Below are 57,671 nucleotides of genomic sequence, written 5' to 3' on the forward strand. Positions count from 1 at the left end.
TTTTTCAGCCTTAACCCCGACATCTGGGCGGGTGTTCAGCTGGATCTCTGGCCGATCGATCATCCTACGATGGGCCATGCACCCTACGCGCTGTTGGGAGCGGGGCTTACCTACATGCGGCCCCGAACGACTTTCGAAGGCAAATCGTATGGTCTGGCCGAGCTACGAACCGAAGGCGTCAGCTACAATCTGTTTCCGCCAATCATTCGCTACGGGATGGGTATGCCGGTGTACAGCAACAACCGAATCCGGTTTCAAATAGAGGGTACTTATACGCATGTGCTGAGCGACTATCTGGACGATGTCAGTACGGTTTACGTGGATCGAACTACCCTGACGCCACTGGCTGCGGTGCTGGCCGACCGGCGGGCCGAGATCGGATGGCCGCTGAATCGGCCCGGCGAGCAGCGTGGAAACAGCACCAGAAACGACGGATACTGGGTGGTTTCGGGCCGGGTTGTCTACGTACTTTCGACCCCACTCTATCAAAACTACCGGCAAAAGTTTGGACGGTGACCCCGCCCGCCCAGCGGTTAGGCTTTTGGGGGCTTTTGCCTTATTTTTGGCCCAAAACCCATTTGCATGAGTCCCGCTGCTTTCATTGACGCGATCCAACAAGAACTTCAACGCACTCAATACGGTCAGTACCCGCCCGAACTTTACGACCCTATCCGCTATATCATGAGCCTGGGTGGCAAACGGATGCGGCCTTTGCTTACGCTGATGGGAGCTTATCTGTTCACTGACGACTGGCAGAAGGCCGTTCGGCCAGCGCTGGGAGTAGAGGTGTTCCATAACTTCACCCTGATGCACGACGACATTATGGACCAGGCTCCCATTCGGCGGGGCCAGCCAACCGTGCATGAGAAATGGAACCATAATATCGCTATTCTGTCGGGCGATGTGATGCTCGTCAACGCCTATGAACTGCTGCTGCACGTAGATGCCGATAAAATAAAGGCGGTGCTGAGCCGGTTCAACCGCACGGCCGCCGAGGTGTGCGAAGGCCAGCAGATGGATATGAATTTCGAGACCCGCTGGGATGTGACCGAAGCCGAATACATCGATATGATCCGGCTCAAGACCTCGGTGTTGCTGGGCTATGCGCTGGAGCTGGGCGGCCTCATTGCCGGCGCTGACTCCGAATCGAACCAGCATCTCTACGAAGGGGGCGTCAACATCGGTATCGGGTTTCAGCTCAAAGACGATCTGCTCGATGTCTACGGCGATCCAGCCAAGTTTGGCAAGCAGGTCGGGGGCGATATCATTGCCAATAAGAAAACGTTTCTGCTCATCGAAGCCCTGGAGCAGGCGCAGGGCGACGTCCGCGATGAACTCACCAGCTGGTTGACCCGAACCCGTTTCGACAAGGCTGAGAAGGTACAGGCCGTCACGGCGATTTATGACAAACTGGGTATTCGGGAGATTACGGAAACCCGAATCAACACCTATTTTGAGCGCGGTTTCACCAATTTCGAGCAGATCAACGCCGACCCCGCCCGTAAATCGTTATTAAGTCAGTTTGCGCGGCAGTTGGTCGAACGCGAAAGTTAACAAACCTCCATGAGCACCACCCTTCTTATTATTCTGGTTACCGTTGGCATCAGTCTGGCTGCCTGGAACAATCCGGCCCTGATGGATCGCTGGATTATGAATCCCTACCGCGTAGCCAGCCGGGGGCAGTATTATCGGCTCATCACATCGGGGTTTCTGCATGCCGACTGGAGCCATCTGCTGTTCAACATGATCAGCCTGTACTTCTTCGGCGGGTTTATCGAGCAGGTGTTCGACGTGCTTTTTCCGGGCAGTGGGGCGCTGTATCTGGTGGGGTTCTACCTGATCGGAATACTGGTGTCCGATATTCCGAGCTTTCTGAAGCACCGGAACGATCCGGGCTATAACGCGCTGGGGGCGTCGGGTGGGGTGTCGGCGGTGCTGTTTGCGGCTATCCTGTTCCGGCCACTGATGCCGATCTCCATGTTTTTTATTCCCATCGGCATTCCCGGCTTCATCTTCGGCGGGCTCTACCTGGCCTATTCCTACTACGAAGCCCGGCGCGGTTATGGGACCATCAACCACGACGCTCACTTTTACGGGGCTTTGTTCGGTATTCTGTTCATGATCGTGGTTTACCCGGCTGTACTGCCTCAGTTTATCGAGCAGATTGCCGGGTGGCGGCTTTTCTAGGACAATATGCTCCATCTCCTCCGTCAACCGTATCCATCCAGCGAATCGGCCGGTCGGCAGGTTCGAAAAGCGGCTTTCATCGGGTTGTTTGTAGGCCTGTTTTTGCTGACGTTCGAGCCGTTCGGGATCAACCTCTGGAATACCGACCACAAATCGCTCAAGCTGCTGGGCTTCGGCCTGGTCACCTTCGTGGTTACGGCGCTGAACTTTACGGTCTGGAATCGGCTGTTCCCGCGTCAGTTTTCGGACGAGCGCTGGACGGTAGGCCGCGAAATTCTGCTCATAACGGGTAATATTCTCCTGATTGCGCTGGCCAACCGGTTGTATATGGAGTGGCTGCTGCGCCTGGAGGGCTTGTCGTACTCGGTCAACTGGGTGAGCATGATCCTGATTACGTTCCTGGTCGGCCTTTTTCCGACAACGGGGGTCGTACTGCTCAACTACGTTCGGCAGTTGAAGAAATATAGTGAATCGGCCGCCCAGCTGCCGGTTCATCCGCCCGTTCAGCCGGGTATTACTCCCATCACGCCCTCGCCGACCGGTCATTCGTTAACGCTCGTTGCCGACAACGACAGAGACACGCTCAGCCTCGACCCCGCCGATCTGCTGTTTATCGAATCGAGCGATAACTACTGCACTGTGGTCTACTGGAAAGATACCGATCGGAGCAAACCCGCTAAAGTGCTGCTGCGGAGTAGCCTGAGCCGGATGGCGGCCCAGATCGAGGTTCCCCATATTGTTCGGTGCCACCGGTCCTACGTGGTCAACCTCGACCGGGTAGAGCGGGTTACGGGCAACGCGCAGGGTTACAAGCTGCATCTGGCAGGTGGGCAGCTGGCGGTTCCGGTGTCGCGCCAGTACAATGATACGCTCGTGGCCGAGCTGAAATCGTTGTAGAACGTCCCGGCTGTTTGTCCCAAAGGCGCTATTCCTTTGCCAAACGCCCCAAACGCTGTTGTTTGTCCCTTCCTGCTACCCGAAACAGCCAACAAGCTTTAGGTTTGTGTCAGATCTATTTCTGCACAAGCCATGCGATTCGTTACGGTTCTCGTTTTTTTTCTGCTCGCTTACCAGCTGACGGCCCAGCCAGTCGATACGGTGTATACCACCACCTATCTAAAGAAAAGTACCTCTTTTGCCTGGACGACCTTTGGCGCCGATGTGCTAACGCTCGGGAGCGGCCGGGCCGATTACCAGACCCTCGAAGGTGACCGCCGGACGACCGATTTTGGGGCGACCGCCATGCCACGGCTAACCATCGGGGGTGTTCACTTCTGGGGCCATGCCGACTTTTACGTCTCCTTTCCGCTGCCGGTTCGGGTGTCGGCCCGGCCGTCGGTTTTTTCGGCCATGCAGTACCGGCAGGGCGTCGAGACGGGGGCGCGTATCTATCCGTTTCGGCTGCGGCCGGGTCGGCTGAGTCCCTATGCGGGCGTTAGTTTCCGGCTCCTGTCGTACGGTCACCAGACGGCCGGTACCGACTATGCCTACAAGTATCCGGAAGTGCAGCGGATGATTGTTCCCGTTCAGGCCGGTCTGACCTATACCACGTCGAAATACCTGTTCACGGCCGGGGTGCATTACCAGACCACCCGCCAGCTGCCCTACGCCATCTCGCCCACGGCCTTCGGTACCACCTCGTTCAACCCGGTTTCGGTCAACATAGGCCTGGTACGCTACATCGACTCCGACAGAAACCTGACCGAAGCCAAAGCCGTCGATCAGCTCAACATCAAGCATGAACTGCTGAAACGGAACCGGCGGCTCAGCGCCTGGTATGCCGGGTTTGGCCCGTCGGCGGCTTTACCGCGCCCGCTGAGCCGCTCGTCGTACATGGAGCGGTACCGGCCCTACCTGAAGGGCGAAACCCTGGGCGGAATCATGCCCGATCTGGCAGCTGGTCGCTATTTCCACAAAGCCGACCTGAACGTAGGGGTGTCGTACCGGACTATGGGCGCCCGCAGCGACGGCTTCGATGCCAACGTTCGGTTCCGTCGTCACTCCGTTGCGCTCGAAGCGTACAAATACCTCTTCAACTACCTGGGGTTTGCGCCGTACGTAGGACCAACGCTCTCCATCGAACGCCTGTCGATGAACGATACCGGACAGCGCTTCCAGGAAACCAAACCGGCCGTTGGGCTGATCTTCGGCTGGGACATCCGGGTGACGAGTACCGAAGTGAACCTGCTCCGGACCAACCTGCGCTGGGTACCGAACCTGCACCTGAACGCCAACGGAGAGCGGGTCCTGTTCGACAATATCGAGTTCAACTTCATCCAGTACGTTCATTACTTCGGCCGCAAGGCCGTATACCGCCAGCACCGGGCCCGCCCCTGATGGGTTCTCTTTGTCAAACGTCCCAACCGTTGCTGTTTGGCCCTTTCGCCTTGTCGGTCGCGCCGGATCCGCCTACGTTTGTTTCGTCAATCGCATCCCAAAAAACAGTTGAACAGCATGAAAACGGTACTCGCTCTATTTTTGATCATTCATATTGGAACGGGCATAACGGCCCTGCTGGTTGGGCTGATTCCGATGTTTGCCCGGAAGGGAGGTCGCCTGCATAACCGCGCGGGTCTTGTGTTTGTCTACTGCATGATCACCGTAGCCATAACGGCCCTGCTGCTCTGCGTGCTGCAGCCGTTCAAGATGATGCGGCTATTCCTGACCGGCATTGCCGTGTTCAGCTTCTACCTGAGCATGACCGGCTGGCGGGCCACGAAACAGAAAGACGGACAAAGTAGCGCGTTCGACCGGGGGCTGACCTACGCGACCATGCTCGTCAGCATCGGTATGATTGGCTTCGGGCTGTACCTGCTCATGCTGAACGGAGCGTCGTTTTTCCCGATCGTGTTCTCTTTCTTCGGGGTACTGACCTTTGTTTTTGCGGGGCGCGACCTGCAGGCCATGCGGCAGCCTGCCCGGAAGATGCAGTGGTATTTTCAGCATTTTACCCGGATGGGCGGGGCCTATATTGCCACATTTACGGCAGCCGTCGTTACCAATATCGGACGAATTGCGCCGGCTGGCTCACCCGAATGGATAGGTACGCTCTTCTGGATCGCTCCGTCTGTAATTGGCAGCATCATCATCGGCCGGACCGTGCGGCACTATCTGATCAAGTTTAACCTGGTCTGATGGGGGCGGAATCCAGCTACCGGGCCAGCAGAGTTTTGGCCACGGGCAGGGCTTTGTCGGTCCACAGCTTCATCTGCTGACCCGAGTAGTGCAGCCCGTCGTAGGCAAAGGCGGTGCGGTTATCGGCAGCCTGGCGGGTCAGGGGGGTGATGTCGACGTACACCACATTGGCCCGGCGGCATTCATCCTGCGCGATGGCGTTGAAGGCGTCGATATCCCGGGCAATACTGAGTTTGTCGCGGCCGGCGGCAAAGGGCGAAACACCCCAGTCCGGAATAGAGAGGACGAACACCCGGTCGGCCCGCTTGCCCGCAAACCGGATCGCCGTCTGTAACAGCGCCCTGAACTCAGTCCGGTAGCGATCCTGACTTTGGCCACGGTACTGGTTATTGACGCCGATCAGCAGCGATACCAGGTCGTATGTTTTCTGATTACCACTTTGTTGGATAGCCTCCTGAAGCTCGGCCGTTGTCCAGCCCGTTCGGGCAATAATATCGGGAGCGGCCACAGCTATCCTGTCGTCGCGCAGGCGGTCGGCCAGCTGTACGGGCCAGCGCTCGTACTCCGAGACGCTTTCGCCGATGGTGTACGAGTCGCCGAGAGCCAGGTAAGTAAGCGAAGGCGGGGCTGGGGCGGGGCTGGCAGGCATAGCCGGTTCGGGTTGTGGCCGGGTGCAGGCCAGCAATAGCGAGGTGATAATGAGCAATAGTTTCATCGGGTACGTAGCGGGCTGTTTACGGGATTACCTACGAGCCAGGTTAGAGACCGGATTGCCGGTAACCCCGTAAACGCCCTGCCGTACCTTACTCCTGTTCGAGCAAGAATGCTTTGATAAACGGGTCGATATCGCCGTCGAGTACCGCGTCGGTGTTCGACGTCTGATAGCCGGTGCGGTGGTCTTTCACGCGCCGATCGTCCAGTACATACGACCGAATCTGCGAACCCCACTCAATTTTCTGCTTCCCGGCCTCTACTTCGGCGCGGGCTGCGTTTCGTTTCTGCACTTCAATCTCGTACAGCTTCGACTTCAGCAGGCGCATGGCTACTTCCTTGTTCTGCAACTGGCTCCGTTCCTGCTGACATTCGATAATCAGTCCGGACGGGCGGTGCCGCAACCGAACGGCTGTTTCGACCTTGTTGACGTTCTGGCCACCCGCCCCGCCCGATCGGAACGTATCCCAGTCGATGTCGGCCGGGTTTACCTCAATCTGGATGGTGTCATCGACCAGCGGATACGCAAAAACCGACGCAAACGAGGTGTGACGCCGGGCGTTGGAGTCGAAGGGCGAGATGCGTACCAGCCGGTGAACCCCGTTCTCGGACTTCAGAAAGCCGTAAGCCAGTGGCCCATCGACCTCAATCGTGGCTGACTTGATGCCGGCGGTATCGCCTTCCTGATAGTCGACCTGTTTGAGGGCATAGCCGTGTTTTTCGGCCCAGCGCATGTACATCCGGTAGAGCATGTCGGCCCAGTCCTGGCTTTCGGTGCCGCCCGCGCCCGCGTTGATTTCGAGAACCGCGCTGAGCTGATCTTCTTCATTGCCGAGCATTTTTTTGAGCTCGAGGTCGTCGAGGATAGCCGATACTTTCTGGCCTTCGGCATCTACTTCTTCTTCGGTCACGTCGCCGGCTTCGTAGAACTCGAAGAGCGTTTCGAGATCGCCGAACTGGCTGTTCAGTTTCTCGTAACCGCCGGTCCAGCCTTTCAGGGCGCGTACCTGTTTCATCACGCCTTCGGCCCGGGCCGCATCGGTCCAGAACTCGGGCTGGAACGTCTGCTGCTCGAGTTCGGCTAGCTGTTCTTTCTTGGCGTCGTAGTCAAAGATACCTCCTCAGGGCCTCTACTCTGGCCCTCAAGTCGGTCAACTGGTCAGTTGTCATGAACTTGTCGTAATTGATGGACGAATGAATGAGCCAAACCTGAACCCGCCTGCCGGCGAGCGTGCGTCGGCTCATGAATGCAAAGATAGAACAAAAGGAGCGGGGGGCCTTGTTTCTGCCGAAAGCGGATCGTTGCCAGAAAACAGGACGCAGCGGCTCGGCACGGCGTTTTTTCGGAGCGGCCGGCCGGGCCGGTCGCCATGGATTGCCCAAACCGGCTGATTTCGTACAGACCCGCTGGCCGGGTCCGGCACGAACCAACTTTTCGCCCTACCTTTGCGTTCTCAAACCAAGAGATTGTTGCAGACGGTACGCCGGAGCAGGGTACTTTTTTTAGTCTACATTTTTCATTCATAGAAATGGCTTCACAGTACGATGTAATCGTGGTAGGTAGCGGGCCGGGCGGATATGTTGCCGCCATCCGCGCTTCGCAGTTAGGTATGAAAACGGCCGTTATCGAGCGCGAGAGCCTCGGCGGTATTTGTCTCAACTGGGGCTGTATCCCCACCAAAGCGCTGATCAAATCGGCGCAGGTTTTTGAATACATCAAGCACGCCAAAGACTACGGTATCACCGTACAGGGCGAGTCGGAAGCTGATTTCGGCGCCGTTATCAAGCGGAGCCGGGGCGTTGCCGACAGCATGAGCAAAGGCGTTCAGTTCCTGATGAAGAAGAACAAGATCGACGTCATCAGCGGGAACGGGAAAGTAAAACCCGGTAAAAAAGTGGAGGTGACCGGGGCCGACGGTAAAGCCACCGAATACGAAGCAAAACACATCATCATTGCCACCGGTGGCCGCGCCCGTCAGCTGCCGGCCGCTCCGATCGATGGTGAGAAAGTGATTGAATACCGCAAAGCCATGACGCTCGAGAAGCGGCCCGATTCGATGGTGATCATCGGCTCGGGGGCTATCGGGGTCGAGTTTGCGTATGTATATGCCAGCATGGGCACCAAGGTGACCATCATCGAGTTCATGCCCAATATCGTACCGGTCGAAGATGAGGATATCTCGAAAGAACTGGCCAAGAACTACAAGAAAATGGGCGTTCAGCTCTTCACCAACTCGGAAGTGACGAAAGTCGATACGAGCGGAAAAGGCTGCGTAGTAACGGCTAAAACGCCGGAGGGCGAGAAAACCTTCGAAGCCGACATCGTTCTGTCGGCAGCGGGTGTGGTCGCCAACATCGAGAACATCGGCCTCGAAGAAACCGGCATCGCTACCGACCGGGGCAAGATCGTCACCGACGATTACTACCGCACCAGCACCGAGGGCTACTACGCCATCGGCGACTGCACCAAAGGGCAGGCCCTGGCCCACGTAGCCTCGGCCGAAGCCATCATCTGCGTAGAGAAGATTGCCGGTCTGCCGCATGTTGAGCCGCTGAACTACAACAACATCCCGGGCTGTACGTACTGCACGCCCGAAATCGCGTCGGTAGGTTATACCGAGAAAGCCGCCCGCGACGCCGGGTACGAGCTGAAAGTCGGTAAGTTTCCGTTTACGGCTTCGGGTAAGGCCAAAGCCGCCGGTGCGCCCGAAGGGTTCGTGAAGGTAATTTTCGATGCCAAATATGGCGAGTTCCTGGGTGCTCACTTCATCGGGGCCAACGTAACCGAAATGATTGCCGAGGTCGTAGCCGCCCGCAAGCTGGAAACCACCGGCGAAGAAATCCTGAAGGCCGTTCACCCGCACCCAACCATGTCGGAAGCCATCAAGGACGCCACCGAGGCCGCTTACGGTGAGGCTATTCACTTGTAAGAACCCGCAAACGCCGTCTCGACGCGCGATCTGCAACTAGTACTACTGCCGCCAGTTCGATGCACTATGTGTGTTGGGCTGGCGGTATTTTTTTTGGCCTTTCTGCTTTTTACTGCGCCGGCCGCCGTGGTCTGGTTATGAACGCCGTCTCGCCCGGAAAATCCTTATATTTAGGCGGTAAAGTGCAAGATGTAAACCTATAATCTACTGACGATACCTTCCATGCGTAAACAAACTGTTTCTTTTCCGCGGACCGTAGCTCTCTCGGCGGCCGGGCTGCTGGTAGCCGGGGCTCTGGTCAGCGCCTATCAGAACCGGAGTCTGAACGGTGCTTCAGAAACGTATCTCAACAGCCTCTTTGCCCGGCTGACCGACGATGACAAGCGCGATCCGAAATATGCCGTCGGCAGCCTCAACGTCGCATCGGGTCTGGAAGCAACGCTGTTTGCATCCGAACCCATGCTCACCAACCCGACCAACATCGACGTCGATGCGCGTGGCCGCGTATGGGTCTGCGAAGCGTATAATTACCGGCCTGCCATTACCGGAAACCCGACCCATAAAGAAGGCGACCGGATCGTCATTCTCGAAGACACCAACCAGGACGGCAAGGCCGACGTCAGCAAGGTATTTTATCAGGACCCCAGCATCGAGTCGCCCCTGGGTATCTGGGTGCAGGGCAACCGCGTTATCGTATCGGACAGCCCGAACGTATGGGTTCTGACCGACGATAACGGCGACGACAAAGCCGACCGTAAAGAGCTGCTCTTTACCGGGATTGGTGGCGAACAGCACGATCACGGCATGCATACGTTCGTCTTCGGGCCCGATGGTAAGTGGTATTTTAACTTCGGAAACGAAGGCCGGCAGCTGATGGACAAAGACGGCAACCCCGTTATCGACATAGCCACGGGTAAGGCCATCAATCGCCAGAATTTCAAGCAGGGGATGGTCTTCCGCTGCGATCCCGACGGGAAAAACGTAGAACTGCTGGGCCAGAACTTCCGCAACAACTACGAAGTGGCGGTCGACTCTTACGGGGCGCTCTGGCAATCGGACAACGACGACGACGGCAACAAGGGCGTTCGGATCAACTACGTCATGGAATACGGCAACTATGGCTATTCGGATGAGATGACCGGCGCGGGCTGGCAGGCTAACCGGACCAACCTCGAAGCCACCATTCCGCAGCGGCACTGGCACCTGAATGACCCCGGTTCCGTACCGAACCTGCTCCAGACCGGCGCCGGTTCGCCCACCGGTATTATCGTGTACGAAGGCAAGCTGCTGCCCCAGGTGTTTCAAAACCAGATCATTCACTGCGATGCCGGTCCCAATGTGGTTCGGTCGTATCCGGTAGAAAATGACGGCGCTGGTTATAAGGCCAGTATCGTCAACGTGCTGGAGGGCGTGCGCGACCAGTGGTTCCGCCCGGCCGACGTCTGCGTAGCGCCCGACGGCTCGCTGATCATTGCCGACTGGTACGATCCCGGTGTGGGCGGTCACCAGGCGGGCGATCTCAACAAAGGGCGGGTCTATCGGGTAGCGCCCCCCAACTCGGCCTATACGATGCCGAAAGTAGATGTGACATCTATAGAGGGCGCAATCGAGGCCCTGCAAAACCCAAATATGAACGTTCGGTATGCAGGCAGGCAGGCGCTTCATGCGCAGGGTACAAAAGCCGAGAAGTCGCTGGCCCGGTTCTACAAAGCCACCACCGACCCGCGTCAAAAAGCCCGCGCGCTATGGCTGCTGAGCAAGCTACCCGATAATAAAGGAGCCCGCTACGTTACGGCGGCTCTGAAAGAAACCGACCCGAACCTGCGCATGACGGCCCTGCGCGCGGCTCGCCAGATGGGTAGTCAGGCTACGCTGGCCGCGGTAAAGCAACTCGTTGCCGATACCGATCCGCAGGTGCGTCGCGAATGTGCCATTGCCCTGCGTCGGCATGCATCGCCCGAAGCCCCCGCGCTGTGGGCCCAGCTGGCCGCCAAACACGACGGTAAAGACCGCTGGTACCTCGAAGCGCTGGGCATTGGTGCCGATGGAAACTGGGATAGCTATTACAACGCCTGGCTCGGGCTGATGAACAACGATCCGCTGGCCAACGCCGGTGGCCGGGATATTGTCTGGCGGGCGCGTACCAAAGCGTCGGTTCCACTGCTGGCCAGGCTGGCCGGCGATAACAACGTTGAGCTGAAACAGCGGCTTCGCTACTTCCGAGCCTTTGATTTCAACCCCGGCGCTACGGATAAATCGAACGCGCTGCTCAGCATTCTGCAGGCCAGCAGCAACGGCAATAGCGCATCGGCTACCGACGTTACCAAGCTGGCCCTGCGCCACCTCGACCCAGCCTTCGTCAAAACGTCGCCCATCGCCACCAGTGCTTTGAACAAACTGATGAACGATGTGTACGGCACCCAGGAGTACATGGAACTGGTATCCCGGTATGAGCCCACAGCCGAAAACGCCCGACTGCGGCAACTGGCGGTAGCCAAACCCCTCGATGGTCTGGGGCGTGATGCGGCTCGGCAGCTGCTCAAGCAGGGGGGCGGTGCTATGGCCTGGGAAGTCGTCAATGGCAGCGATACCGAAGCCGCCCTGAGTATGCTTACGGCCCTGCGCCGGGTAGGCAGCAAAGAGTCGATCGAGATCCTGAAGTCGGTGGCGCTGGACGAAAAACGGGCAGTAGCCCTGCGCCGGGAAGCTACCCGGTCGCTGGGGGGAAGTAACGACGGCGAAGATATCGTCATTGCGCTGCTGAAATCCGGCGACATCAAAGGCGACTACAAAGCAGCTGCCGTTCAGGGGGTGTCGGGCGCCTGGCGCAAGAGCATCCGGAACGAAGCAGCCAAATACATAGACGGGGGAGCCGCTATGGGAAGCCGTAAACTGCCTGCTATGACTGAATTGCTGGCCATGAACGGAAACGCCATTACCGGCGCCACGGTGTTTAAGGCCAACTGCTCGACCTGCCACCAGATCAACGGCGAGGGCATGGACTTCGGCCCCAAGCTATCCGAAATCGGCTCTAAGCTGCCCAAAGAAGGTCAGTACCTGGCCATTTTGCACCCCGACGCCGGGGTTAGCTTCGGCTACGAAGGCTGGGAGGTGAAATTTAAAGATGGCAGCACCCTGTCGGGCATCGTGTCGAGTAAAACCGAAACCGACCTGCAGATGAAGTTTCCGGGTGGCGTGGTGCAGAACTACAAAATGTCGGACGTGGTGTCGATGAAAAAAATGGATTCGTCGATGATGCCATCGGGTTTGCAGGAGGCCATGAGCACGCAGGAACTGGTTGACCTGGTCGAGTACCTGGCCAGTTTAAAGAAAAAACAATAAGCTTTTGTCGACACGACAGGGCATCCCACTAAATCATTATTATGCAACGACGCAATTTTGTCAAATCGACGCTGGGAGTGGCAGGGGCCGCTTTTTCTGGAGAAGCTGTAGCCGGCAACTGGCATTCGCAGCCCGCACTACTGGCCAAGAATTCATTCAAACTCAAGTACGCTCCTCATATCGGCATGTTCGAGAACAGCGCCGGGAAAGATCCCATCGATCAGCTTAAGTTCATGGCTGATATGGGCTTTACCGCCCTTGAGGACAACGGCATGATGGGACGCGACGTGGCCATGCAGGAGAAGATGGGTAAAGAGATGGCCCGGCTGGGTATGACCATGGGCGTATTCGTGCTCGACAAAGGTGGAAACTCGCAGAATACGCTGGCAGCCGGCAAACCGGAGTATATCGATATTTTCCTGAACGGCTGTCGGCGGGCGGTCGAAACGGCCAAGCGCGTTAACGCCAAATTCACCACCGTTGTGCCCGGCGATTTCGAGCGTAACCTGCCCATCGGTATTCAGACTGGCCACGTCATCGACGCGCTGCGCCGGGGGGCAGAAATTCTGGAGCCGGCCGGTCTGGTCATGGTGCTGGAACCCCTGAGCGACTCGCCCAATCTGTTCCTGCGCACGTCAGACCAGACGTACGAAATCTGCCGGGGTGTCAACAGCCCATCGTGCAAGATCCTGTTCGACATTTACCACATGCAGAAAAACGAAGGGCATATCATTCCGCATATCGACTGGTGCTGGAAAGAGATTGCCTACTTCCAGATTGGTGATAACCCCGGCCGGAAAGAACCGACCACCGGCGAGATCAATTACAAAAATATTTTCAAACACATTTACCGCAAAGCAAAGGCCGAAAACAAGGAGTTTATCTTCGGTATGGAACACGGCAACTCCATGCCGGGCAAAGACGGAGAAGCCGCGCTGATCAAAGCGTACCTCGAATCAGACAGCTTTACCATCTAGGCTGAAAACAAAAAAAGGGCTGCCAGCGCAGCCCTTTTTTTGTTAGCTCTTTACAAGACTACTACCGAGTTCTCTTCACCCGCAATACCGCTGGCAACGTATTTGTCAGCAGCCCAGTCGTTTTCCCATTTCGTGCCATCGAGGATGTAACGGAATTGATACTCGCCACCAACGGGCAGTTCAACCGTGGTTTTGTACGAACCATCTTTTTGCTTTTTCAGCACCTGGGCAGCGGGATCCCAGTTGTTGAATTCACCGGCCAGGGCGACCGTTTTGGCACCATTGACGGCTTCGGCGGGCAATTCAAACGTTACTTTTGCAATAGGCTTACTTTTTAGAAACTGTTTGGCAACTGCCATAGTAGATCATTGTTTGGTTTGACGCAAAATTATATCACAAAAAAACTAAGATAATAATTATCAGTAGGTTAAGCATTAATATTCTTTTAATAGTACTATTTGTTTTTTTTAGATTTATATTTATCTACCAAACTCGCAGATTAATTTATGAGGCTGGCTGGCTTATCGATCTAGTAGTTTATTGGCCAGTTCACGAATCGTCTGCAAGCGCGCTGTGAACGAGCCGCTTACGATTTTGTAATCCAATTGTCGCCGGTCTAACTCCGCCCGAAACCGGTTCATCATGTCAACGCGCCGGTGGCCCAGGTCGCGCAGACCGTCGGCTACCCAGGGTACATCGATGTCGAGCAGCACATAGGCATCGTAACGTACCTGCTTTTCGAGTTCGTAAAGAACGGGGGGTATCTGATGCAGGTAGATATCCGAGTAGATCTGGGTCGTAATCAGATCGGTATCGCAGAAAAGTATCCGGTTGGCTCGCTGTTGGGCGGCCTGAACCGCTGCCGTCTGTGCGTAACCGATCCGGATGATGTCATCGGCCGTAAACTCGTTGGACGTGATCATATCGCGGGCTACTTCGGGTACAAACGTAGTATCGAACGCCAGTGCCAGCTGCCGGGCGGTCGTCGTTTTCCCCACGCTTTCGGGACCGTACAGGCAAATTTTCCGGACGAAATACGGGCGCACTACGGCCGGCAGATAGTCCCAGAAGCGGGCGGGATTTTGTCGGATCTGAGTGGCTGATACCGGCACCTGCTGCCGTGCCGGATCGAACGATACGTAGCGCAGGCCGCTGTGATAGGCCAGGGGTAGCCCATACGCTTCGGAAGCGAAAAAAACGCTGACCGACGGAAACCGACGTTTGATAAAAGCCGCCCACAGCTTCGTGGCTTCAGGGAGTGGTAGCGTCGGGTCGTGGAAGTCGTCGGCTTCGGCAACTACCTCGATGGTTGGGTAGGGGGCCAGCAGTTCGGTAAGCCAGGCCAGCCGTTGTTCGGGCGCTATCGGGTCAGCAGCCGTGTAGCTCATCGACACAATGAGCCGGTCGCACTGCTGGCGGGCAAAGTCGATGAGTGCCAGATGCCCTGTATGAACCGGCATAAACTTGCCGAAAACCAGTCCGGTTGTCATGCCTCCTGATGCAAATAATCTAGTTCTGTCGGCGGGGTACGCCAGTTTTACTGCCGGACAAACACGTAATCGCCGGTGCTGAACGGCCGAATGACGATGCGGTTACTGGCCAGAAACGTAAACGGCATCAACCGCCCGTTCGACGACGACATGCAACCGGCTATAATGCGAACGTCATTGCCCTCTACCGCATACCGACCGGGGCCGCAGCCCAGAAACCCGTATTCGACGGGAATCGTATTCTCGTAAAACTCGGTAAAGGCTCCGCTGCGGTCAAAGGTAATAAATACACCCTTTCCCGACGGAATAGTAACCGTCGTACAGGTCGAGCTGGTAGCGGGTTTGCAGTATGTGATAAGTCGCCAGGTGCCGGCAAGCTGATCGGCCGGGTCGGGGTTGTCGGTTGAGCAGGCGAGGCCGAAACCAAGCAGGATGAGGTAGAGGTACGATTTCATAGGGTTGGGTGTTTTGAGGCTATTCATTGGTTTCCTGGTATTTATGCCGGGCATTTTATATATCAATTTCCCGGGTTGAATGCCGGGTCTATTCATGGTCAGAACAGATTGCGGTTCGCATTGAGCTAAACCCATGAATAGGCCCGGCATTCATGCCCGGTATTTTTTATATATCGATTTCCCGGGTTGAAACCCGGGTCTATGCATGGTCAGAACAGGCCCGGATTGAAATTGAGCTAAACCCATGACTAGCACCGGCATTCATGCCGGGCATTTTATATGCCGATTTCCCCGGATTACAACCCGTACATTTTTTATATACCGATCCCCCGGGTTTTGTAATAGCCAGACCCGGTTGGGCGGTAAAGCGTTGTAATGGTCAGGGATGCAGCGGGTTAGGCTGGGCGTAGCCACGATACTCGCGGGTCCAGTTCCAGGCGCCGAACAGAGCTACGAAGCAGAACAGGAAATACTCGGCCGCTACCAGTTTGACCCCTTTTACGAAGTAGATGTAGGTCAGAATAGCGTCGACCAGCAGCCAGACGTACCAGCATTCGACTCGTTTTTCGATCATCAGAAACGTAGCCAGAATGCTCATTACGGTCGTAAACGAGTCGATGTAGGGGAAGGCGCTGGGCTGGCTGAACAGCACGGGAAACCAGGCGTGCAGATTGCTGGCAAAGGTACCGAGCAGTAGGGTAGCGACGCCAGCCGCCAGGGCCCAAACGGTAAACTGACGCGTAGGCATACGGGTGATGCGCAGCTCCTGGTGCTGGTTGGCTTCGTCGGGTTTAGGGTGTTTCCAGCGCCACCAGCCCTGCAGGTTCGTGATCAGAAAAAATACCTGCAGAAACATGTCGGGGTAGAGCTGAATCTGGTAAAACAGAAAAAAGAACAGCACCACACTGACTGCACCGATGGGCCAGCTCCAGACATGGGCCCGCGCCGATAACCATACCGCCACCGCCCCGCTCACGACGCCGAAGAACTCCAGATAACTCATGGGATAGCCCCAAAGCGTAAAGAAAAGCGTGTCGATGTCAAAAAAGTCAGGCATTCGGGCAAGTAATCAGCGGATGTTTCAGCGTTTAGAAAGACGAAAGTACGCTTAAAACCCTTTTCGGACTCATGCAAAAAATTGCTATGCTCGGGGGCGGCTTCATCGGTCGCTTCTATGCCGACTCCCTTCACGGCCAGCGCAGCCGCGACAAAGTGGTGGCTATCTACGCCCGCCGTGAAGAAACCGCTCAGAAATTTGCCGATGATTACGGCTGCTCGTTCCTGTCGACAAACATGGAGGAGGTAATCGCGCACCCGGACGTGACGATGGTCTGTATTGCGTTGCCCAATAACCTGCATGCACCCGCTGTTGCGTTATGTGCCAAACACAAAAAGAACGTTGTCTGCACCAAACCCCTGGGGCGCACCGCCGAAGAGGCCCTGCAGATGATGAAGCTGGTTGAAGAAGCCGGTATTTTCGGGGGCTATCTGGAAGACCTGTGCTACGCGCCCAAATTTCTGAAGGCGCTCGATACGGTAAAGAACGGGGCGCTGGGCCGGATTCTGTGGGCCAAGTCGCGCGAGACGCACCCCGGTCCGCACTCCAACTGGTTCTGGGATAAGGAACAGGCCGGGGGCGGCTGTATGCTCGACCTGGGTTGTCACTGCGTAGAAATTGCGCGCAACTTTATCGGTAAGGAGGTTCGGCCGGTCGAGGTGATGTGCTGGGCCGCTACGCAGGTGAAACCCATCGATGCCGAAGACCACGCCATCGCGCTGGTGAAGTACGAGAACGGGGCCATCGGGCAGTTTGAAGTGAGCTGGACATTCCGGGGTGGTATGGACCTGCGCGACGAAGTGATGGGCACCGAGGGCACCATCTGGATCAATAACTTTCTACGAACCGGCTTTGAGATGTTCACGACCGGCAAAGCGGCCGACTACGTAGCCGAGAAGGCCGAGAGTAATGCGGGCTGGCTATTCCCGGTTGGCGACGAGGTAAACGACCTGGGCTATAATCACATGTTTACCGATATGTTCAGCGCAGCCGAAGAAGGGCGCCAACCCGCCGAAACGTTTTACGATGGCTACGTCGTGAATGCGATTCTGGATGCCGCCTATAAGTCGGCCGAAACAAAACAGTGGGAGCCGGTACAACTGCCCGTATGGCGGGGTCAGGAAGGCTTGTCGCAGCAGACGACGCTGACGGATTACGACGCCGACCACTACCTGATCAAGGAAGAAATCACCCATGACGGGCGGCATAAGGTCATTCTGAAAGAAAAAGCTGGCGGTAAAATCGTCGAGCGCGATCTGGCGTAAGGAGCAGGGGCGCTGGCTCTGGTCAGCGCCCTTATCTGAACAGGTAGCTTAAGTCAATCTCCAGACTTGTTACCGGGCCCCGAAGAATACCGCTTGTCCAGGGTTGCATAGAGCCGTCGGGAAGTACAGTCTGGATGATGCGTAGGATTGGCAGTAGCCGATCAATTTTGTTTCTTGCAGGCCTTAAATCAACAAGCACAACGTCGAATCTCAATGTGGTTAGAAAATAAGCGAATTGTAGTGGTGGGCGGCACAACGGGTATGGGCCTGTCGGCTGCCCTGGCATTTGTTCAGGAAGGCGCGCAGGTCGTTGTGGTAGGTCGTAATCCCGACAGCTGCGCGGCTGCCGAAAAACAGCTCGACGGTAACGGACTGGCGATGTCGGGCGATGCGTCGGACCCACAAACGGCTCCGAAAGCCATTGCCCTTTGTCAGCAGATCTTTGGTGGTTTCGATGGATTGTATCACGTAGCGGGCGGTTCCGGACGCCGGTTTGGCGATGGTCCCCTGCACGAACTGACCCTCGATGGGTGGCATTATACCGTTAATCTGAACCTTACCTCGCTGATGCTGTCGAATCAGGCCGCCGTGCGGGCGTTTCGGGCGCAGCGGTCGGGCGGCACCATCCTCAACATGGGGTCGGTGCTGGGGTCGCATCCCTCGCCGGTTCATTTCGGTACCCACGCCTACGCGGCCATGAAATCGGGGGTGATCGGGTTTACCCGGTCGGTAGCAGCCTATTACGCTAACGACAACATTCGGGTCAACGTGCTGGCGCCGGCGCTGGTCGAAACACCCATGGCGCAGCGCGCGGCTACCGACGATACCATCCTGGCCTTTACCAAAACCAAGCAACCCCTCGATGGTGGTCGTATCGGGCAGCCTGACGATCTGGACGGAGCCGCTATTTATTTCATGTCAGATCAGTCGCGCTTCACAACCGGTCAGGTGCTGACGGTTGACGGCGGCTGGAGTGTTAGCGAAGGACAACTATGAACGCAATCGGCATCGACCTCGGCGGCACCTGGATCAAGGGTGTGCTGATGGATATGCAGACCGGCCAGATCGGTAAACAGCTCTATCATCCGACCAATGGGGAAAAAGACTGGAAACAGGCCGTTGCCGAAACGGTAGCCGAACTGCGCGAGGCTGCCACAACCGGAGTGCTGGCCATTGGTTTGTCGGCGCCCGGTCTGCCCGATGCCGGTAACCAGTGCATATCGTTCATGCCGGGTCGGCTGGAGGGGCTGGAGGGTTTTTTGTGGAGTAACTTCCTGAAGGCGCCCGTGCATGTTGTTAACGATGCACACGCGGCCCTGCTGGCCGAGGCTCGTTTCGGGGTGGCCAAAGGGCTGAAAAATGTGGTGATGCTCACGCTGGGTACGGGCGTTGGCGGTGGGATACTGATCAACGGAAAACTGTATCAGGGTAACCACCAGAAAGCCGGCTCGCTGGGACATATCACCGTCACCGCCGAAAGCGATCTGAGCATTACGGGTCAGCCCGGTAGTCTGGAAAACGCCATCGGCAATGCCACCATCGACAAACGGTCGCAGGGGCGATTTACGTCGACTTACCAGCTGCTCGAAGCCTATAAGCGGGGCGACTATCTGGCGCAGTGGGTATGGCTGTCGTCGGTACGGCATCTGGCCATCGGCATCTGCGCGCTCACCAACGCCTTTTCGCCCGAGCTGGTCGTGCTGGGGGGCGGTATTACCCAGGCCGAAGAGGACCTGCTCAGGCCCCTGGCCGAGTTTATGGGTCTGCATGAATGGCGACCCGGCGGGCAGACAACGCCCATCAAAATAGCTCATTTCGGTGATATGGCCGGCGCTATCGGGGCCGCCAGCTTTGCCATTCAGCGCGCGGCCGACTGAGGGCTTCGTCCCATTCTGTAAGTTATCGGGCTAGTATACATCAGGTTTATCGGTTCAATCCGTATTTCGCTCTCATGACGGTTGAGTACATTCAAAAATGCCGGGCTATTCTCGACACGGTCGAAGCCCAGACCGAATCAATTCAGCAGGTGGCGCGCTGGTACGCCGATACCATCCTGGCGGGGCGTATGGTTCACGTGTTCGGATCGGGCCACAGCCGGATCATGGTCGAAGAAATGTGGCCGCGCTACGGGTCGTTTCCCGGTTTTAACCCCATCGTTGAGCTGTCGTTGACCTTCCATAACCTGGTTGTAGGGGCCAACGGGCAGCGGCAGGCCATGTTTCTCGAAAACGTACCGGGGCTGGCCGATCGCATCCTGCGTAACTACGACCTGAGCGAGCAGGATTCGGCCCTCGTTATCTCATCCAGCGGCTGCAACGTCGTACCCATCGAAATGGCCGAGCTGTTTCAGCAGCGGGGCGTTCGGGTTGTCGCGCTCGTTACCAAAGCGCACTCAGACGCCAGCACCAGCAAACGGGCCGACGGTAAAAAACTCAGCGATTTCGCCGATCTGATTCTGGACACGGGCGCCCCCGTTGGCGATGCGATGCTGACCGTACCGGGACTCGACACGCCCGTAGCGCCGGGCAGTACGGTAGGTGGCGCTGTTATCGTGAATAGCATCAAAGCCGAAGTAGCCCGGCTGTTAACCGAAGCGGGTCACCCGCCCACCGTACTCAGTGCCGGTGTGCTGGTCGGGGCCGACCGAGCCGTTTCGCTGTTCGAAAGCGCTTACGACGAACACGCTCACCGGTTGGCCCGGCTGTATGCAAAGGTCGGGGTGCCTAGCTATGTGAGCGGGCTATGATGGAGACCGCCCGCCTGACTCTGTTGCCGTTGACACTGGATCAGCTTCGGCTGCACGTAGCCGATGGGCACCGGCTGGAGCAGGCGCTGGGGTTGCAGAAAGGACACCGTAAGGTAACTGAGCCGCTACTCAGTATTATCAGGCATTACACGATACCCCGCCTGAGCGATCCCAGACTGGACCCGATGTATCATACGATCTGGATCGCCATCGACCGCGACCGGCAGCAGATTGTGGCCGATGCCAAATTCAAGGGCGAGCCCGACGAAACCGGTGCGGTCGAGATCGGGTACGGCACCTACCCGGCTTTTCAGCGACGCGGCTACATGACCGAAATGGTAAAGGGTCTGGTTGGCTGGGCCGGTCAGCAGCCCGGTATTCAGCGGGTTGTGGCCGATACCGATGTGGAAAATACGGCGTCGCAGCGGGTGCTGGAAAAAGCCGGGTTTCGGCTGTTCGACCGTATCGAGACCATGCTGTGGTGGGAGTACCTGATCAGTCAGGAAACCGGTAGCGCTGAGTAAACAAATCCGGCCCGGTACTTACCTCTCCAACAGCGGTCGTACGACACTGCGGTTACGAACTTTGTTTTAACCTATGGAACAGTTAATCCGACAATACATAACGGCCTATAACGCCATGGACGTAGCCGGCATGATGGCCCTTTTGCACGATATCATCGTATTCGAAAACGTCTCGAACGCGTCGGGTATCACGGCTACCAGCGGCAAGGCCGAGTTTGAGGCCCTGGCCCGTCAGTCGCTGGGCGTCTTCAGAAGCCGCGAGCAGCGCATCCGTTCACTGACCCTCGGTGACCGTACGGCCGCGGTAGAAATCGACTACAGCGCCATTGTAGCCGTCGATTTGCCCAACGGGCTGAAAGCCGGGCAGGCGCTCATGCTGCGGAGCGTTACCATCTTCGCCTTCAGCGACGGTAAAATCAGCCGCATCAGCGATTATAGCTAGCTAAAGACGGGGGCGGTGCGGAGCACTCCGACCAGCCTCCCGCTTTTCATCGTTCATTTCTTCGTTTCCTATGCAACCCATTCCTATCAAAACTACCGTTGTCGGGTCGATGCCTTTTCCGGGCTGGCTGGAGTTTTCGAGCCAGAACCTGAGCCAGTTTGGTCCGGCCGATATCAACGAGATGATCGAAGACGCCGTAGTGACGTCCATTCATGATCAGGTGTCGGCGGGCCTCGATGTCATCACCGATGGTGAACAGACCCGTTTCGATTTCAACCTGTCGTTCTACGGCTATATCAACGGCATCCAGAATAACGATACCGAACTCCGGCGCTACGGTCCGCCGGCCCACGACCAGCGTGGTAAACACAACATCGTGGAGGCCCTGACGGCCCCGCGCGGGCTCGGCGTCGTGGAAGAATACCAGCGGCTGAAACGACTCGCGCCCGACGGGCAGGGATTGAAAGTATCCATTCCGGGTCCATACACGCTGAGCGGCCGGTTGCTGCCAGGCAGTCTGTACAAAGACCGCTGGGAAGTCACCGAAGCCCTGCTGCCGCTGGTCTGCCAGGAAATTGCCGACCTGGTGGCGCTGGGGGTTCCGGAAATCTGCGTCGATGAGCCATCGATGTCATGCTACGCCTATCGGGAAGATACGAAGCGGTTTGTCGATATTTTTAACCGGACGGTAGCGCCGGGCGTCGGAAAGACCCGGCTGTCGATGCACCTCTGTTTTGGTAACTATAAAGGCCGGTCGGTGGGTAAAAAGACCATTGCCCCCATGCTGCCCGACTTTCTGGATATGACCGTCGATGAACTCCATTCCGAGATGACGATTCTGAACTTTTCGGAAGTAAATCTGCTCGAACGGTTCGCCGAGAAATTCGATGTGGCCGTAGGCGTCATTGATGTGAAGAGCTATTACATCGAAACCCCCGACGACGTAGCCGAGCGGATTCGGAAGTGCCTGCCCTACGTTCCGGCCGAGAAGCTGGCCGTAGCCCCCGATTGCGGGTTGAGCCAGACCGCCCGCTGGGCCGCCAAACAAAAGCTGGCCAACATGGTAGCCGGCGCCAAACTGGTGCGCGCCCAATTGTAAAAATGCGAAGGGGATAGGCGTTGTAGTCCGCGTCCTCACCGGGACGCGTAGTCCGGGACGCGTAGTCCGGGACGCGTAGTCCGGGACGCGTAGTTGGACCACTTGTCCGGATGGTTTGTTGCTGACGCGCGTGAGACGCGAGGGGTCGCGTCTCTACGTGCGTAGCTGTTCTCGTAGGGCGTCGGTCATTTGACAGCGTTCCTGGGTTAGCTGGCTGATGTTTTCGTTGAGCAGCATGCGGTTCCGGGCGTTGTTGAAATGTTCGCTGTAGGTGATGCGGAGCTCTTTCCGCTTCCTGCTCTCCAGAAAACGACGGGCATCGTCGGGCGTTTCGAGCAGCAGGGGCGGTACCGTTGTCGGCTTGTCGGCATCGTCTTTCGCAACCATCGTGAAGTAGCTGGTATTAGTATGCTTGACGAAACCCGTCTTTACATTTTCGGCAACGACTTTAATACCCACAACCAGCGACGTGCGCCCTACGTAGTTGACCGATGCCATCAGCGATACCAGCTCGCCCACCTCGACCGGCTGCCGGAAGTCGACGCCATCGACCGATACCGTAACGCAGTAGGTACCGGCATGTTTGGCCGCGCAGGCATACGCTACCTTATCCATCAACGACAGCAGAATACCACCGTGAACGCGCCCGCCAAAATTGGCATAGGACGGAATCATCAGCTCGGTCAGCGTGGTGCGTGAGTAGCTAACGGGTTTGGCATCGGGATGATTTGCGGAGGTAGAGTTCATGAAGTTAATCGGATTGGGTACAGAATAAGGCAAATATGGGCGAAACCAACCGGAAAAAAGCCATGGCTGACCGGCGCGCTCCGGCACAATAAACAAAAAGCCAACCCGCGTACGGATTGGCTTCAACTGATAAAGAAGGGAAACAATTAAACCGCGAAGCTTTCGCCACAGCCGCAGGTACGGCTCGCATTGGGGTTCTTGAACTGAAACCCTTTGCCGTTCAACCCATCCGAAAAGTCAAGTTCAGTGCCTGCCAGATAGAGCAAACTCTTGCGATCGACCAGAATCCGGATGCCTTTATCTTCGACGACATGATCGGTCGGTTGTTGGGTCGCGTCGAACTGAAGATCGTACATCAGACCGGAGCAGCCCCCGCCCTGAACGCCGACACGGATGGCGTAGTCTTCGGCAAGGCCATCTTTCTGACGCAGCTCAATGATTTTATTTTTGGCGATTTCCGAAACGGTAACCATGGCAAGTCAATGTATAATGATGAATAAACACCAGTCATCGGCCAGACAGGCTGCTGGCCGCACTCTGACCTAGTAACTTTTGCAGAATCCGTAAAGTTTCATTAACCATCAGGTATCGAATACTATTCCTGACCTGTCAATCGTCTTTTACTCATGGTTACCAATCTCGAACACATCGGCATTGCCGTCCGCAACCTGGCCGCATCCAACGACTTATTCACAAAACTGCTGAACGTACCACCCTATAAAGCCGAAGCCGTAGAGGCCGAGGGCGTGACGACCTCGTTTTTTCGGGTCAACCAGACCAAAATCGAACTACTCGAAGCCACCAGCCCCGACAGCCCGATTGCGAAGTTTCTCGATAAAAAAGGAGAAGGCATTCATCACCTGGCCTTCGAGGTAGACGATATTGCAGCCGAAATGAAGCGGCTGGCCGCCGAAGGGTTCACCCTACTGAACGAAACGCCCAAACGCGGAGCCGATAATAAATGGGTTTGTTTCCTGCATCCCAAAGGCACCAACGGCGTTTTAGTTGAACTTTGTCAGGAAATTAAGGAGTAAAAACGAATGAATAAAAAGGGGTTTTGGACTGCGCTGTTGCTTATACCGGCGCTTTTATCGCACGGACAGGCTGTTACCAGTGCTGCCCGTTATACGCAGCCGGGAGTCGACGTAGTACATTATAACTTCTCATTAACGCTGAGTGACTCAACGAACCAGATCCAGGGCGAAGCCACGATCCGGTTCACCCGTGCCGACGACCGGCAGTCGGTCTGGTTCGACCTGGTCAGCAGCAAGGCCGATTCGGCGCTGGGGATGCGGGTTCGCGAGGTTCGGCTGGCCGACGGAAAAACCGCACCGTTCAGCCATCGGAACGACCGGGTGTTTGTTAACCTGCCTCCGGCACCGAACCAGCCCACAGAGGTTATTATTCGCTACGAGGGTACGCCCGCCCAGGGGCTAATCATCAGCCGGAACAAGTTCGGTGAACGGACCTTCTTCGGCGATAACTGGCCCAACAACGCCCGGCACTGGCTCCCAGTTGTTGACCACCCATCCGACAAAGCGACCTGTGCCTTTACGGTCAATGCCCCCGCTACCTATCGCGTTGTTGCCAACGGGAAACTACTGGGTGAAGACGCCCTGCCGGCCGCCGGGGGAGGGCCAGCCCGCAAGCGTACCCGATGGCAGGAAAATACACCTATACCGACCAAAGTGATGGTGATCGGAGCTGCCCGGTTTGCGGTTGAAGACGTAGGGGCTGTGAGCGGTGTGCTGGTCCAGAGCTGGCTGTATCCCAACGACAGTCAGAAAGGATTCATAGATTACCGGCCGGCTAAAGATATTCTCCAGTATTTTATCAATCAGATCGGCCCGTATTCGTACGAGAAGCTGGCCAACGTACAGTCGACGACGGTGTTTGGCGGTATGGAGAACGCGAGCTGTATTTTCTACAACGAAAAAGTCATTGTAGGCCGGAAAGACTCAGATGTGGAAGCTCTGCTCGCCCACGAAATTGCGCACCAGTGGTTTGGTAATTCAGCTACGGAGGCCGACTGGTCGCAGTTGTGGCTGAGTGAGGGGTTTGCCACGTATTTCTCGGCGCTCTACCTCGAGCAGGCTTACGGACGCGACACGCTCAACGCGGTGCTGAACCAGAATAAAGGGCAGATTTTTCGGTACACAGCGCTCAAGCCGAAGGGCACGGTAGTTGATTCGGTCACGACCAATCTGAATGATCTGCTGAACCCCAACTCGTACCAGAAAGGCGGCTGGGTACTACACATGCTCCGCCATGAGCTGGGCGACGATGCGTTCTGGCGGGGTATTCGGGCCTACTACGCCCAATACCGGAATGCCAATGCGCGCAGTGCCGATTTTCAGGCGGTGATGGAACGGGTTTCGGGTAAAAAACTGGACCGGTTTTTTCAGCAGTGGCTACATCAGCCGGGCTACCCTGAACTGGTGTGGGGATCGCGCTACGACGCGGCCCGCAAAGCGTTGGTAATTGATGTGCGGCAAGCCCAGTCGACCGGTTCGTACTTCACCGTTCCGCTTACGTTCAGCATCCGCGACAGTCGCAACCGCGAGGTTCAGCGTACGGCCCGGCTCACCATGGACCAGCCCACCCAGACCTTTACCGTACCGCTGGCTACCCAGCCCGCCCAGGTCGTGATCGACCCCGATAATACGGTCCTGATGCGGGCCGAGCAGATGAAATGATTTACTTTGCCGGCGTTCGGGACGTCACCGAATTGATTCCCCGGCATAAATGCCGGGCCTATTGATAGTCAGAACAGATCAGGTCGTTGGATTGATATTACCCATGACTAGCCCTGGCATTCATGCCGGGGTACCAATCGGCCGAATCAATGCCGGGGCGGGGTGTACCCAAATCGATTCCCCGGCATAAATGCCGGGCCTATTGATGGACGAAACACATGAGGTCGTTGAATTGATATTACCCATGATTAGCCCCGGCATTCATGCCGGGGCAACCAATCGGCCAAATTGATTCTCCGACATTTATGCCGGGGTGCCCAATTAATCGAACCAATTCTCCGGCCACCCGGATACCAATTGAACAAATAACCCGATACGTACAGCAAAACTGCATCAACATGAACTATTACAAGTCAATTGTCGACACCATTGGCAACACGCCCCTGGTCAAGCTGAATAACGTGACGAAAGGCATCCGGGGAACGGTGCTGGCTAAGGTCGAATACTTTAATCCCGGCAACTCCGTAAAAGACCGCATCGCCATTCGGATGATCGAAGACGCCGAAAAGCGGGGAGAGCTGAAACCCGGCGGGACCATCATCGAAGGGACGAGCGGAAATACCGGCTTCGGACTGGCACTAACGGCTATTGCCAAAGGCTATAAGTGCATCTTCACGATGGCCGACAAGCAATCGAAAGAAAAGATCGACATTCTGCGGGCGGTAGGAGCCGAGGTCGTCGTTTGCCCCACGAACGTAGCCCCGGATGATCCGCGCTCGTATTATTCGGTGGCCAAAAAGCTGCACAACGACATCCCGAACTCAATTTACCCCAACCAGTACGATAACCTGTCCAACACCGCAGCTCACTACGACACGACCGGCCCCGAAATCTGGCGCGACACCGACGGACGAATTACCCACTTCGCGGCCAGCGTCGGTACGGGTGGTACCATCAGCGGTACGAGCCGGTTCCTGAAAGAGCAAAACCCCCATCTCGTGACCATCGGGCTGGATACCTATGGGTCAGTGTTCAAGAAATACAAAGAAACCGGCATCTTCGATCCGGGCGAAATCTACCCTTACCTGACCGAAGGGATTGGCGAGGACATACTGCCGCAGAACGTAGACTTCGATGTAATTGACCAGTTTATCAAGGTAACCGATAAAGATGCCGCCATTATGGCCCGGCGCCTGTCGCGGGAAGAAGGACTGTTTATCGGCTGGTCGTGCGGAACGGCCGTACACGGGGCGCTGGAGTGGGCCAAAGACCACCTCACCGACGACGATGTACTGGTAATTCTGTTGCCCGACCATGGCACGCGGTACCTGGCCAAGATTTACAACGATGCCTGGATGAAAGACCACGGCTTCCTGGAAGACCGGGCCTTCAAGACCGCCCGCGATATTGTTCACAGCAAAAACGGCGGAACATCTAACCGGCAGGCACAGCTTACGACCATCGGCGCCGGCGTGTCGGTCAGTCAGGCTATTCAGGTGCTGAACCGGTACGGCATTTCGCAGATTCCGGTTACCGACGAGGAAGGTCATATTGTGGGCAGTCTGACCGACAGCACGATCCTGAATCGACTCATCGACGACCCAACGGTGAAAGACCATCCGGTCAGCGAAGTGATGGATAAGCCATTCAAATTCGTAGGGCTCGATAATACAGTCGATGCACTGTCTTCGCTCATCGATCGCGACAACAAAGCCCTGCTCGTTCGTGACGAGAAAGAACAGGTTCATATCATTACCCAGGCCGACCTACTGGCCGCCATGACCAACTAAACGGGAGCCCGAGGGCGGGTGCTCCGGAGCACCCGCCCGCTTATCGTCTGTTATCTCCGCCTTCTACCATGCTCAGGTAGCTCATGTAGCGGCTCTCGGCAATGTCGCCCTCGCCTACGGCGTCCTTGATGGCGCAGCCAGGCTCGTTCAGGTGCAGGCAGTTATGGAAACGGCACTGGTTCAGTCGGTTGCGCATCTCCGGAAAATAATGGCTGATTTCTTCTTTCGAGGTGTCCATCAGCCCCAGCTCCTTGATGCCCGGCGTATCGATGATAAACGTATCGGGCGCGATCTCGAACATTTCGGCGAAGGTCGTCGTATGAACACCTTTGTTGGCAAACGTCGACACTTCGTTCGTACGCAGGTTCAGATCAGGCGCAATGGCGTTTACCAGCGACGACTTGCCAACGCCCGAATGGCCTGAGAGCAGGGTCACTTTGTGGTCGAGCAGCTGCCGAAAGGCGTCTACGCCTATGCCTTCGGTGGCCGAAGTCGACAGGCAGTGGTAGCCGATACGGCTGTACATATCCATGATCTCCTGCTGATAGGCCAGTCCTTCGTCATTCAGAATATCACTTTTGTTAAAAACAATCGTAGTCTGAATCCGAAACGACTCGGCCGATACCAGAAACCGGTCAATGAAGCCCAGCGACGTACGCGGAAGGGCCAGCGTAGCCAGCAAGACGGCCTGGTCGAGGTTAGCGGCCAGAATATGACCGTGTGCCGTTTTGTGCACCGATTGCCGGATGATGTAGTTCTCGCGGGAGACGATGTCGGTGATGATGACCGTATTTTCGGCCTCGTCTTCCACGTCGAATACCACCCGGTCGCCCACGGCAATGGGGTTCGTTACTTTCAGTCCCTTGATTTTGAATTTGCCCTTGAGCCGACCCTGATAAATATGGCCATCGACGTTTCGAACGTCGTACCACGAACCGGTTGAGCGAATAATTAAGCCTTCTTGCAAGAGTGTTTTCCTCGTTAAAATGGTTGACTTACGGGAGCAGTACCTGATCGATCGTGTGAACGACGCCGTTGGTAGCGGGCAGGTTCGGGGTCTGAACAACAGCAGCCGTCGTGTTGCGGGTGCCCCGAACCGTGATCTGGCTGGTCGACACCACCAGGTTCAGCCGGGTGTTGTTCAGCAGCGTGTTGATCGTGCCTGTTTGCAGCTGGTTGGAAAAAACTACCCCCGAAACGACATGATAGAGCAGGGCGTTGGCCAGCGTCTGCGGGTTCGCGGTTTCGATAGCCGCCAGGGTACCGAATCGCCCGTCGGCCCGAAAGGCCGCGTCCGTAGGCGCAAAGATGGTAACCGGATTCGTCGATGACGAGTTGTTGAGCGCGGCCAGCAGCGTCGGATTGGCCTGGCTTACCCGGCGGAGGGCCGCCGAGAGCAGCGTCAGGTTCGGATTAGCCTGGATAGTGGCCAGGATCGTACCTGTCGATGGTGTTAGTACCCGGTCAATCACGTGAATCAGCCCGTTAGCCGTCGGCAGATCGGGTTGGGTTACCTGTGCATTGTTGACAAAAAGCGTACCTGTGGTTGTTTTATTGACGAACGCCACACCCCGGCTGGCGGTTTCTACCGAATTCAGACCCTGCGGCAGCGCCGACGACGCTACCGATGCATAAAGAGCATGGTAGAGGACCAGTGATCGTACCTGTTCCTTGGGCAAAGCCGTAATGGCGCTGGCGCTGCCCAGCCCCGAAGCCTGAAAAGCCGCATCAGTAGGCGCAAACAACGTCAGGTTTCCAGCCTTCAGGGCGTCGCCCACGTCGGCGTGCTGGATAGCGGCCCGCAGCAGGCTGAACTGGCCGTCTTCCAGAATCTGATCGGTAATGGTTTTAGGAACGGCAACTTCCGTATCGTTCTGCTGGCAGCTGCTTAGCAGCATCGACAGCATCAGGGTGATGATTGCCAGTGGGCCAGGCCCGGTACGCGCACAATTGTTCATAAAGAAAAAGCGGGTGTATACTTAGTTGATAGTCAAACGGCCACCCCTGGTTTATGGTTTAAAGATAGCAGTCGGCAGGCTGTTCCCGACAGATCGCTGTTTCTGCCCATCCTCGAACGCCAGGTTGCAGTGGCAACAAATAGCGTCGTATAGACTGAACACTACTCCACTAAACCACTGACCTTCTGCTAAAAATTCCGTATCTTCGCGGCCTTGTTAAAGGTTGTTAAAATACCCCATTTGGGATGAAGGAACATATAGACCCGAGCAATCTGCCCCAGCACATAGCCGTTATCATGGACGGAAACGGTCGTTGGGCCAAACGGCAGGGAGCTGCCCGGGTGTTTGGGCACCGGAATGCCATCAAGGCTGTTCGCGAAGTAACCGAAGGTTGTGCCGAGCTGGGCGTCAAGTATTTGACCCTGTACGCGTTCTCGACCGAAAACTGGAATCGCCCGAAAATTGAAGTCGACGCGCTGATGACCCTGCTGGTGCATACCATCAAAGGAGAGATCAAAACGCTCATGGACAACAACGTGCGGCTAACTACCATTGGCCATACTGAGAGCCTGCCTGGCGACTGCCGCCGGGAACTGGCCGAGGCTATGCGCGAAACGGCGGGCAATACAGGACTTACTTTGGTGCTGGCCCTTAGCTACAGCGGCCGGTGGGAGATTCTGGAAGCGGTACGGCAACTGGCGGCTGAGGTGCGCGACGGCAAGCTGACCCCCGAAGCCATCGACGAAGCAACGTTCGGCAGTCATCTGAGTACGGGTGGTATCCCCGATCCGGAACTGATGATCCGGACCAGTGGCGAAATGCGGATCAGTAACTTTATGCTCTGGCAACTGGCTTATTCTGAGTTGTATATGCCCGATGTGCTCTGGCCCGACTTCCGGAAGGAGCACCTGTACGAAGCGTTACTCAGTTACCAGCGACGCGAACGTCGTTTCGGTAAAACCAGCGAACAGCTGGTCAAATAGGGTCAATGATGATAGGCTATGGCCGGGCCGCGCGGGTGCTTGCCTGCCGTAAACAGAATACTGAAAACTGTACAAAATTGAAACACCGTATAAAGTACATCCTCGGAATCGGCCTGCTGCTTAGCAGTTTAGGCAATCTGTCGGTTCTGGCGCAGGTGCGTGTTGGCGTGGGCGTCGGGCGTAACGATACGCCTGCGGCTGCAACAGATGATTTACTCAACTATGCCAGCCCCAAAGATTATGAAATTGCGGGGCTGACTGTAACCGGTACCCGCTACCTCGACCCCAACTCGCTGGTGTCGCTGGCCGGGTTGAAAGTAGGGGACAAAATCCGGATTCCGGGCGAGGCCGTCGGGTCGTCTGTTCGTAAGCTGATGGAGTCGGGTCTGCTCGACAACGTGGAGCTGTTTGCCACCAACGCGGCAGAAGGCAAAGTAGCGCTGATGTTCCGGGTGCAGGAGCGCCCCCGTCTGTATCGCGTCTCGTTTATGGGCGTTAAGAAAGGCGAGCAGGACCAGCTGAAAGATAAGATCAAACTGAACCTGGGTAAGATCGTCACCAACACCATTACGAAAAACACCCAGCTGGCCGTCCGGAAGTTTTTCGTCGACAAAGGGTATCTGAACACCAAGGTAAAAATTACGACAATCCCCGATAGTGCCCGTAACAACGCCACCATGCGCGTACTGGTCGACAAAGGGCAGAAGGTGAAAATTGCCAAAATCAACTTCGACGGTCGTACCGAAGTCGATGAGTCGGCAGTACGGCTCAAGATGAAGGGGACCAAAGAGATGCGCTTTGGCCGGTTGTTCAGCCCGTCTAAGTTCGTTCCCAAGAAGTACGAAGAAGACAAGCAGAAACTGATCGAGTACTACAACAAACTCGGCTACCGCGATGCCGCCATCGAGCACGATACGGTCATCAACAACGGCGGCAACACGATCACGCTGAACATCAAGCTGGACGAAGGTCGTAAGTACTACTACCGGAACATCGACTTTTCGGGCAACTACCTCTACAAGACGGAGCGTCTGCGCGAAGTACTCGGTGTGGCAAAAGGAGATGTCTACAACCCCGAAGATCTGGAGAAGAAGCTGAACGGAAACCCCGGTCAGGACCTCAGCTCGCTCTACATGGACGACGGCTATCTGTACTACAACGCCCAGCCCATCGAGAAAACCATCGACGGTGACTCGATCGATCTCGAAATCCGGATCTACGAAGGAAAGCAGGCCAGCATCAACCGCATTGTTCTGAACGGCAACACAAAAACCAGCGACCACGTGGTGATGCGCTCTATCCGGACGCTGCCGGGCCAGAAGTTTTCGAAAACGAACCTGATCCGGACGCAGCGCGAATTGGCCACCCTTGGCTACTTCGACCCGGAAAAAATCGGAATTACGCCCGTACCACAGAATGACGGCACCGTAGATATTGAATATACCGTAGAAGAAAAACCGTCTGACCAGATCGAGTTGTCAGGTGGCTGGGGCGGTTATGTCGGTTTCGTGGGTACGCTCGGACTGACGTTCAACAACTTCTCGGCCCGTAACATCCCGAACATGAGCGCGTGGCGACCCCTCCCGGCCGGTGATGGGCAGCGGGTACAACTGCGTTTTCAGGCCAATGGCCGTCAGTATCAGGTATATTCGCTGTCGTTTACGGAGCCCTGGCTCGGTGGCCGGAAGCCAAACGCCTTGTCGTTCAGCGCCAGCCATACGGTTTACCAGACGTTCTTTGATCCAACCAACCCGGCCAGCTATTACCAGCCGCTGCGCGGGCAAACGCCATCTGGCTCCTATCAGAACACGGCGTTTACGGTCGGGCTGGGCCGTCAGCTGAAAGTGCCCGACGACTACTTCTCGCTGAGCAACTCGATTACTTACCAGCGGTATAACCTTAACAACCTGGATATTTTCCAGATCGGGTACAATAACGGTATTTCTAACAACCTGACGCTGAATACGACGCTGGCCCGGAACAGCATCGATAACCCCCAGTTTCCGCGCTCGGGCTCGTCGTTCTCGCTGAGCGGTACATTCACACCACCCTGGTCAGCATTTAAAGGAACCTCGGAGGCCTCGTCGCCCGAAGACCGCTATAAACTCGTCGAGTACCATAAATGGATGTTCGACGCCAGCTGGTTCCAGACCATTTTTGGTAAGCTGGTTCTGAGCACCCGGGCGCACATGGGCTTCCTGGGCAGCTACAACCGGCGCACGGATATCGGTCCGTTCGAACGGTTCGTACTGGGTGGATCGGGTCTGGCCGGACAGGGTCAGTTTGCGCTGGCGCAGGACATCATCGGTCTGCGGGGCTACGACGACCGGAGCGTATATACGGCCGATTACGACCGGAACACCACCGCTCAGGAACGCAGCCGGGGCGGGGTCGTTTATAACAAGTTCGTTGCGGAGGTGCGTTACCCGGTTTCGCTTAACCCGTCGGCCACCATCTTCGTTCTGGGCTTCCTGGAAGCCGGTAATAACTGGGGGAGCTATAAGCAGTATAATCCGTTTGATCTGAAGCGTTCGGTTGGTTTTGGCGCCCGTATTTTCATGCCTGCGTTTGGCCTGATCGGTATCGACTATGGCTACGGCTTCGATAAGATTCCGGGGGTAAAGGACAAGGCATCGGGTCAGTTCCACTTTACAATTGGGCAGCAGTTTAGATAAGATTTGGGGGGTGCCCAGCGTTATATGAATTTATGAACGAGTCTTTTGAAGGGAGTTGCCCGATTTTTGCAGCGGTACAGACCAGTTGCCAACAGAACTCATCGGTTAAACCATCGGCAACAAACAGACTCTAACAACCAGGTGACGCTGGCCAGGAGATTGAAACTGAAAATCAATCACTTCCCTTGCTAATTTTAGGATAACAGCAATGAGAAAAGCCCTTTTTTTCGTACTTTTGCCCTTCGTTTGGCTGGCTACACCAGCGCAGGCTCAGAAGTTTGGGTACGTAGATACGGAGTTCATTTTTAGCAAAATGCCCGACTACCAGAAAGCGCTGGCTGAAATTGACAAGTTCACCGACAAATGGTCGAAAGACATTCAGGATAAGTACGTAGAGATCGAAAAACTGCAACGTACCTACCAGGCCGAAGAGATTCTGCTGACGGAAGATATGAAACGTGACCGGCAACGGATCATGAGTGAAAAGGAACGCGAAGCGCGGGAGTACAACAACAAGGTGTTTGGCTACGAGGGGCTGCTTTTCCAGAAGAAAAAGGAACTCATGAAAGCACCGATGGAGTTAGTAAACCGGGCTATAGAGAAAGTGGCGGTGCAGAGAAAGCTGGACTTTATGTTCGACAAAGCGTCAGATTTTGTCATGCTGTACACCAACCCGCGCCATGACTATACCGATTATGTCATGGAAGAATTAGGCCTGGATGCTGCTGGTAAAACAACCGCCGGTACCACGCCTGGAGCAAAAACAACCACAAAACCGACTAATACAAACAAGTAAACTGAGATGAAGAAAAACCTCGTCATGGCGTTTGCCGCAGCAACCCTTCTGGTTGGTGGTCTGAACGCACAGGCACAAGGCCAGAGCGCTACAACGACGCCGACGACTGCCGCACCAGCCGCTGGAGCGACGGCTCCCGGTCCGTTGAAACTGGGCTATACCAATATTGATTACGTATTAGCTCAAACGCCCGAAGCAAAAGACATTCAAAACCAGTTGACCATTCAGCGGACTCAGTCAGAAAACGAACTGAAACGGATGCAGAAGGAGCTGGAAGACAAATATAGCGCCTACGAAAAAGGAGCTGCCCAAATGTCGGATGTGATTCGGAAAGACCGCGAAACCGAACTTCAGGGCCTGCAGCAGCGCATTCAGGAGTTTGGCCGTACGGCCGAACAGTCGCTGCAGAATAAGTACCAGCAGCTGGTAAACCCGGTTGTTCAGAAAATCCAGAAGGCCATCGACGCTGTGGCCAAGGACAATGGGTATACCTATGTCTTCAACCTGGATGCCGGTGCCAATACCATCCCTATTCTGCTGGTAGCGCCGGAAGAGAACAACATTACCGAACTGGTTCTGCGCAAAATGGGTATCGATCCGGCCAAGGCTGCTGCTTCGGCTAAACCAGCTACGGCAGGTAGTGGTGCCGCCAATACACCAGCACCGGCTACCCCGGCTCCCAAGAAAAACAAATAGAGGCTGACGCTGATATAGTCGCTTTTTACCTTTAAAAAAGGCCTCTCTGATCATCAGAGAGGCCTTTTTTATTCGACTTTTTCTTTGAAATAGTCAATACAAGGCTCAAAAAGAGGGGTTTAACCTAAGAAAAATATCAATTTTATCTAATTACAAAATGTCTGGTGATACTTTTACGTTTTTCCAGATAGATTGTCATTTATCCATTGCCTATGAACCGTCTTGCCAGTATCGGAGCGGGGTTGCTGGGTCTGCTGCAGGCCGCCTTTACTCATGCTCAGGATGCCAAATCAATACAACTGGTTTTACCAACACAGACCAACTGGAACGTAGTACCGGAAGGAAGTACCGTGCGGTTTGACCTGAAAGCTACCGGTTCAGCTCAGGATACACTGGTCTTTTCGTTCGGACCTGACAAGCAGGATGGTATGCAGCTCGACTCGCTCGGCCATTTTAGCTGGACCCCCAGCTACGACCTGACCGATCGGGTGCAGTCGGCCAAATTGTATCCGGTTACGTTCGAGGTTCGCAATAGCCGCGGGCAGGTCGCTACCCAGCAGGCTGAGTTCAAAGTACTCCACGTCAACCGTCCGCCGGTTGTGGGCGCTATGCGGCCTTTCTACGTGCGCTACCGGACGCCCAACACCTATAACCTCAACTCTGATTTCGTGCGCGACGATGACGGCGATCCGCTCGTCTTTATTCCGATCCCCGATCAGATGCCCGAGGGGAGTAAACTGACGTCGCAGGGAGAGTTGTCCTGGACCTTGTCGTTCAACCAGTTTAGCCGGCTCAAACAGAACCCGCAGTATATTGAGTTCTGGGTAGAGGACCAGCCGGCCAAAACCCGTACCAAAGGTCGGCTGAAGGTTGAGGTGACCCAGATGGACCTGCCGCCCGATATCGCGGTTATCCCGAAGCAGACGCACTATCGGATGCGCGAAAATGCGACCGTGAACCTGAAGTTTTCGTTGCTGGACCCCAACGGCGAAGATGATGTGGCAACCTTCGGATTCCTCTCCGATAATCAGAACATTCCGAAAAGTGCGCTGGTCAAGAATACCGAGAACCAATATGAGTTCATCTGGCAGCCGGACTATGATTTTGTGAAAGATCCCTACGATTCGCTGGATGTCCAGATCACTTTCTACGTGCTCGACAAATCGCAGAATCGGGAAGAACGGCGAATCACGTTCACCGTATTTAATACCATCAACGAGGGTGAAAAAGACCGGTATTATTACGCTCAATATCGGCAACTGCTGGTACAGGCCTGGGGGCTGGTTGAGCAGTTGGGCGAGAAAGAAGAACAGCTGAAGCGCGACTATCGGAAAGCCAAAAGTGGTAAGCGAAACCGGTCGGTAGCCAACGCTTCGCTCGGAGCGGTAACTGGGGTCACTCCGGCGGTAACCGGGGCCAGCACCAGTCCTGAAGTTCAGAAGAACGGTCGGTTAGTGTCGGCCGTCGGGGGGACGGCGGTGCTGACCATGGGCACCCTCGAAGCCACTGAAGTAATTGGAAAGTCGATGAAAGATCTGCTCGACCGGTACAATTACGTGCTGGGCAAGCGGGCCGAACTACAGAACAAAGGGGAGGTGTTTGCGCGGGAATTTGCGCTCAAATCGACCCGCCGGACGGGTGAGTTTGTGAAAAAGCTCGATGATTTCCGTAATTCGATGAGTCTGAGCGGACTAGTTGCGCTTGAGCTGGATGCCAACTGGCAGAGCAAGAAAGAAGCCAACGACAAAGCTATCAAGCGGACGTTCAAGGATTTCCAGCCGCTGGACGAAACGCAGTAGCCCGCAAAACAGGCTAGTCGGTCGGTTTCGGCTCGTCCTGGGTTACCGAAGCCGGTTTGGGGTGGGGCCGATCGGCTTCGTCCGGGAGCGGGTCCGTGGAAGCCGGTTGGTCGGTTACGTCGCTGGCTACTGGCCTGGTTGGCTGATCGGCTTCATCCTGCACTTCAGCCATGGGCAGCACGGCCGCTTCGGTAGCATCCGGGCCCGACGTGGGCAGGAGGTTATCTTCCAGGGGGGGCTCACCGAAGAAACGGCGCTGGAAAAACAGGATCAGACAGACCCCGATGAATATGCACGAGTCGGCAATGTTGAAAATAGGGGTCGAGTAATACTGACCGCCCCAGATCGGAACCCACTCCGGAATGAAGCCCTCCCATACATCAACGAAAATCATGTCGATAACCTGGCCGTGGAACCAGGGGGTGGGAGAGCCGTAGGGTGCATTGTTCAGAAAAACACCGTAGAACGTACTGTCGATCACGTTACCAACGGCACCCGCCAGAATCATCGACATGGCCCAGAGCAGACCATTTGGCGCCCCCCGGTGGGCTAGATGGACCAGGTAGTACCCGATGCCGACCATAGCAAACAGCCGGAACACACTCAGGAGCAGCTTGCCGTATTCGTAGCCCAGCTGCATACCAAAGGCCATACCGGGGTTAAGTACGTAATGGAGTTTCAGCCAGTCGCCAACGACTTTAATCTGACCCGCAAAGCCCGGAGCCATATAATGGTGAACGGCTAATTTGACACCCTGATCGAGCGCAATCAGCACCAGCGTCAGCAGGAAAAACTTAAACGGGTTCTTACGAATCATATAAAAAAGTACGGCACAGCACCGGAGCGTAAAACCACCCTGCTGTGCCCGTTTAGCCTTGCGGCTGGTCAGTCAGTAGCTGCGGGCAGACACTGACTGACCGTACAAATACTACTTGCAGCCTTTCCGGCGCTTCAACTCGTTACTGATCAGCATAAACTCGCGGCTGCTCTGACCGGCAATCGACTTATTCTCGTCGGCCCTGCGGAACAGGTAAGGCATAACGGCTTCTACTGGCCCGTAAGGCACGTATTTAGCCACATTGTAGCCTGCATTGGCGAGGTTATACGAAATATTATCGCTCATACCCAGCAGCTGCGCGAAGTAGATATGCGGATCGCCGGGGGCAATGCCGTAGTCTTTCATGTGCTGCACGCAGTACTGGCAACTGTATTCGTTATGCGTACCCAGACAGATTGAAACGATGTCGCGGTTTTCCAGGCAGAAGTCAATGGCTGCGTTGAAATCATGATCCGTATCTTCTTTGGTAGGCTGGATCGGATCCTGGTATTCTTCTTCGTGAGCCCGGAGCCGTTCTTTCTCCAGATAGGCACCCCGAACCAGCTTAACACCCAGGTAATAGCCTTTGGCACGGGCCTCTTCGGCATCGCGCCGGAGGTGCTCCAGGCTCTCCCAGCGGTACATCTGGTACGTGTTGTAAACAACGGGCCGCTCGTGGTTGTAGCGATCCATCATCTCGTAGGCCAGCGTATCGATGGTGTCCTGAATCCAGCTTTCTTCGGCATCGATAAAGATGCGTACGTTGCGCTCATGGGCCCGGCGGCAAAGCGTATCGACCCGCTTCAACACCCGGTCAAATTCAGCTTTCTGGTCTTTATCCAGCGAGTCGCCGATCTGAATCGCTTCGAGCAATTCAGTGGAGGCAATACCCGTGATTTTAAAGACAGAGAAGGGAATATCGGAGGATTCGCTGGCGCGTTCTATCGTGCGCAGAATTTCGAGCGTTGTCTCGTCGAAACTTTTTTCGGTTTCTTCCCCTTCAACTGAATAGTCGAGGATGGTTCCGACGTGGTACTTCTGGAGATGCCTGATGGTACGTTCAGAATCGTTGATACTCTCACCTCCACAGAATTGCTCAAAAATCGTGTTTTTGATGAGGAATTTGATGGGGAGCCGTAAGCGTAGGGCAATCTTTATAAAAAATGTCCCTATATTTACCAGCCATCCCTTATTCATCAACGCAAACAACCAGTACGTTTTTCGAAGTTTGAAATTCGACTGGCAGGAAAAAGCAATCGAAGTGTCTTCAAAAGAGACTGGCCGGGATTCGTCCAGTTTCACGCCCGCGACCCGCTCAGCGGTTTCCGGCATTAGATTACTTCGGTTCGACATATTAATGCTCCGTTTTGGCGGTGCTACGTCCATAGCGTTAGGTGCGTGTCGGTTAACACGACCGAAATATAAAACGAAATTTCGGTCAAACGGTTAAACTCACCGGCGCGACTTGTTCGAGAGACTTAACCTGTGATAAGACAAATGAAGGAACCAGCTTGACAAACAGCCGATTCCCTCTGCAAATATACCACAAAATTGCATTGAAAAGTTCCCGATAGAGTATCCATATTACCTCCAGATTACGCGTCATTATGAAAGTCGATTTAGCCGTAGAGCCGCTTGAATCGTGGATTGAGACCAACGGCAAGCCCCTCATTATTGCCGGTCCGTGCAGCGCCGAGACCGAAGAACAACTTGTTGAAACCGCGCGTCAGCTGAAACAGCTGGATGCGGTTCATGTTATCCGGGCCGGCGTTTGGAAGCCCCGGACCCGGCCAGGCAGCTTTGAAGGCATGGGCGAAGCCGCTCTGCCCTGGATTCAGCGCGCCAAAGCGGAAACAGGTCTGCCGTTTGCGGTTGAAGTAGCTACCCCTGAGCATATTGAGCTAGCCCTGAAATATGGTGTTGATATCCTGTGGGTAGGCGCCCGCACCACGGTGAACCCTTTCAACGTACAGGAAATTGCCGACGCGCTGCGGGGTGTCGATGTGCCTGTACTGGTGAAAAACCCGGTTAACCCCGATCTGGCCCTGTGGGTGGGTGCGTTCGAGCGGATTGCCGGTGCCGGCGTTTCGAAGCTAGGTGCTATTCACCGGGGTTTTGCTACGGGCGAGGCTACCAAATACCGCAACGTACCAATGTGGCAGATGGCGATCGAACTGAAGTCGATCTTCCCGCAGCTGCCAATCATTGGTGACCCGAGCCACATGGCTGGCAAACGGGCTTACCTAAACGAACTGGCGCAGATGGCGATGGACCTGAACTACGATGGTCTGATCGTTGAGTCGCATATCGATCCGGATAACGCCTGGAGCGACGCGGCCCAGCAGCTGACGCCAGCCGCTTTCGGCGACATGCTCGACCACCTGCAAATTCGTCAGGTTGAGTCGCCCAGCACCGAGTTTAACAGCGTAGCCGACCAGACCCGTCGTAATATCGATAACGTAGATCGGCAAATCGTTGAGATGCTGGCGGCCCGTATGGCGCTGGTCGAGCGGCTCGCCGAGTACAAACGTGACAATAACGTAACCCTGTTTCAGCCCGATCGCTGGAAAGAAATTCTGAAAACCCGTGGTGAACTGGGCCAGCGGCTGGGTTTGTACCCTGAGCTGGTCGAAGAAATCTACAAGATCATTCACATGGAGTCGATTCGGAAACAGACCGAAGTGATGAACAATCAGGCGGTTTAAGCCAGATAGCCAATAGAAGGGGGCGTCCTGATCGAAAGAATGCTGTAACGGTAATTCTTTCGATCAGGACGCTCTCTTTTTTTACCTGAACGTTACGGAGGCCCTGGCTTGATTGTAGGCGCCGAAGCAGCCCAGTCCGCCCTGAACGTTGGTCTGGATGGGTACGGGTTCGGCAAACGGATTACCGCCTACCTCGTTCTGGCGTTCTACCGAGTCGTGGTACCGGTAGTAGTTTTCATCGACGCTGAGCAGATAGGCATTTATCGGACCCGTAGGCCGACTTACCTGCTGCTGACCGTTTATCCAGGAATAGGCAATAGCCAGCCGCGCCCGCTGCGACACAATCTCCTGGCCGTCGCGGCCAATATCGGTCGTGGTAGAGCCGTTGTTGAACGTCCAGCCCGACCGCGTTTTGATGAGCGTATCTTTGACGGGCCCACCCGGCGTTGGTACATACTGGCTTCTATAGGTGTACTCGTTATCACCCGCCACCCGGTAGTAGTTTGGTTGGCCGGCCGGGTCGCGCCAGCGCAGGCGGGCGTGGTAATTCTTGGTGGTCAGGCCAAACTCGTTGGTGATGCTGGAGTCCAGCACGACCTGGTCTATGGGTACCGGACCTGGCACTGTGCAGCGGGCGGTAACCTGCCGACCATCGGGCACACTGACCGTTAATGTGTAGGTTTTTCCAACTATAATAGGCATCTCACGGGCGTCGGCGCGGTAATCGTAAGCTATCAGGGGTAGCCGTCCAATTGTACTGGTCATGGTGATTGTCTGGCTGCCATCCGAAAGGGTTACGGTGGCGTCCCTGACCGAGGTAGGGGTGAGGATTGGATCAGCGGTGCCTAGCACGGGTAAAGAGCGTGTCACCAGGGCTACCAGTACTGTATCCTGGGGTGAAATGAAGCAGGTGACCACCAGTTTTTCCCCTTCCCGCGTGATTCCTTTTGGTTCCACTTCCTGCCGGAGGCTGTCGCAGCCCGCCAGCAGCAGAACGCTCAGCAGGCCACTATAAAACAAGATAGATAATTTCATGATCAGAACTTGAAGTTATAGCTGAATGACGGAACAACGGGGAAAACGGAATACCGGAACAGGGCCGTACGGCTGAGCTGGCCCTGGCCCTGGCTGACCGATTCGAGCTGGTAGAAGAACGGGTTTCGGCGGTTGTAGGCGTTGTAGAGGCTGAACTCCCAGGTGCGCTCGTGGTGCTTTTTCTGCTTATGAAACTGGATCGACACGTCGAAACGGTGATACGCTTCGGCCCGGAAACTGTTCTTCTGCTGGCCGTAGTCACTGACATCAGTTCCGTAATCGAAAAGCGGAGCAATCGACGACGGGGCTCCGTTCGGGCCAAAAAGGGTTTGCAGACCGGGCTGATGCCGGAAGGCGCGGTAGTTGGCCACGGGCACGGTAAGGGCATTACCGGTACCATAGACCCAGGTGCCCGACAGGGTCACGCGCTTGCTGAGTTCGTAAATACCCACTACCGATATATCATGTCGCCGGTCGTAGCGGGGGAAGAAGGGCTTCCCGGCGTTCAGTTCGGCAAACTGCCACTGGGTCCAGGAGAGTGTGTAACCAAGCCAGCCCGACAGCCGACCGGTTTTGCGTTGCAGCAGGACCTCGGCACCGTATGACCAGCCCCGGCCGGCCGTAACGTTGTCTTCCCACCGTACGCGTTCGGCCGAGGTCGGGTCGTCGATGAGCAGAAAGCTGGCCCCCTCGCGGTAGTTGATGATGTTCCGCATGGTTTTGTGATACCCCTCCACCGTTAGGGCGAAGCCCTTTCCCAGTACGAAATTGTCTGAGAAATCATTGGCAATGCCTACCGCTACCTGGCTCGACTGCTGCGGGGCGATGCGATCTGTAGTAGGCACCCACAGGTCGGTTGGCAGGCCTATGCCGGTGTTGCTCAGCAAATGAATATACTGGTTCATGATGGCGTACGAAGCCTTGGCCGACAGGCCCGGCCGCAGCTGGTACGAGGCCGACAGGCGGGGTTCGGGTCGCAGGTAGTTGGCGGTTCCCTGCGCAAACAGGCTCAGTCGCAGGCCGCCGTTTACGCGCCACCGATCATTAGGTCGCCAGGTATCCTCGGCGTAGACACCAGACTCAACGGCGTCAATGGCCTCTACATTCTGGGTAAACTGGTCGACCAGGCTGTTTTGTACCACCACGGCGCTGGGCGTAAACCGGTGAAAGATAGTCTGCGTACCAAACCGGACCGAATGTTTCGGCGAGGGGTAATAATCGAAATCGAGCTTGGCCGAGAGGTCGCGGATGCCCGAGCTGTAGCGGAGCGAGGTGTTCAGATTGTTGCTACTGCCCCGCTCATCGGACGAAATCTTGAACTCGTAATCGCTGTAAATGAGCGATAGGTTGGAAAACAGTTTCTGGTTGAAGAGGTGGTTCCAGCGAAGCGTACCTGTGGCATTACCCCAGCCAATGCCAACATCGGTTCCTTCGCCGGCATCGCGGGCGTAGAAGCGGTCGCGGCCGAAATACCCGCTCAGGTAGACCTTATTTTTTGGGCTGAATTCGTAGTTGGCTTTGGCGTTGAAGTCGTAGAAATAATACCCGGCATTGGTTTCGCCCTCGCTCTGCGCCCGAATCAGCGGAGCCGCTACTACATCCAGGTAGGTTCGTCTGCCCGATACCAGAAACGATCCTTTCTTGTTCTTCGTAAATGGGCCTTCGAGCGTTAATCGACTCGATATAAGGCCAATACCGCCTTCGCCGTGGAGTTTATCGCGGTTGCCGTCTTTCATGTTCAGGTCAATCACCGACGACAGCCGCCCGCCGTACCGCGCCGGGAAACCACCCTTGGTCAGCTCGACGCTTTTCAGTGCATCGCCGTTGAATACCGAGAAAAAACCGAACAGGTGGTTGGCATTATAAACGGTGGCTTCGTCCAGAATGATCAGGTTCTGATCGGGCCCGCCCCCGCGTACGTAGATGCCGGTTTGCCCTTCTGATCCTTTCTGTACACCAGGCATCAGCTGCAACACGCGAAGCACATCTTTTTCACCCAGAAAAGCCGGAATCTTCTTGATCTGTGAAACCGGCACATCGATCCGGCTCATCTGCGCGCTTTCACTCACCCGCTCGTCGGTGCGGCTGGCCACAACGCTTACCTCCGACAGGGCCTGACCGGGGGTGAGCTGTACGTCGAGGCTGGAATTTTGCCGCAGACCGATAACCCGCGTCAGGGGTTCGTAGCCGACGAACGAGAACGCCAGCCTGATGCTGTCCTGAGCCGGTAACGTGAGGGAATAAAAACCGTAGGTGTTGGTCGTGGTGCCGACAGCGCTGCCTGGTAAATAAATGTTGACGCCAATCAGGGCTTCCCGACTACCGGCTTCGCGCACGTATCCGCTCACGGTAACGCCCGACCGTGGGCCGCCGGGCTGGGGCTGCGCCAGGAGCGTATGCCAGGGAAACAGACAAAGGAAAATGTAGAACTGAAAACGCATAAGCTTAAGATGAACAGGTAAAGGATTCAATTTTGATGCCAAAGCGAGATAGAAGGTTGTAAGAGCTGATCAGCGCATCCAGAAATTAACATTTATTAATAAAAAGTTTGTTATAGAGATAGAGGATCAATTCAGGCTCCAAATCCGAACAAAAAGGCTGATTACGAGGTCTAGTAACAACGGGAGCCGTCAGAAGAAAACGATTTACGCAAGATGCTGCAATACGATAAACTATCACTGAATATACCCGATACAACCAAACCTCGCGTCGTGATCATCGGCGGAGGGTTTGGCGGGATGAACCTGGCCAAAAGCCTGCGCACCGCCGATGTGCAGGTAGTGCTGTTCGACAAGCAGAACTACAACGGTTTCTGGCCATTGCTATATCAGGTGGCTACGGCCGGTCTGGAGGCCGATGCTATTTCGGAGCCGTTCCGGAAAATGTTCGACAACCACACCGACTTTCACTACCGAATGGTGCGGGTCAACAAAATAGATCCGGCGGCCAAGACTGTAACAACGCTCATTGGTGATCTTACGTATGATTATCTGATCGTAGCGACGGGCTCCAAATCGAATTTTTTCGGCAATGAGCAGATCCAGAAATATTCGTTTCCGCTCAAAACGGTGCCCGAAGCGCTCAATATCCGGAGCCAGTTTCTGCAATGTTTCGAACAGGCCAGCATCACCCGCGAACCATCGGAGCGGCAGAGTCTGCTGAACTTCGTCATTGCGGGAGCCGGGCCAACGGGGGTCGAAATGGCGGGCTCACTGGCCGAGATGCGCAAACACGTGCTGCCTGCCGACTATCCTGGCCTCGACTTCAGCCAGATGAACATCTACCTGGTTGAAGGCATGGGCAAGGTGTTGCCTCCCATGTCGGACGAAGCGGGCCAGAAAGCCCGGCGCTACCTCGAAGAACTGGGGGTAATCATCAAGCTCAACACCATGGTCGAGAGCTACGACGGCGAAACCGTTACTTTCAAAGGCGGGGAGCAGATCAAGACCCAGACGCTGGTTTGGGGAGCGGGCGTAACGGGTGCCCTGATTGAAGGCATTCCGGCCGAGTCGACCGAGCGGGGACGTATTCTGGTCGACTCCATCAACCGGGTGCAGGGCCTGACCGACGTATTTGCCATCGGCGACATTGCGTTCATGAAGACCGAAAAATGGCCGAAAGGGCATCCGGGCGTGGCTCAACCCGCCATTCAGCAGGGTAACCACCTGGCTAAAAACCTGCGCCGGATGTTGAAGAACGAACCAACCGAACCCTTCGAGTACTTCGACAAAGGCTCGCTGGCTATCGTCGGGCGTAGCCGGGCGGTGGCCGATCTGCCGGGTAATATTCACCTCGGCGGGTTCATTGCCTGGATGGCCTGGCTGTTCGTACACATCTGGTACCTGGTTGGCTTCCGGAGCAAGCTGATTGTGTTCAGCAACTGGATGTACCGGCTCTTTACTTACCAGCGGGGTACGCGGCTTATTATCAGGCCGTTTATCCGAAAAGACGATAAGGTAGCGAACGAGATCATGCTGAAGAACGAAGTAGCCTGATCCAGTCCGTTCTTTACACTCACCCGCTGGCGCGTTCTCGTCGAGACATGTCAGCGGGTGTTTATATTTGTTTTCCTATATAATGCTGCTGATGCGAAAACAACACCTACGCCCGGCTATGCTGTCGGGCCTTTTGCTAACGGGCCTGCTGACGGCCACGTTTGCCCAGTCGGCGCTGGAGACCCAGGCCGATACCGCCGGTGGGCCGCTCGACCTGGGTAAGATGTGGACATTCGACGCACCCCCCACCGCGTATTTTCAGAAAACCTACAACTTCACGGCCGATCAGAAGTGGTTTGATGAAGCCCGGCTGGCCTCGCTGCGGTTTGCCGATTACTGCTCGGCGTCGTTTGTGTCGGCCAACGGGCTGGTTATGACCAACCACCACTGCGCGCGTGAATCCGGTACGGGCGTACAGCGAAAAGGCGAAGACCTGAACGCAACGGGCTTTTATGCCAAAACCCTGACCGAAGAGCGGCCGGTCGAAGGTCTGTTTGTCGATCAGCTCGTCCAGATCGAAGACATCACCAGCCGGGTTCAGCAGGCCATGAGCGCGGTGAGTTCGGGGCCGGGGCAGCTGGAAGCGCGCGAGCAGGTATTTTCGGATATAAAGGCCGAGTATACCAGCAAAGACAACTGGAAAGGGCTCGAACTCCAAACCATTACGTTCTACAACGGCGGGCGCTATGCACTCTACGGCTTCAAACGATATACCGATGTGCGGCTGGTGTTCATGCCCGAGCTGCAACTGGGCTTTTTCGGGGGCGATCCCGACAACTTCACCTATCCACGCTACGCCCTCGACTGCTCCTTTTTTCGGGTGTATGACAACGGCAAGCCGCTGAAAACGAGTCATTTCTTTAAGTTCAATACCAACGGGATACGAGACGGTGAGCCCATCTTCGTGATCGGTAATCCGGGCCGTACCGAGCGGCTGAAGACCGTGGCCGAGCTTGAGTTTGACCGCGACTTTCAGACACCGGCCACGATCCAGCTCATTCGGAACCGGTCTAGCGCCCTGCAAGCCTATAACGCCACCGCCAAAAACGATAGCGTCCTAAACGAGATCTTCAGCTATGAAAACAGTCTGAAAGCCTACGGTGGTCAACTGGCCGGGCTGCGCGACCCGGTGCTGATGGCCCGGAAGGCGTCGTTCGAGAAGCAGTTCAAAGCCACAGCCCAGGCTAAAAACCTGCCGGCCGACCAGCTCAAAACCTGGGACGAGCTGGCGGCTAATACGGCCCAGCTGCGGGGCTTGTTCAACGATGCCAACTTTCTCGGCCCCAGCGAACGTACCATGGGCGAGCTGCTGACCTTTGCCAACGTGCTCACCCAGTATAACGAACTGCTGACGTCGCGCCCGCAGGATGCGGAGCGGGCCCGTTCGCTGGTGGTATCGCCAGTGGTCAGGAATTCTGCGCTGGAAGAGGCTTACCTGGCCGCTCACCTGACCGAAGCGCAAGCGGGTTTGGGAATTGACGACCCGTACGTAAAAGCAGCCCTGAACGGACGGACGCCCAAGGAGGCCGCGGCTTACCTGCTGAAGACCACCAAACTGAACGATCCGGGTTTTGTGCAGGAGCTGCGTACGCGGCCCGGCGCCATCGGCGCGTCGAACGACCCCATGCTGGTACTGGCCCGTATTGGCTTTCCGCGCTATCTGGCCGCTGCTCGTCAGGCCCGCCAGATCAGCCAGCGGCAGGAAGTGTTGCGGGGGCAGCTCGGCCGGATGCTGTATGCCGTCTATGGCCCGGCTGTGCCGCCCGATGCTACCTTCTCGCTGCGAATCAACGACGGCGTAGTGCGCGGATACCCGTATAACGGCACCCAGGCGCCGATCATTACGACCTTTGCCGGGCTGTACGACCGCAACTACTCATTCGGCGACAAAGCGCCCTGGAACCTGCCCGCCCGCTGGAAAAATCCGCCTATGGCGCTGCTGAAAGAGCCGATGTGTTTTATCTCGACCAATGACATCATCGGCGGTAACTCGGGTAGTCCGATGATCAATAAAAACCGGGAGGCCGTTGGGCTCGTTTTCGACGGTAACCTAGAGAGCCTGCCGGGTGAGTTTATTTTCGTGCCCGACCGCAATCGTAGCATCTCTGTCCACGCGGGCGGTATGGTAGCGGCCATGCGGTACATCTACAAAGCGGACCGGCTGATCGGCGAACTCACGGGAGCACCTGCTCCTCCGGCGGCCAAAGCAAAGAAATAAAGCCTAGCAATCGAATGGGCCTTCGGGGCCATAAACCTGGTCAGACCCGGGCGCTGCAGACGTTCCGGAAATTTGGCTAAGTTTATGGCCCCATCGTTTATCGACGCCCATGACTAAATCAGACATTGCCATCATGCCGCAGTTCTTCGACCGGTATATCAACCTGGCCGATGATATTGACCTGCTGACCGCCCTCGCTCAACCCGCTACGTTCGACGGGCTGATTCCGGCCGAAACCCTACTGGCGCTCGGGAACCAGGTTTACGCACCCGGCAAATGGACAGTCCGGGATATTGTTCAGCACGTTATCGATAACGAGCGCATCATGTCGTACCGGGCCATGCGATTTGCGAGGAACGATAAAACTCCGCTGCCTGGCTACGACGAAGAACTGTTCGGCCAGCAGGCCAACGCCAACCGTCGGTCGCTGTCGTCGCTGCTGGATGAGTTTGCGCTTGTTCGGCAGTCGAGCCTGGCCCTGTTCAGGAGCTTTGACGACGAGGCTCTGCAACGTACGGGTATCTGTTACAACCAGACCATATCATCGCTGGCGCTTGGGTTCGTCCTGGTGGGCCATGCCCTTCACCACGCCCGCATCATCCAGGAACGGTACGTGCCGCTGCTGACCGGGAAAGCACAATAAAGAGCCAATTGGCCTTTCTGAGCGAGTTGTCACGCTATCAGTCGGTCAAAATCTGTACTTTAGCCGGACTATCAAAACCGGCTATGCTGAACCGAACACTTCTTTTTGTTTTTCTGACTGCGCAGGTCGCCCTGGGCCAAACAAAGACCAAAATTACCGTTACTGACATTACCCGTATCAGGCAGGTATCGGGCATTGAACTATCACCGGATGGCAAGCGGGCGGTTTACACGCTTACCACGACCGAACCCGCCACCGAAGCCAACGAATACGATTACCGAACCCACATCTACCTGACCGGCCTCCAGCCCGGCGATACCAAAGCCCTGACGCGCGGCAACGAGTCGGCCCGCCAGCCGGTATGGTCGCCCGATGGTCGGTACGTGGCGTTCTCGCGAACCGTAAAAGGCAAGAGCCAGGTATTCGTTATGCCGTTGGATGGGGGAGAGGCCTATCAGTTAACCAGCCTGCCCTACGGCGCTTCGGGGCCGATGTGGTCGCCAGATGGCAAACAGATCGCGTTTTCGTCGACCGTATCGATGGCCGAGATGCTGAAAGACTCGTTGCTGAACCCGGGCCGCCGAGCCCCCGTCTGGTCGCTCGAAAAGCCCGGTTTCCGGACCAACGACTTCATAAAGGCCGACCCGAAAACGAAAGCTAACCCCGACGGATCGCTGGCCGAAATCCGGGCCTATCTGAATAAAGATGTGGAGGACAAAAAGGCGAAGGTCATCAACCGACTCAACTTTCAGGGGGAGTCGACAACGGAGCCGGACCTGAGTTTTACGCACATGTACGTCATCGACGTGCGCGAAGGCGCGACGCCCAAACCCCTGACGCGTGGCTTTGCCTCCGTACAGGCCGGCACCTGGCTCCCCGGCGGGCAGGGGCTTCTGGCCGTTACCGACCGCGACTCGACCCGCCACCCCGACCGGGAGCAGGATAATGCCATTGTGTTTATTCCGGCCGATGGGTCGAGCAACCGCACCACCGTACTGGCCGAAGCCGGCAAAGGCTACGGCTCACCCGAAGTCTCGCCCGATGGCCGGACGCTGGCGTTTCTGGTCAGCGCATCAGAAGGCGTCAATTTCGGGCAGATCGGGCTGGCTACGCTCAACGGCAGCCAGGCGTCGGACATTCGGCTCGTCACCTTCGATCGGGCGCCCGGTAGCCTGACCTGGTCGGTGACCCCGGCCGCCCGGAAAGGCGCTGCCGCCACCGCCGTACTGTACTTCACCGCGTCGTCGAACGGCGGCACCCCACTGTACCGGCTCGACCCGTCTACCCGGCAGGTAACCCAGCTGTCGGACTTCGAGAGTGGCGTTACTTATTTTGACGTGGCCGGTAACCAGCTGGTATACGCCAAAACCGAAGTGGCTAACCCCTCAGAATTGTATAAGGCTGATTTCAGTAACGGCAGCAGCCGACCAGCGGCTACCCCCACGCTGGCGGGGGTCAAGCTGACCAACCATAACGACTGGGTGGCGCAACGGCAGCTGAGCTTCCCGGAGAAGCGTACGTACAAGAACTCGCTCGGGCAAACCGTCGATTACTGGATTATGAAGCCCAGCCAGCTGGAAGCGGACAAAAAATACCCGCTGCTGCTGAATATGCACGGCGGCCCAACGGCCATGTGGGGACCGGGCGAAGCGTCTATGTGGCACGAATTTCAGTACATGTGCGCGCAGGGATACGGGGTCGTTTACGCCAATCCGCGCGGATCGGGCGGGTACGGGCTGAACTTCCAGCGGGCCAACATCAAGGACTGGGGCACCGGACCCGCCGAAGACGTGCTGGCGGCCGCTACCGACGCGGCCCGCGAAGCCTGGGTCGATACCGCCCGGCAGGTGATTACGGGTGGCTCATACGCCGGTTACCTCACTGCCTGGATTGTTGGGCACGACAACCGCTTCAAAGCCGCGTTTGCGCAGCGGGGCGTTTATGATCTGACCACCTTTCTGGGCGAAGGCAATGCCTGGCGGCTTATTCCGAACTATTTCGCCTACCCCTGGACACCCGAGGCCAGGGTGTTGGACGCCAACTCACCGTATACCTTCGTGCAGAACATTCGCACCCCGCTGCTGATCAAACACGGGGAAAACGACCTGCGGACGGGTATCATCCAGTCGGAGATGATGTACAAGAGCCTGAAAATTCTGGGTCGTCCGGTCGAGTACGTGCGTATGCCCGGCGCTACCCACGAGCTGAGCCGGACCGGCAACGTGCGGCAGCGTATCGACCGGCTGCTGCGTATTTACGAGTTCTTCGAGCGATACGTTGGACCTGACGCACAGGGGCTGACGCAGAAATAAGTACCCGGCCACGGATAACAGGAATCCGTGGCCTTTTTTATCCTTACCCACCACCGTATATGTACAATCGACTACTTCTTTTTCTCTGCCTGGCTTTTCCGGCCTGGGCCCAGACCCCTGACCAGCGGGTAACGAAAGTGATAGCTGATGTATGGGCGTTCCGGCTGGCCGATGAACCTTTGCTGGCTGTCATGACCGGTCAGGGCCAATCGCCCGATCGGCTTTTCTCCTACAGCGAAGCCGCTTTTCAGAAAAGACATGCCTTTTACCAGCAGAAGCTGACCGAGCTGAAGGCGCTGCCGGCTCACCAGCTTAGCGCTGCCAACCGTACGAACGCGAGCCTGCTGATCTATCTGCTCGATAGTTACGTCAGCGACTACAAACTGAAAACGTACCTGAACCCCCTCCTGGCCGAGGGTGGCCCGCATACCGACCTGTCGTTCATACCTGCTCAGCTCCCGTTTCAGACGGTAGCCGAATACGAGCGATACATACGGATGCTGATGGGTTTCCCGGCGCAGATGACCGAGGTGGTGGCGCTCCTGCGCGACGGGCTGAAACTGGGCATGACCCAGCCCCGGGCCGTTATGGAAGGCTACCAGACGACCTACCAGGCGCACATCGTCAGCGATCCGGCCAGTTCGGTCTTTTACAAACCGTTTGAGCGGATGCCCGCCACCTTTTCGGCTGCTGATCGGGAACGGCTGAAGCAAGCCGGTCGTCAGGCGGTTATGGACGGAGCCGTTGCCGGTTACCGTCAGTTCGGCGCCTTTATGGACGCCGATTACCTGCCCAACCTGCGCACTACGCTGGGCGCGAATGCCCTACCCAACGGCGAAGCCTATTATCGGGAACGGGTGCGGTATTATACTACCCTTGACCTGACCCCCGACCAGGTTCACCAGACGGGGGTGGCCGAAGTAGCCCGAATCCGGGCCGAAATGAATGCGGTCATGGCCAAAACCGACTTCACTGGCTCGTTTGCCGACTTTCTGACATTTCTCAGAACCAGTGAGCAGTTTTACCCGAAAACCGCCGGTCAGCTCCTGCGCGAAGCGAGCTACATTGCCAAACGCGCTGACGATAAGCTACCTGCTTTCTTTGGTCGGTTGCCGCGCCAGCCCTATGGCGTATCGCCGGTGCCGGATGCCATAGCGCCAAAATATACGGCTGGCCGCTACGTGGGCGCTCCGCTGGGCGGTACAACGGCGGGTCAATACTGGGTCAACACCTACAACCTGCCCAGCCGGTCGCTCTACACGCTCGAAGCGCTGACGTTGCACGAAGCCGTACCGGGCCATCATCTGCAAACCGCCTTATCGGCAGAACTGACCAACCTGCCCGTATTCCGGCGGTTTCTGTATGTCGACGCGTTTGGCGAAGGCTGGGGGTTGTATTGCGAATGGCTCGGCCGCGAAATGGGGTTCTATACCGATCCCTACAGCGACTTTGGCCGACTGACCTATGAGATGTGGCGGGCCTGTCGGCTGGTGGTCGACACGGGTATTCACGCCAAAGGCTGGTCGCGCGAGCAGGCTATGCAGTTTATGGCCGAAAACACCGCGCTTTCGCTCCACGAAGTCCGTACCGAGGTTGATCGGTACATTTCGTGGCCGGGGCAGGCGCTGGCTTATAAAACCGGCGAGATGAAAATCAAACAACTGCGCAAACAGGCCGAAGCGGCCCTGAAAGAACGATTCGACATCCGCCAGTTTCACGATGCGTTACTCGGGCAGGGTACCGTTACGCTGCCTATTCTGGAACAGGTAGTGGCGGACTATATTCAGAAAGCCAGGAAGTAACCCGTTACAGACTGGCATGGATGCCAGCGCTGATCATTGGCTCCACGAAGCAGGGTATGAACTTACAGTTGCCCCTTGATAGCCCGGAGCTTCCACGTTGAGCAACCGTGCTTTACGATGCCTCCTGAAGTCGGTATGCCAAACACTGTAAATAAGCGAGGGCCATTAATATCATACGAACGACCCAAACAACCCTTCAGGCCTGCCCAGGTCAATAACTGAATCTCAACCGATCATGAAAAACAACCTCTTTTTCGTTATGTGGCTGGTAACTAGCGCCAGCCTGTATGCCCAGCCAACTTCCGATTCGACCCAGGTGACGAAGGCCCGCTGGCGTACTACGCGCCTGACCCGGCACCTCCGCTGGCAGGAAGCGCAGTTCGACAGTTTGTTTGGGTCAAAGCAGAATGTCAACCTGGTGGTACTCAAAAACCGACGCCGACGGCCGGTTGTAGCGTTCGGATCGGCGGGCGACAGCCTGAAGCCAACGAGTTGGTTTGGGAAACGGGACCGGGCGCTGGTAGCGCTGAACGGGACGTTCTTCGATGTGAAGCAGGGAGGCTCGGTCGATCTGATCAAAATAGACGGGCGGCTGATCGATACCACCCGGCTGTCGGGCAAGAGCATGCCCGAGCATCAGCAGTCGGCCATAACGATTGATCGAAACCGGGTGCGTATCGTACACGGCGGCAACCAGCCTGGCTGGGATCGTCAGCTTCCCGACGAGAACGTAATGACAACCGGCCCGCTGCTGCTCCAGAACGGCCAGCCGAATCCGCTGGCGAAGAATGCCTTCAACGACAATCGCCATCCGCGGACTTGCCTTTGCCTGGGCCCTGGCCGACGGCTGGTGCTGGCCACGGTCGACGGGCGCAACGCCAACGCACAGGGTATGAACCTCCACGAGCTAACCCGGCTGATGCGCTGGCTCGGCTGCCGCGACGCGATCAATCTGGACGGGGGCGGGTCAACGACGCTCTGGCTCCAGCCCGATTTGCCGGGTGTAAAGCAAGTGTCCGAACAGGGCGTTGTGAACTATCCGTCAGACAGTAAGCAGTGGATTCATACCGGCGAACGGGCCGTTAGTAATGTAATTCTGATCCGATAAACCGCATACTCAAAAGGGTGAGGAACAGGTTACCTTATTTTCCTACGTTTATGGGAAATAAGATAGCCCAATCACACAAGTGCGATGAAAACGGTTTATGTTCTGGCCTGCTTTCTCCTGACGGCTGTAGCCGCCATCGGCCAAAAAATTGCGAATGACAATACGCTCAGCGTCAAGGTCGATGGGAAAGACTATACGACGCAGCCTCGCCGAATTCGGGTCGGCAACTACTGGTGGGTTACGGCCAACGCCGTCAAGCCCGACAAATCGCTCCGCATCTGGCTCGGTACGTTCGACCGGCGCGATGCGCTCGAGTCCGGTACCTACCTGGTTGTTGATGCCGACAAGCCCGATACGAAGGAAAACCGGCAGAAGTACGAAGATTTCGGCAAGTACAAAGGCATTGCCATCATCAAATACGTCGAAGAAACCCGGGAGCCCCGCATGGAATACCACGTGGGTAAGTCGCAGAATAACGACGAAACCATCAGTGTCAAACTCGGTACCGACGGGTTTCTGGAGGCTACGTTCAGCGGTAAGCTGGCCGGCACTTACTGGAAAGAAAAAGCCACGGCTACGGTCTTCGGCGGTATGGGCCGGTTGATCAACAAGATGGAAGATAAAGCCATTACCAAGGCATCGGGCTATGATTCGGACATCGACCCCGAAGGCAATGGCTATAAGAAACAGGACAAAAAAGACGAGATCATACTGACCGACGGTAAAGTCCGCCTGAAGGTAAACTAGCTCGTTGGCCGGTACCTGCGGAGTCTGGCGCTACCAGTCAAATGACCTTCTGTTCTCTTAAAACAGCCCGTAAACGCGCGTTACGGGCTGTTTTCACAACCAACCTCGCTAACTTGCGGTTACCCGATTGGCTGGCCATGTGCATAGGGTCAGCCGATGGATATTGTTATGAGTGATAAACGCAGGCTGGAAGCCATTCAGGACGCACCGAAATTCCGTTTCTGGAAAAGCCAGATGGAAAGTAACGGGCTGACCATAAACGAGGTAAAAGACTTTTACGTCCGCCACCGTCACAACGGCGAAGTGTTGTTTGCCATGCTGGAGGTAGATGCCGACACCCCCGAAGGCGACAAGATCCCGCCCGCGCTGTTTCTGAAAGGCCACGCAGCCTCGGTGCTGGTTTGCCTGATTGACCAGGACACCCGCGAAAAATTTGTGGTACTCGTCCGCCAGCGACGCATCTCCGACGGCTCGCATACCTACGAACACCCAGCCGGTATGGTCGATGCCGACGACGCCCCCGACGAGGTAGCCGCCCGCGAGCTGGGCGAGGAAATCGGTCTGGAAGCCACAGCCGCCGACCTGACCAAACTGAACCCCCGGCTCTGGTTTCCCAGCACCGGCACCAGCGACGAAGCCATGCATTTCTTCTACATCGAGCGCGAGCTGCCCCGTGATCAGATCATGGCTTTCCACCACAAAGACATGGGTAACGCATCGGAGTTTGAGCGGATCACCACGGCGGTAACTACCCTGCCCGAAGCGCATAAACTGGTCAACAATGTAAACGGCCTGCTGATCCATTTTCTGTACCTCCAGCACGTCGGCGACTACGAAACCATGAAGCTGTTGTAAAGAATTTCCGGGTCGGGGTTGCGCTCTAGTCGACTAATCTATTATATTTGCACTCCCAAACCGGGGATTATAGGCTTCCGTAGTTCAATGGATAGAATTTCGGTTTCCGGTACCGACGATAGGGGTTCGAGTCCCTTCGGGAGCACAAGCCGCAAAACCGCCGACACAATCGGCGGTTTTTGCTTTTTATGGCCTTGTCACTGCTGGTATATTCCCGAAACAGAACAAAGATTTCCTGCTTTCGTTTTATTTTTGTTGAACTACCAAATAAGCCCACTTCACATGGATACGCAGTCAACAGAAATAAATGCATATCCCTGGCGTCGCTTTTACCCTAAAGGCGTACCCCATGAGATAAATCCGGATGCCTACCCGTCTTTGGGAGCTATGATGGAAGAAGCGTTCCGGAAGTTTGCCGACCGACCGGCATATGCCTGTATGGGTAAGCAGATTACGTTTGCCGAACTCGATAAGCTGTCGCTGCAGTTTGCGTCGTTTTTGCAGAATGACCTCGGTTTGCAGAAGGGCGATCGAATTGCTATTCAGATGCCCAACACGCTGCAATACCCCGTGGCTATGTTCGGGGCGCTGCGGGCCGGGCTGGCCGTGGTCAACACCAATCCGCTCTATACCCCCCGCGAAATGCAGCATCAGTTCAAGGATTCGGGGGCCAAAGCCGTCGTGATCCTGACCAATTTTGCCGCCAACCTGGAAAAGATTCTCGACAAAACCGACATCGAACACGTTGTCGTAACGAGTCTTGGCGATCTGCTGGGTTTCCCCAAGAAGCAGATCGTGAACGCGGTGGTAAAATACGTCAAGAAGCTGGTGCCACCCTTTAACCTGCCTGCCGCCATTTCGTTTGGCGATGCGCTGAGCCGGGGCAGTCGGCAGCCGTTCCGGCCGGTAGACGTCAGGAATACGGACATGGCTTTTGTGCAGTACACCGGCGGCACCACAGGCGTTTCGAAAGGGGCTGTGCTGACCCATCGGAATATCATCTCGAACGTAGAATGTCAGCACGTCTGGATGGCGCCCGGCAACGTACCCGATGGACAGGGGATTATCGTCGCGGCTCTGCCCCTTTATCACGTATATGCGCTGACAACCAACGCGCTGGCGGCCCTGAAAAGCGGGGCTATGAACCTGCTTATTACAAACCCGCGCGATCTGAACGCCTTTATCGACGACCTGAAAAAATACAAGGTTACGGCCTTTACGGGCGTCAATACGCTTTACAACGGCCTGCTGAATCATCCGCGCATTGGCGAGGTAGACTGGAGTCGGCTGAGCGTAACCTCGGCGGGCGGCATGGCGCTGCAAACGGTGGTTGCCGAACGCTGGACCAAGCTGACCGGTAACACCCCCTGCGAAGGCTACGGCCTGACCGAAACCTCACCCGTGCTGTCGTCGAACCCGATCGATGGGTCGGTGCGCGTCGGTACGATCGGGATTCCCTGGCCCAGCACCGAGATGAAAATCATTCGCGAAGACGGTACCGACGCTTCCATCGGCGAACCCGGCGAAATTGTGGCGCGGGGGCCGCAGGTGTTCAGCGGGTACTACAACCGCCCCGAAGAAACGGCTAAATCGATGCTGAACAGCTGGTTCAAAACCGGCGATGTGGGCGTGATGAACGAAGATGGGTTCTTCAAAATCGTTGACCGGAAAAAAGACATGATTCTGGTGTCGGGTTTCAACGTATACCCCAACGAGATCGAAGACGTAGTAGCTCAGTGTCCCGGCGTTATGGAGGTGGCCTGTATCGGCGTACCAGACCCTAAGTCGACGGAGGTGGTCAAGATTTTCGTGGTCCGGAAAGACCCGGCCCTGACCGCCGAGACCATAAAAGCGTACTGCCGCGAGAACCTGACACCCTATAAGGTCCCGAGGATGATTGAGTTCCGCGATGAGCTGCCGAAGTCGAACGTTGGCAAGATTCTGCGCCGGCCGCTGCGTGATGAAGAAATGGCCAAACAGGCCAAATAAAAGAAACAGGGGTTTAGCACCGTTCTGGTTGGCTAAACCCCTGTCTATTAAGCCGCCAGGCGGCTGTTGGTCCTGAAGTCAGAGAGGGTTACGAGCTCCTGCTGAAAGCCCTTTACCTGTTTTATGAATCGGCTGGCTTTCCGGCGCGACACCTCTACGCGATGCCCGTTGATCAGGCTTACGCTCAACTGCTGCTGGTCAGGGTGAATACCTTCCAGATACAGCAGGTTGATGATGTTCTTCTTGTGCGGTCGCACGAACACTTTCGATGAGAGCCGGCTCTCCATCTTCTTCAGCGTCAGCGACACCATCAGCTGACTGCCATCGGCAAAGTGAAAAACGGTGTAATTGCCTTCGCCTTCGAGCCGGACAATCCGATGCATCGGCATTTTTTTGCGGTACCCCCAGAACGGCAGGGTCAAATCAGGCATCTCAAACTGACCGGCAATTTCTTCGACATGTGCTTTGGTCAGCGGCTTGGTCAACAAGGTTGATTTCATGATACTATTCAATAAGATGGTGTGAATAAATAGACAGGATGGTAACGCAAACTGACCTTTCGGTACGTTGCGCGCACACTGTCAAACAAGTTTACACAAAATTCACTGTCAAGCCATTAGCCAGCGCCGAAATTTATTAAATAAGCCCGGGCTACGAGGATGCCGCCGGGTAGTAACGATAGCTGGCGAACTAATTGAGCCGCTTTAGCCTTGACTAGAACACAAGAATAAATCAGTTCGCATGGCTACTTTGCTTGATTTGGTCGGTAACACGCCCCTGGTGTCGTTAGATCGCCTGAATCCAAATCCCAACGTACAACTCTACGGTAAACTAGAAGGAAATAACCCCGGCGGCAGCGTGAAAGACCGGGCCGCAGCCAGCATGATTCAGGGGGCGCTGGAGCGGGGTGAGCTGAAACCCGGTATCAAACTCATCGAAGCCACC

Annotated in this window: 50 protein-coding genes and 1 tRNA gene (2 of these 51 running past the window's edge); 36 read left to right on the forward strand and 15 right to left on the reverse strand. The window is 56.1% G+C overall.

Translation table 11 applies throughout. The features are described from left to right. From B1C80_RS23730 to B1C80_RS23755, 6 genes are all read left to right on the forward strand, one after another. Positions 1–516, forward strand: partial view of a hypothetical protein gene (locus B1C80_RS23730; protein WP_077923706.1) — the 3' portion only. Its footprint begins 309 nt before the window's first position; 516 of the gene's 825 nt are visible here — the last part of the coding sequence; its start codon lies beyond the left edge, outside the window; its stop codon occupies positions 514–516. Between the two features lie 66 nt (positions 517–582). Beyond that, positions 583–1,554 carry a polyprenyl synthetase family protein gene (locus B1C80_RS23735; RefSeq protein WP_077923707.1) on the forward strand — a complete coding sequence of 324 codons (972 nt, stop codon included), beginning with the start codon at positions 583–585 and terminating at the stop codon, positions 1,552–1,554. Between the two features lie 9 nt (positions 1,555–1,563). Beyond that, positions 1,564–2,187 carry a rhomboid family intramembrane serine protease gene (locus B1C80_RS23740; protein ID WP_077923708.1) on the forward strand — a complete coding sequence of 208 codons (624 nt, stop codon included), beginning with the start codon at positions 1,564–1,566 and terminating at the stop codon, positions 2,185–2,187. 6 nt (positions 2,188–2,193) lie between these two features. Next, positions 2,194–3,084 carry a LytTR family DNA-binding domain-containing protein gene (locus B1C80_RS23745; RefSeq protein WP_077923709.1) on the forward strand — a complete coding sequence of 297 codons (891 nt, stop codon included), beginning with the start codon at positions 2,194–2,196 and terminating at the stop codon, positions 3,082–3,084. 132 nt (positions 3,085–3,216) lie between these two features. Beyond that, entirely contained in the window at positions 3,217–4,524 is a 1,308-nt protein-coding gene (locus B1C80_RS23750) for a hypothetical protein (protein ID WP_077923710.1), read from the forward strand. Positions 4,525–4,641: 117 nt separating this feature from the next. Continuing rightward, positions 4,642–5,322, forward strand: a complete 681-nt coding sequence (locus B1C80_RS23755) for a DUF2306 domain-containing protein (RefSeq protein ID WP_077923711.1) — start codon at positions 4,642–4,644, stop codon at positions 5,320–5,322. A 16-nt stretch (positions 5,323–5,338) separates the two neighbouring features. On the opposite strand, the gene B1C80_RS23760 is transcribed toward B1C80_RS23755, so the two are convergent. Next, entirely contained in the window at positions 5,339–6,037 is a 699-nt protein-coding gene (locus B1C80_RS23760; RefSeq protein WP_077923712.1) for an SGNH/GDSL hydrolase family protein, read from the reverse strand. Positions 6,038–6,125: 88 nt separating this feature from the next. Further along, positions 6,126–7,203 (reverse strand): peptide chain release factor 2 gene (gene prfB / locus B1C80_RS23765; RefSeq protein WP_129605437.1). Its coding sequence is split into 2 segments (ribosomal slippage): positions 6,126–7,142 and positions 7,144–7,203, totalling 1,077 coding nucleotides; the frame shifts between segments, so codons are not numbered across the junction. A gap of 359 nt (positions 7,204–7,562) precedes the next feature. Between prfB and lpdA the strand changes: the two genes are divergently transcribed. From lpdA to B1C80_RS23780, 3 genes are all read left to right on the forward strand, one after another. After that, positions 7,563–8,963 (forward strand): dihydrolipoyl dehydrogenase, encoded by a 1,401-nt coding sequence (gene lpdA, locus B1C80_RS23770; protein WP_077923713.1) that lies wholly within the window; start codon positions 7,563–7,565, stop codon positions 8,961–8,963. A gap of 222 nt (positions 8,964–9,185) precedes the next feature. Next, positions 9,186–12,305 carry a PVC-type heme-binding CxxCH protein gene (locus B1C80_RS23775; protein ID WP_077923714.1) on the forward strand — a complete coding sequence of 1,040 codons (3,120 nt, stop codon included), beginning with the start codon at positions 9,186–9,188 and terminating at the stop codon, positions 12,303–12,305. 41 nt (positions 12,306–12,346) lie between these two features. Next, positions 12,347–13,282, forward strand: coding sequence for a hydroxypyruvate isomerase family protein (locus tag B1C80_RS23780; protein WP_077923715.1), 936 nt, complete (start codon positions 12,347–12,349; stop codon positions 13,280–13,282). A 50-nt stretch (positions 13,283–13,332) separates the two neighbouring features. On the opposite strand, the gene B1C80_RS23785 is transcribed toward B1C80_RS23780, so the two are convergent. From B1C80_RS23785 to pnuC, 4 genes are all read right to left on the reverse strand, one after another. Further along, positions 13,333–13,641, reverse strand: coding sequence for an isoamylase early set domain-containing protein (locus B1C80_RS23785; protein WP_077923716.1), 309 nt, complete (start codon positions 13,639–13,641; stop codon positions 13,333–13,335). Positions 13,642–13,803: 162 nt separating this feature from the next. Then, on the reverse strand, positions 13,804–14,772 hold the full coding sequence (locus B1C80_RS23790) for an AAA family ATPase (protein ID WP_077923717.1): 969 nt from the start codon (positions 14,770–14,772) through the stop codon (positions 13,804–13,806). Between the two features lie 47 nt (positions 14,773–14,819). Next, positions 14,820–15,227 carry a lipocalin family protein gene (locus B1C80_RS23795; protein WP_077923768.1) on the reverse strand — a complete coding sequence of 136 codons (408 nt, stop codon included), beginning with the start codon at positions 15,225–15,227 and terminating at the stop codon, positions 14,820–14,822. A gap of 379 nt (positions 15,228–15,606) precedes the next feature. Continuing rightward, positions 15,607–16,284, reverse strand: coding sequence for a nicotinamide riboside transporter PnuC (gene pnuC, locus B1C80_RS23800; protein ID WP_077923718.1), 678 nt, complete (start codon positions 16,282–16,284; stop codon positions 15,607–15,609). A gap of 71 nt (positions 16,285–16,355) precedes the next feature. Here pnuC and B1C80_RS23805 point away from each other — a divergent pair, with 71 nt between their 5' ends. The 7 genes from B1C80_RS23805 (at position 16,356) to B1C80_RS23835 (ending at position 22,360) form a co-directional block, all read left to right on the forward strand. After that, a complete protein-coding gene (locus tag B1C80_RS23805; protein WP_077923719.1) occupies positions 16,356–17,549 on the forward strand; it encodes a Gfo/Idh/MocA family protein in 1,194 nt (397 codons plus the stop codon). A gap of 213 nt (positions 17,550–17,762) precedes the next feature. Next, positions 17,763–18,545: an SDR family NAD(P)-dependent oxidoreductase gene (locus B1C80_RS23810; RefSeq protein WP_077923720.1), complete on the forward strand. Its 783-nt coding sequence runs from the start codon at positions 17,763–17,765 to the stop codon at positions 18,543–18,545. Continuing rightward, on the forward strand, positions 18,542–19,426 hold the full coding sequence (locus tag B1C80_RS23815) for an ROK family protein (protein ID WP_077923721.1): 885 nt from the start codon (positions 18,542–18,544) through the stop codon (positions 19,424–19,426). The genes B1C80_RS23810 and B1C80_RS23815 overlap by 4 nt, the downstream gene beginning before the upstream one ends. Before the next feature lie 74 nt (positions 19,427–19,500). Then, positions 19,501–20,295, forward strand: coding sequence for a sugar isomerase domain-containing protein (locus B1C80_RS23820; protein ID WP_077923722.1), 795 nt, complete (start codon positions 19,501–19,503; stop codon positions 20,293–20,295). Further along, positions 20,292–20,819 carry a GNAT family N-acetyltransferase gene (locus B1C80_RS23825; RefSeq protein ID WP_077923723.1) on the forward strand — a complete coding sequence of 176 codons (528 nt, stop codon included), beginning with the start codon at positions 20,292–20,294 and terminating at the stop codon, positions 20,817–20,819. The genes B1C80_RS23820 and B1C80_RS23825 overlap by 4 nt, the downstream gene beginning before the upstream one ends. A 73-nt stretch (positions 20,820–20,892) precedes the next feature. Then, complete coding sequence (locus tag B1C80_RS23830) at positions 20,893–21,261, forward strand: nuclear transport factor 2 family protein (RefSeq protein ID WP_077923724.1); 369 nt, start codon at positions 20,893–20,895, stop codon at positions 21,259–21,261. Positions 21,262–21,331: 70 nt separating this feature from the next. After that, positions 21,332–22,360, forward strand: a complete 1,029-nt coding sequence (locus tag B1C80_RS23835) for a methionine synthase (RefSeq protein WP_077923725.1) — start codon at positions 21,332–21,334, stop codon at positions 22,358–22,360. A 153-nt stretch (positions 22,361–22,513) separates the two neighbouring features. On the opposite strand, the gene B1C80_RS23840 is transcribed toward B1C80_RS23835, so the two are convergent. Together B1C80_RS23840 and B1C80_RS23845 are read right to left on the reverse strand one after the other, a co-directional pair. Next, positions 22,514–23,107 carry an acyl-CoA thioesterase gene (locus tag B1C80_RS23840; RefSeq protein ID WP_077923726.1) on the reverse strand — a complete coding sequence of 198 codons (594 nt, stop codon included), beginning with the start codon at positions 23,105–23,107 and terminating at the stop codon, positions 22,514–22,516. 146 nt (positions 23,108–23,253) lie between these two features. Beyond that, positions 23,254–23,580, reverse strand: coding sequence for an iron-sulfur cluster assembly accessory protein (locus B1C80_RS23845; RefSeq protein ID WP_077923727.1), 327 nt, complete (start codon positions 23,578–23,580; stop codon positions 23,254–23,256). A 153-nt stretch (positions 23,581–23,733) separates the two neighbouring features. Here B1C80_RS23845 and mce point away from each other — a divergent pair, with 153 nt between their 5' ends. The 3 genes from mce to B1C80_RS23860 all read left to right on the forward strand — a co-directional run bounded on the left by mce (position 23,734) and on the right by B1C80_RS23860 (position 27,593). Further along, complete coding sequence (gene mce / locus B1C80_RS23850) at positions 23,734–24,141, forward strand: methylmalonyl-CoA epimerase (protein ID WP_077923728.1); 408 nt, start codon at positions 23,734–23,736, stop codon at positions 24,139–24,141. Positions 24,142–24,147: 6 nt separating this feature from the next. Continuing rightward, positions 24,148–25,803, forward strand: coding sequence for a M1 family metallopeptidase (locus B1C80_RS23855; protein ID WP_077923729.1), 1,656 nt, complete (start codon positions 24,148–24,150; stop codon positions 25,801–25,803). Between the two features lie 398 nt (positions 25,804–26,201). Beyond that, positions 26,202–27,593, forward strand: a complete 1,392-nt coding sequence (locus B1C80_RS23860; RefSeq protein WP_077923730.1) for a cystathionine beta-synthase — start codon at positions 26,202–26,204, stop codon at positions 27,591–27,593. A 40-nt stretch (positions 27,594–27,633) separates the two neighbouring features. Here B1C80_RS23860 and rsgA read toward each other — a convergent pair whose 3' ends face one another. Further along, positions 27,634–28,560 carry a ribosome small subunit-dependent GTPase A gene (gene rsgA / locus B1C80_RS23865; RefSeq protein WP_077923731.1) on the reverse strand — a complete coding sequence of 309 codons (927 nt, stop codon included), beginning with the start codon at positions 28,558–28,560 and terminating at the stop codon, positions 27,634–27,636. 28 nt (positions 28,561–28,588) lie between these two features. Next, a complete protein-coding gene (locus tag B1C80_RS23870; protein WP_077923732.1) occupies positions 28,589–29,551 on the reverse strand; it encodes a fasciclin domain-containing protein in 963 nt (320 codons plus the stop codon). Between the two features lie 245 nt (positions 29,552–29,796). Here B1C80_RS23870 and B1C80_RS23875 point away from each other — a divergent pair, with 245 nt between their 5' ends. The 5 genes from B1C80_RS23875 (at position 29,797) to B1C80_RS23895 (ending at position 36,500) form a co-directional block, all read left to right on the forward strand. Next, entirely contained in the window at positions 29,797–30,534 is a 738-nt protein-coding gene (locus tag B1C80_RS23875; RefSeq protein WP_077923733.1) for an isoprenyl transferase, read from the forward strand. Between the two features lie 77 nt (positions 30,535–30,611). Beyond that, positions 30,612–33,209, forward strand: a complete 2,598-nt coding sequence (gene bamA, locus B1C80_RS23880) for an outer membrane protein assembly factor BamA (RefSeq protein ID WP_077923769.1) — start codon at positions 30,612–30,614, stop codon at positions 33,207–33,209. A 208-nt stretch (positions 33,210–33,417) separates the two neighbouring features. Further along, positions 33,418–34,005, forward strand: coding sequence for an OmpH family outer membrane protein (locus tag B1C80_RS23885; RefSeq protein WP_077923734.1), 588 nt, complete (start codon positions 33,418–33,420; stop codon positions 34,003–34,005). A gap of 6 nt (positions 34,006–34,011) precedes the next feature. Continuing rightward, the gene (locus B1C80_RS23890) at positions 34,012–34,701 is read left to right on the forward strand and encodes an OmpH family outer membrane protein (protein ID WP_077923735.1); all 690 of its coding nucleotides are present in this window, start codon (positions 34,012–34,014) and stop codon (positions 34,699–34,701) included. A 212-nt stretch (positions 34,702–34,913) separates the two neighbouring features. Next, positions 34,914–36,500 carry a hypothetical protein gene (locus tag B1C80_RS23895; RefSeq protein ID WP_077923736.1) on the forward strand — a complete coding sequence of 529 codons (1,587 nt, stop codon included), beginning with the start codon at positions 34,914–34,916 and terminating at the stop codon, positions 36,498–36,500. Positions 36,501–36,513: 13 nt separating this feature from the next. Here the strand turns inward: B1C80_RS23895 and B1C80_RS23900 are convergent, their stop codons facing one another. Both B1C80_RS23900 and B1C80_RS23905 read right to left on the reverse strand, forming a co-directional pair. Next, entirely contained in the window at positions 36,514–37,317 is an 804-nt protein-coding gene (locus B1C80_RS23900) for a lipoprotein signal peptidase (protein ID WP_077923737.1), read from the reverse strand. Between the two features lie 111 nt (positions 37,318–37,428). Next, positions 37,429–38,649: a proline dehydrogenase family protein gene (locus B1C80_RS23905; RefSeq protein ID WP_077923738.1), complete on the reverse strand. Its 1,221-nt coding sequence runs from the start codon at positions 38,647–38,649 to the stop codon at positions 37,429–37,431. Between the two features lie 275 nt (positions 38,650–38,924). Here B1C80_RS23905 and B1C80_RS23910 point away from each other — a divergent pair, with 275 nt between their 5' ends. Next, complete coding sequence (locus B1C80_RS23910) at positions 38,925–40,022, forward strand: chorismate mutase (RefSeq protein WP_077923739.1); 1,098 nt, start codon at positions 38,925–38,927, stop codon at positions 40,020–40,022. Positions 40,023–40,103: 81 nt separating this feature from the next. Here B1C80_RS23910 and B1C80_RS23915 read toward each other — a convergent pair whose 3' ends face one another. Beyond that, entirely contained in the window at positions 40,104–41,057 is a 954-nt protein-coding gene (locus B1C80_RS23915; protein ID WP_077923740.1) for a DUF4249 domain-containing protein, read from the reverse strand. 2 nt (positions 41,058–41,059) lie between these two features. Beyond that, positions 41,060–43,498 (reverse strand): TonB-dependent receptor, encoded by a 2,439-nt coding sequence (locus B1C80_RS23920; protein WP_077923741.1) that lies wholly within the window; start codon positions 43,496–43,498, stop codon positions 41,060–41,062. 213 nt (positions 43,499–43,711) lie between these two features. On the opposite strand from B1C80_RS23920, the gene B1C80_RS23925 reads away from it, so the two are divergent. The 10 genes from B1C80_RS23925 to B1C80_RS23970 all read left to right on the forward strand — a co-directional run bounded on the left by B1C80_RS23925 (position 43,712) and on the right by B1C80_RS23970 (position 56,726). Beyond that, positions 43,712–45,052, forward strand: a complete 1,341-nt coding sequence (locus B1C80_RS23925) for an NAD(P)/FAD-dependent oxidoreductase (protein ID WP_077923742.1) — start codon at positions 43,712–43,714, stop codon at positions 45,050–45,052. Between the two features lie 91 nt (positions 45,053–45,143). After that, positions 45,144–47,270: a S46 family peptidase gene (locus B1C80_RS23930; RefSeq protein ID WP_077923770.1), complete on the forward strand. Its 2,127-nt coding sequence runs from the start codon at positions 45,144–45,146 to the stop codon at positions 47,268–47,270. Positions 47,271–47,379: 109 nt separating this feature from the next. Continuing rightward, complete coding sequence (locus B1C80_RS23935; protein ID WP_077923743.1) at positions 47,380–47,913, forward strand: DinB family protein; 534 nt, start codon at positions 47,380–47,382, stop codon at positions 47,911–47,913. Between the two features lie 83 nt (positions 47,914–47,996). Further along, positions 47,997–50,225, forward strand: coding sequence for a S9 family peptidase (locus tag B1C80_RS23940; protein ID WP_077923744.1), 2,229 nt, complete (start codon positions 47,997–47,999; stop codon positions 50,223–50,225). A gap of 59 nt (positions 50,226–50,284) precedes the next feature. Beyond that, entirely contained in the window at positions 50,285–52,027 is a 1,743-nt protein-coding gene (locus tag B1C80_RS23945) for a DUF885 family protein (RefSeq protein ID WP_077923745.1), read from the forward strand. Between the two features lie 235 nt (positions 52,028–52,262). Then, entirely contained in the window at positions 52,263–53,135 is an 873-nt protein-coding gene (locus B1C80_RS23950) for a phosphodiester glycosidase family protein (protein ID WP_077923746.1), read from the forward strand. Positions 53,136–53,219: 84 nt separating this feature from the next. Beyond that, positions 53,220–53,882 carry a hypothetical protein gene (locus tag B1C80_RS23955; protein ID WP_077923747.1) on the forward strand — a complete coding sequence of 221 codons (663 nt, stop codon included), beginning with the start codon at positions 53,220–53,222 and terminating at the stop codon, positions 53,880–53,882. Positions 53,883–54,050: 168 nt separating this feature from the next. Next, a complete protein-coding gene (locus B1C80_RS23960; RefSeq protein WP_077923771.1) occupies positions 54,051–54,737 on the forward strand; it encodes an NUDIX hydrolase in 687 nt (228 codons plus the stop codon). Positions 54,738–54,810: 73 nt separating this feature from the next. Next, positions 54,811–54,882: transfer RNA gene (locus B1C80_RS23965), tRNA-Arg, on the forward strand. Between the two features lie 137 nt (positions 54,883–55,019). Then, entirely contained in the window at positions 55,020–56,726 is a 1,707-nt protein-coding gene (locus B1C80_RS23970) for an AMP-binding protein (RefSeq protein WP_077923748.1), read from the forward strand. 47 nt (positions 56,727–56,773) lie between these two features. On the opposite strand, the gene B1C80_RS23975 is transcribed toward B1C80_RS23970, so the two are convergent. After that, complete coding sequence (locus tag B1C80_RS23975; RefSeq protein ID WP_077923749.1) at positions 56,774–57,226, reverse strand: LytTR family DNA-binding domain-containing protein; 453 nt, start codon at positions 57,224–57,226, stop codon at positions 56,774–56,776. A 241-nt stretch (positions 57,227–57,467) separates the two neighbouring features. On the opposite strand from B1C80_RS23975, the gene cysM reads away from it, so the two are divergent. After that, positions 57,468–57,671: the start of a cysteine synthase CysM gene (cysM, locus tag B1C80_RS23980; protein WP_077923750.1), read on the forward strand. It continues 669 nt past the right edge of the window; 204 of the gene's 873 nt are visible here — the first part of the coding sequence; the start codon lies at positions 57,468–57,470; its stop codon lies off the right edge, out of view.

It is taken from the genome of Spirosoma sp. 209 (assembly GCF_002006735.1).
Taxonomy (GTDB): Bacteria; Bacteroidota; Bacteroidia; order Cytophagales; family Spirosomataceae; genus Spirosoma; species Spirosoma sordidisoli.

Coding starts and splice junctions, on each gene's coding strand:
- B1C80_RS23735 (WP_077923707.1), top strand. CDS start 583: ATGAGTCCCGCTGCTTTCATTGACGCGATCCAACAAGAACTTCAACGC.
- B1C80_RS23740 (WP_077923708.1), top strand. CDS start 1,564: ATGAGCACCACCCTTCTTATTATTCTGGTTACCGTTGGCATCAGTCTG.
- B1C80_RS23745 (WP_077923709.1), top strand. CDS start 2,194: ATGCTCCATCTCCTCCGTCAACCGTATCCATCCAGCGAATCGGCCGGT.
- B1C80_RS23750 (WP_077923710.1), top strand. CDS start 3,217: ATGCGATTCGTTACGGTTCTCGTTTTTTTTCTGCTCGCTTACCAGCTG.
- B1C80_RS23755 (WP_077923711.1), top strand. CDS start 4,642: ATGAAAACGGTACTCGCTCTATTTTTGATCATTCATATTGGAACGGGC.
- B1C80_RS23760 (WP_077923712.1), bottom strand. CDS start 6,037: ATGAAACTATTGCTCATTATCACCTCGCTATTGCTGGCCTGCACCCGG.
- lpdA (WP_077923713.1), top strand. CDS start 7,563: ATGGCTTCACAGTACGATGTAATCGTGGTAGGTAGCGGGCCGGGCGGA.
- B1C80_RS23775 (WP_077923714.1), top strand. CDS start 9,186: ATGCGTAAACAAACTGTTTCTTTTCCGCGGACCGTAGCTCTCTCGGCG.
- B1C80_RS23780 (WP_077923715.1), top strand. CDS start 12,347: ATGCAACGACGCAATTTTGTCAAATCGACGCTGGGAGTGGCAGGGGCC.
- B1C80_RS23785 (WP_077923716.1), bottom strand. CDS start 13,641: ATGGCAGTTGCCAAACAGTTTCTAAAAAGTAAGCCTATTGCAAAAGTA.
- B1C80_RS23790 (WP_077923717.1), bottom strand. CDS start 14,772: ATGACAACCGGACTGGTTTTCGGCAAGTTTATGCCGGTTCATACAGGG.
- B1C80_RS23795 (WP_077923768.1), bottom strand. CDS start 15,227: ATGAAATCGTACCTCTACCTCATCCTGCTTGGTTTCGGCCTCGCCTGC.
- pnuC (WP_077923718.1), bottom strand. CDS start 16,284: ATGCCTGACTTTTTTGACATCGACACGCTTTTCTTTACGCTTTGGGGC.
- B1C80_RS23805 (WP_077923719.1), top strand. CDS start 16,356: ATGCAAAAAATTGCTATGCTCGGGGGCGGCTTCATCGGTCGCTTCTAT.
- B1C80_RS23810 (WP_077923720.1), top strand. CDS start 17,763: ATGTGGTTAGAAAATAAGCGAATTGTAGTGGTGGGCGGCACAACGGGT.
- B1C80_RS23815 (WP_077923721.1), top strand. CDS start 18,542: ATGAACGCAATCGGCATCGACCTCGGCGGCACCTGGATCAAGGGTGTG.
- B1C80_RS23820 (WP_077923722.1), top strand. CDS start 19,501: ATGACGGTTGAGTACATTCAAAAATGCCGGGCTATTCTCGACACGGTC.
- B1C80_RS23825 (WP_077923723.1), top strand. CDS start 20,292: ATGATGGAGACCGCCCGCCTGACTCTGTTGCCGTTGACACTGGATCAG.
- B1C80_RS23830 (WP_077923724.1), top strand. CDS start 20,893: ATGGAACAGTTAATCCGACAATACATAACGGCCTATAACGCCATGGAC.
- B1C80_RS23835 (WP_077923725.1), top strand. CDS start 21,332: ATGCAACCCATTCCTATCAAAACTACCGTTGTCGGGTCGATGCCTTTT.
- B1C80_RS23840 (WP_077923726.1), bottom strand. CDS start 23,107: ATGAACTCTACCTCCGCAAATCATCCCGATGCCAAACCCGTTAGCTAC.
- B1C80_RS23845 (WP_077923727.1), bottom strand. CDS start 23,580: ATGGTTACCGTTTCGGAAATCGCCAAAAATAAAATCATTGAGCTGCGT.
- mce (WP_077923728.1), top strand. CDS start 23,734: ATGGTTACCAATCTCGAACACATCGGCATTGCCGTCCGCAACCTGGCC.
- B1C80_RS23855 (WP_077923729.1), top strand. CDS start 24,148: ATGAATAAAAAGGGGTTTTGGACTGCGCTGTTGCTTATACCGGCGCTT.
- B1C80_RS23860 (WP_077923730.1), top strand. CDS start 26,202: ATGAACTATTACAAGTCAATTGTCGACACCATTGGCAACACGCCCCTG.
- B1C80_RS23870 (WP_077923732.1), bottom strand. CDS start 29,551: ATGAACAATTGTGCGCGTACCGGGCCTGGCCCACTGGCAATCATCACC.
- B1C80_RS23875 (WP_077923733.1), top strand. CDS start 29,797: ATGAAGGAACATATAGACCCGAGCAATCTGCCCCAGCACATAGCCGTT.
- B1C80_RS23885 (WP_077923734.1), top strand. CDS start 33,418: ATGAGAAAAGCCCTTTTTTTCGTACTTTTGCCCTTCGTTTGGCTGGCT.
- B1C80_RS23890 (WP_077923735.1), top strand. CDS start 34,012: ATGAAGAAAAACCTCGTCATGGCGTTTGCCGCAGCAACCCTTCTGGTT.
- B1C80_RS23895 (WP_077923736.1), top strand. CDS start 34,914: ATGAACCGTCTTGCCAGTATCGGAGCGGGGTTGCTGGGTCTGCTGCAG.
- B1C80_RS23900 (WP_077923737.1), bottom strand. CDS start 37,317: ATGATTCGTAAGAACCCGTTTAAGTTTTTCCTGCTGACGCTGGTGCTG.
- B1C80_RS23905 (WP_077923738.1), bottom strand. CDS start 38,649: ATGCCGGAAACCGCTGAGCGGGTCGCGGGCGTGAAACTGGACGAATCC.
- B1C80_RS23910 (WP_077923739.1), top strand. CDS start 38,925: ATGAAAGTCGATTTAGCCGTAGAGCCGCTTGAATCGTGGATTGAGACC.
- B1C80_RS23915 (WP_077923740.1), bottom strand. CDS start 41,057: ATGAAATTATCTATCTTGTTTTATAGTGGCCTGCTGAGCGTTCTGCTG.
- B1C80_RS23920 (WP_077923741.1), bottom strand. CDS start 43,498: ATGCGTTTTCAGTTCTACATTTTCCTTTGTCTGTTTCCCTGGCATACG.
- B1C80_RS23925 (WP_077923742.1), top strand. CDS start 43,712: ATGCTGCAATACGATAAACTATCACTGAATATACCCGATACAACCAAA.
- B1C80_RS23930 (WP_077923770.1), top strand. CDS start 45,144: ATGCGAAAACAACACCTACGCCCGGCTATGCTGTCGGGCCTTTTGCTA.
- B1C80_RS23935 (WP_077923743.1), top strand. CDS start 47,380: ATGACTAAATCAGACATTGCCATCATGCCGCAGTTCTTCGACCGGTAT.
- B1C80_RS23940 (WP_077923744.1), top strand. CDS start 47,997: ATGCTGAACCGAACACTTCTTTTTGTTTTTCTGACTGCGCAGGTCGCC.
- B1C80_RS23945 (WP_077923745.1), top strand. CDS start 50,285: ATGTACAATCGACTACTTCTTTTTCTCTGCCTGGCTTTTCCGGCCTGG.
- B1C80_RS23950 (WP_077923746.1), top strand. CDS start 52,263: ATGAAAAACAACCTCTTTTTCGTTATGTGGCTGGTAACTAGCGCCAGC.
- B1C80_RS23955 (WP_077923747.1), top strand. CDS start 53,220: ATGAAAACGGTTTATGTTCTGGCCTGCTTTCTCCTGACGGCTGTAGCC.
- B1C80_RS23960 (WP_077923771.1), top strand. CDS start 54,051: ATGAGTGATAAACGCAGGCTGGAAGCCATTCAGGACGCACCGAAATTC.
- B1C80_RS23970 (WP_077923748.1), top strand. CDS start 55,020: ATGGATACGCAGTCAACAGAAATAAATGCATATCCCTGGCGTCGCTTT.
- B1C80_RS23975 (WP_077923749.1), bottom strand. CDS start 57,226: ATGAAATCAACCTTGTTGACCAAGCCGCTGACCAAAGCACATGTCGAA.